This window comes from Pseudomonas sp. SJZ077 (assembly GCF_007993905.1).
GTDB classification, from domain to species: Bacteria; Pseudomonadota; Gammaproteobacteria; order Pseudomonadales; family Pseudomonadaceae; genus Aquipseudomonas; species Aquipseudomonas mandelii.
This window is the reverse complement of the sequence record NZ_VIUJ01000006.1, coordinates 114,219-171,684: the sequence shown is the minus strand read 5'-3', so window position 1 is coordinate 171,684 and position 57,466 is coordinate 114,219. Positions and strand designations below refer to the sequence as shown.

General features: G+C 59.1%; 52 protein-coding genes and 1 pseudogene (2 of these 53 only partly in view). 28 read left to right on the top strand and 25 right to left on the bottom strand.

All coding sequences use genetic code 11. The features are described from left to right. Positions 1-39, top strand: partial view of an MmcQ/YjbR family DNA-binding protein gene (locus tag FBY01_RS12045; RefSeq protein ID WP_145307677.1) — the end only. Its footprint begins 321 nt before the window's first position; the window shows 39 of its 360 coding nt (coding positions 322-360); its start codon lies off the left edge, out of view; the stop codon is at positions 37-39. On the opposite strand, the gene FBY01_RS12040 is transcribed toward FBY01_RS12045, so the two are convergent. Continuing rightward, the gene (locus FBY01_RS12040) at positions 36-467 is read right to left on the bottom strand and encodes a DUF1294 domain-containing protein (RefSeq protein WP_145307679.1); all 432 of its coding nucleotides are present in this window, start codon (positions 465-467) and stop codon (positions 36-38) included. The genes FBY01_RS12045 and FBY01_RS12040 overlap by 4 nt on opposite strands. Beyond that, the gene (locus FBY01_RS12035; protein ID WP_042932039.1) at positions 464-1,294 is read right to left on the bottom strand and encodes an undecaprenyl-diphosphate phosphatase; all 831 of its coding nucleotides are present in this window, start codon (positions 1,292-1,294) and stop codon (positions 464-466) included. Before FBY01_RS12035 ends, FBY01_RS12040 begins: the two co-directional genes overlap by 4 nt. Before the next feature lie 290 nt (positions 1,295-1,584). Here FBY01_RS12035 and FBY01_RS12030 point away from each other — a divergent pair, with 290 nt between their 5' ends. The 9 genes from FBY01_RS12030 to FBY01_RS11990 all read left to right on the top strand — a co-directional run bounded on the left by FBY01_RS12030 (position 1,585) and on the right by FBY01_RS11990 (position 10,230). Further along, positions 1,585-3,219, top strand: coding sequence for a methyl-accepting chemotaxis protein (locus FBY01_RS12030; protein ID WP_083376687.1), 1,635 nt, complete (start codon positions 1,585-1,587; stop codon positions 3,217-3,219). 243 nt (positions 3,220-3,462) lie between these two features. Then, positions 3,463-4,026 carry a nicotinamide riboside transporter PnuC gene (gene pnuC, locus FBY01_RS12025; RefSeq protein ID WP_010460537.1) on the top strand — a complete coding sequence of 188 codons (564 nt, stop codon included), beginning with the start codon at positions 3,463-3,465 and terminating at the stop codon, positions 4,024-4,026. After that, positions 4,023-4,547 (top strand): AAA family ATPase, encoded by a 525-nt coding sequence (locus FBY01_RS12020; protein WP_010460539.1) that lies wholly within the window; start codon positions 4,023-4,025, stop codon positions 4,545-4,547. Before pnuC ends, FBY01_RS12020 begins: the two co-directional genes overlap by 4 nt. Positions 4,548-4,878: 331 nt before the next feature. Beyond that, positions 4,879-5,316, top strand: a complete 438-nt coding sequence (locus FBY01_RS12015; protein WP_145307871.1) for a hypothetical protein — start codon at positions 4,879-4,881, stop codon at positions 5,314-5,316. 1 nt (position 5,317) lies between these two features. Beyond that, the gene (locus FBY01_RS12010; RefSeq protein WP_145307681.1) at positions 5,318-5,890 is read left to right on the top strand and encodes an adhesin; all 573 of its coding nucleotides are present in this window, start codon (positions 5,318-5,320) and stop codon (positions 5,888-5,890) included. Positions 5,891-5,943: 53 nt separating this feature from the next. Then, positions 5,944-7,374, top strand: a complete 1,431-nt coding sequence (locus FBY01_RS12005; RefSeq protein ID WP_145307683.1) for a heme utilization protein — start codon at positions 5,944-5,946, stop codon at positions 7,372-7,374. A gap of 62 nt (positions 7,375-7,436) precedes the next feature. Beyond that, entirely contained in the window at positions 7,437-8,117 is a 681-nt protein-coding gene (locus FBY01_RS12000; RefSeq protein WP_145307686.1) for a C39 family peptidase, read from the top strand. Between the two features lie 33 nt (positions 8,118-8,150). Continuing rightward, positions 8,151-8,903: a hypothetical protein gene (locus FBY01_RS11995; RefSeq protein WP_145307688.1), complete on the top strand. Its 753-nt coding sequence runs from the start codon at positions 8,151-8,153 to the stop codon at positions 8,901-8,903. Positions 8,904-8,949: 46 nt separating this feature from the next. Then, positions 8,950-10,230, top strand: a complete 1,281-nt coding sequence (locus FBY01_RS11990) for a hypothetical protein (protein ID WP_145307690.1) — start codon at positions 8,950-8,952, stop codon at positions 10,228-10,230. Between the two features lie 72 nt (positions 10,231-10,302). Here the strand turns inward: FBY01_RS11990 and FBY01_RS11985 are convergent, their stop codons facing one another. Beyond that, positions 10,303-11,628 carry a sigma-54 dependent transcriptional regulator gene (locus FBY01_RS11985; RefSeq protein WP_010460554.1) on the bottom strand — a complete coding sequence of 442 codons (1,326 nt, stop codon included), beginning with the start codon at positions 11,626-11,628 and terminating at the stop codon, positions 10,303-10,305. A gap of 342 nt (positions 11,629-11,970) precedes the next feature. Here FBY01_RS11985 and FBY01_RS11980 point away from each other — a divergent pair, with 342 nt between their 5' ends. From FBY01_RS11980 to nhaB, 3 genes are all read left to right on the top strand, one after another. Continuing rightward, positions 11,971-12,237: a hypothetical protein gene (locus FBY01_RS11980; protein WP_145307692.1), complete on the top strand. Its 267-nt coding sequence runs from the start codon at positions 11,971-11,973 to the stop codon at positions 12,235-12,237. 270 nt (positions 12,238-12,507) lie between these two features. Further along, on the top strand, positions 12,508-13,797 hold the full coding sequence (locus FBY01_RS11975) for a hypothetical protein (RefSeq protein ID WP_145307694.1): 1,290 nt from the start codon (positions 12,508-12,510) through the stop codon (positions 13,795-13,797). Positions 13,798-13,874: 77 nt separating this feature from the next. Next, positions 13,875-15,377: a sodium/proton antiporter NhaB gene (gene nhaB, locus FBY01_RS11970; protein WP_145307696.1), complete on the top strand. Its 1,503-nt coding sequence runs from the start codon at positions 13,875-13,877 to the stop codon at positions 15,375-15,377. Between the two features lie 89 nt (positions 15,378-15,466). Here nhaB and FBY01_RS11965 read toward each other — a convergent pair whose 3' ends face one another. Genes FBY01_RS11965 through gnd form a run of 3 tightly spaced genes read right to left on the bottom strand, consistent with a single transcriptional unit; the run spans position 15,467 to position 18,788 of the window. Then, on the bottom strand, positions 15,467-16,291 hold the full coding sequence (locus tag FBY01_RS11965) for an HAD family hydrolase (RefSeq protein WP_145307698.1): 825 nt from the start codon (positions 16,289-16,291) through the stop codon (positions 15,467-15,469). Next, on the bottom strand, positions 16,288-17,811 hold the full coding sequence (zwf, locus tag FBY01_RS11960; protein WP_145307700.1) for a glucose-6-phosphate dehydrogenase: 1,524 nt from the start codon (positions 17,809-17,811) through the stop codon (positions 16,288-16,290). Before zwf ends, FBY01_RS11965 begins: the two co-directional genes overlap by 4 nt. Continuing rightward, positions 17,808-18,788 (bottom strand): phosphogluconate dehydrogenase (NAD(+)-dependent, decarboxylating), encoded by a 981-nt coding sequence (gnd, locus tag FBY01_RS11955; protein WP_102595630.1) that lies wholly within the window; start codon positions 18,786-18,788, stop codon positions 17,808-17,810. Before gnd ends, zwf begins: the two co-directional genes overlap by 4 nt. Before the next feature lie 272 nt (positions 18,789-19,060). Between gnd and FBY01_RS11950 the strand changes: the two genes are divergently transcribed. The 4 genes from FBY01_RS11950 (at position 19,061) to FBY01_RS11935 (ending at position 23,943) form a co-directional block, all read left to right on the top strand. After that, complete coding sequence (locus tag FBY01_RS11950; protein ID WP_077747795.1) at positions 19,061-19,243, top strand: DUF6026 family protein; 183 nt, start codon at positions 19,061-19,063, stop codon at positions 19,241-19,243. A gap of 209 nt (positions 19,244-19,452) precedes the next feature. Beyond that, complete coding sequence (locus FBY01_RS11945) at positions 19,453-21,198, top strand: phosphoethanolamine transferase CptA (RefSeq protein WP_145307702.1); 1,746 nt, start codon at positions 19,453-19,455, stop codon at positions 21,196-21,198. Between the two features lie 201 nt (positions 21,199-21,399). After that, a complete protein-coding gene (locus FBY01_RS11940; RefSeq protein WP_145307704.1) occupies positions 21,400-23,637 on the top strand; it encodes a TonB-dependent siderophore receptor in 2,238 nt (745 codons plus the stop codon). Between the two features lie 96 nt (positions 23,638-23,733). Beyond that, complete coding sequence (locus tag FBY01_RS11935) at positions 23,734-23,943, top strand: hypothetical protein (protein WP_010460570.1); 210 nt, start codon at positions 23,734-23,736, stop codon at positions 23,941-23,943. Positions 23,944-23,999: 56 nt separating this feature from the next. Here the strand turns inward: FBY01_RS11935 and chrA are convergent, their stop codons facing one another. The 6 genes from chrA to FBY01_RS11905 all read right to left on the bottom strand — a co-directional run bounded on the left by chrA (position 24,000) and on the right by FBY01_RS11905 (position 28,665). Continuing rightward, entirely contained in the window at positions 24,000-25,208 is a 1,209-nt protein-coding gene (gene chrA / locus FBY01_RS11930) for a chromate efflux transporter (RefSeq protein WP_145307706.1), read from the bottom strand. Positions 25,209-25,214: 6 nt separating this feature from the next. Beyond that, the gene (locus tag FBY01_RS11925; RefSeq protein ID WP_010460575.1) at positions 25,215-25,706 is read right to left on the bottom strand and encodes a GNAT family N-acetyltransferase; all 492 of its coding nucleotides are present in this window, start codon (positions 25,704-25,706) and stop codon (positions 25,215-25,217) included. A 102-nt stretch (positions 25,707-25,808) separates the two neighbouring features. Then, on the bottom strand, positions 25,809-26,390 hold the full coding sequence (locus FBY01_RS11920) for a DinB family protein (protein ID WP_077747790.1): 582 nt from the start codon (positions 26,388-26,390) through the stop codon (positions 25,809-25,811). 18 nt (positions 26,391-26,408) lie between these two features. After that, complete coding sequence (gene zapE / locus FBY01_RS11915; protein ID WP_010460579.1) at positions 26,409-27,527, bottom strand: cell division protein ZapE; 1,119 nt, start codon at positions 27,525-27,527, stop codon at positions 26,409-26,411. A gap of 27 nt (positions 27,528-27,554) precedes the next feature. Next, the gene (locus FBY01_RS11910; protein ID WP_010460581.1) at positions 27,555-27,896 is read right to left on the bottom strand and encodes a nuclear transport factor 2 family protein; all 342 of its coding nucleotides are present in this window, start codon (positions 27,894-27,896) and stop codon (positions 27,555-27,557) included. 52 nt (positions 27,897-27,948) lie between these two features. Then, positions 27,949-28,665 (bottom strand): YafY family protein, encoded by a 717-nt coding sequence (locus FBY01_RS11905; RefSeq protein ID WP_010460583.1) that lies wholly within the window; start codon positions 28,663-28,665, stop codon positions 27,949-27,951. A gap of 87 nt (positions 28,666-28,752) precedes the next feature. On the opposite strand from FBY01_RS11905, the pseudogene FBY01_RS11900 reads away from it, so the two are divergent. After that, a pseudogene (locus tag FBY01_RS11900) lies at positions 28,753-29,724 on the top strand (aldo/keto reductase); the annotation flags it as partial. A 75-nt stretch (positions 29,725-29,799) separates the two neighbouring features. On the opposite strand, the gene speB reads toward FBY01_RS11900, so the two are convergent. Together speB and FBY01_RS11890 are read right to left on the bottom strand one after the other, a co-directional pair. Beyond that, positions 29,800-30,759: an agmatinase gene (speB, locus tag FBY01_RS11895; protein ID WP_145307710.1), complete on the bottom strand. Its 960-nt coding sequence runs from the start codon at positions 30,757-30,759 to the stop codon at positions 29,800-29,802. Between the two features lie 16 nt (positions 30,760-30,775). Beyond that, positions 30,776-31,867 (bottom strand): polyamine ABC transporter substrate-binding protein, encoded by a 1,092-nt coding sequence (locus FBY01_RS11890; RefSeq protein WP_145307712.1) that lies wholly within the window; start codon positions 31,865-31,867, stop codon positions 30,776-30,778. Between the two features lie 101 nt (positions 31,868-31,968). Here FBY01_RS11890 and FBY01_RS11885 point away from each other — a divergent pair, with 101 nt between their 5' ends. The 3 genes from FBY01_RS11885 to FBY01_RS11875 all read left to right on the top strand — a co-directional run bounded on the left by FBY01_RS11885 (position 31,969) and on the right by FBY01_RS11875 (position 35,097). Next, entirely contained in the window at positions 31,969-32,862 is an 894-nt protein-coding gene (locus FBY01_RS11885) for a LysR family transcriptional regulator (protein ID WP_010460591.1), read from the top strand. Positions 32,863-33,081: 219 nt separating this feature from the next. Further along, positions 33,082-34,554: a nucleobase:cation symporter-2 family protein gene (locus tag FBY01_RS11880; RefSeq protein WP_145307714.1), complete on the top strand. Its 1,473-nt coding sequence runs from the start codon at positions 33,082-33,084 to the stop codon at positions 34,552-34,554. Between the two features lie 57 nt (positions 34,555-34,611). Further along, positions 34,612-35,097 carry an LEA type 2 family protein gene (locus tag FBY01_RS11875; RefSeq protein WP_145307716.1) on the top strand — a complete coding sequence of 162 codons (486 nt, stop codon included), beginning with the start codon at positions 34,612-34,614 and terminating at the stop codon, positions 35,095-35,097. 204 nt (positions 35,098-35,301) lie between these two features. On the opposite strand, the gene FBY01_RS11870 is transcribed toward FBY01_RS11875, so the two are convergent. Together FBY01_RS11870 and FBY01_RS11865 are read right to left on the bottom strand one after the other, a co-directional pair. Continuing rightward, complete coding sequence (locus tag FBY01_RS11870) at positions 35,302-37,587, bottom strand: heavy metal translocating P-type ATPase (RefSeq protein WP_145307718.1); 2,286 nt, start codon at positions 37,585-37,587, stop codon at positions 35,302-35,304. A gap of 223 nt (positions 37,588-37,810) precedes the next feature. After that, positions 37,811-38,737, bottom strand: coding sequence for a universal stress protein (locus FBY01_RS11865; protein WP_145307720.1), 927 nt, complete (start codon positions 38,735-38,737; stop codon positions 37,811-37,813). A 224-nt stretch (positions 38,738-38,961) separates the two neighbouring features. Between FBY01_RS11865 and FBY01_RS11860 the strand changes: the two genes are divergently transcribed. Continuing rightward, the gene (locus tag FBY01_RS11860) at positions 38,962-39,492 is read left to right on the top strand and encodes a GNAT family N-acetyltransferase (RefSeq protein WP_010460601.1); all 531 of its coding nucleotides are present in this window, start codon (positions 38,962-38,964) and stop codon (positions 39,490-39,492) included. A 290-nt stretch (positions 39,493-39,782) separates the two neighbouring features. After that, positions 39,783-41,150, top strand: a complete 1,368-nt coding sequence (locus FBY01_RS11855; protein WP_145307723.1) for an erythromycin esterase family protein — start codon at positions 39,783-39,785, stop codon at positions 41,148-41,150. A gap of 16 nt (positions 41,151-41,166) precedes the next feature. Here FBY01_RS11855 and FBY01_RS11850 read toward each other — a convergent pair whose 3' ends face one another. Genes FBY01_RS11850 through FBY01_RS11840 form a run of 3 tightly spaced genes read right to left on the bottom strand, consistent with a single transcriptional unit; the run spans position 41,167 to position 43,465 of the window. Then, positions 41,167-41,823: a dienelactone hydrolase family protein gene (locus FBY01_RS11850; RefSeq protein WP_083376669.1), complete on the bottom strand. Its 657-nt coding sequence runs from the start codon at positions 41,821-41,823 to the stop codon at positions 41,167-41,169. Further along, positions 41,816-42,523 carry a phosphoribosyltransferase gene (locus tag FBY01_RS11845; RefSeq protein WP_145307725.1) on the bottom strand — a complete coding sequence of 236 codons (708 nt, stop codon included), beginning with the start codon at positions 42,521-42,523 and terminating at the stop codon, positions 41,816-41,818. The genes FBY01_RS11850 and FBY01_RS11845 overlap by 8 nt, the downstream gene beginning before the upstream one ends. A gap of 57 nt (positions 42,524-42,580) precedes the next feature. Then, entirely contained in the window at positions 42,581-43,465 is an 885-nt protein-coding gene (locus FBY01_RS11840; protein ID WP_145307727.1) for a universal stress protein, read from the bottom strand. Positions 43,466-43,812: 347 nt separating this feature from the next. Between FBY01_RS11840 and FBY01_RS11835 the strand changes: the two genes are divergently transcribed. Genes FBY01_RS11835 through FBY01_RS11825 form a run of 3 tightly spaced genes read left to right on the top strand, consistent with a single transcriptional unit; the run spans position 43,813 to position 45,984 of the window. After that, complete coding sequence (locus FBY01_RS11835; protein ID WP_145307729.1) at positions 43,813-44,379, top strand: phosphoribosyltransferase family protein; 567 nt, start codon at positions 43,813-43,815, stop codon at positions 44,377-44,379. 38 nt (positions 44,380-44,417) lie between these two features. Continuing rightward, a complete protein-coding gene (locus tag FBY01_RS11830) occupies positions 44,418-45,383 on the top strand; it encodes a ribose-phosphate pyrophosphokinase (RefSeq protein ID WP_083376665.1) in 966 nt (321 codons plus the stop codon). A 52-nt stretch (positions 45,384-45,435) separates the two neighbouring features. Further along, entirely contained in the window at positions 45,436-45,984 is a 549-nt protein-coding gene (locus FBY01_RS11825; protein WP_256664410.1) for a flavin reductase family protein, read from the top strand. Positions 45,985-46,119: 135 nt separating this feature from the next. Here FBY01_RS11825 and glgP read toward each other — a convergent pair whose 3' ends face one another. After that, positions 46,120-48,621: an alpha-glucan family phosphorylase gene (gene glgP / locus FBY01_RS11820; protein WP_145307733.1), complete on the bottom strand. Its 2,502-nt coding sequence runs from the start codon at positions 48,619-48,621 to the stop codon at positions 46,120-46,122. 65 nt (positions 48,622-48,686) lie between these two features. After that, positions 48,687-51,113: a phosphoenolpyruvate synthase gene (gene ppsA / locus FBY01_RS11815; RefSeq protein WP_145307873.1), complete on the bottom strand. Its 2,427-nt coding sequence runs from the start codon at positions 51,111-51,113 to the stop codon at positions 48,687-48,689. A gap of 297 nt (positions 51,114-51,410) precedes the next feature. Between ppsA and FBY01_RS11810 the strand changes: the two genes are divergently transcribed. Both FBY01_RS11810 and FBY01_RS11805 read left to right on the top strand, forming a co-directional pair. Then, positions 51,411-52,838 carry a bifunctional enoyl-CoA hydratase/phosphate acetyltransferase gene (locus FBY01_RS11810; RefSeq protein WP_145307735.1) on the top strand — a complete coding sequence of 476 codons (1,428 nt, stop codon included), beginning with the start codon at positions 51,411-51,413 and terminating at the stop codon, positions 52,836-52,838. After that, positions 52,835-54,070: an acetate/propionate family kinase gene (locus FBY01_RS11805; protein ID WP_145307737.1), complete on the top strand. Its 1,236-nt coding sequence runs from the start codon at positions 52,835-52,837 to the stop codon at positions 54,068-54,070. The genes FBY01_RS11810 and FBY01_RS11805 overlap by 4 nt, the downstream gene beginning before the upstream one ends. Before the next feature lie 135 nt (positions 54,071-54,205). On the opposite strand, the gene polX is transcribed toward FBY01_RS11805, so the two are convergent. The 4 genes from polX to FBY01_RS11785 all read right to left on the bottom strand — a co-directional run. Then, positions 54,206-56,026: a DNA polymerase/3'-5' exonuclease PolX gene (gene polX, locus FBY01_RS11800; RefSeq protein WP_145307739.1), complete on the bottom strand. Its 1,821-nt coding sequence runs from the start codon at positions 56,024-56,026 to the stop codon at positions 54,206-54,208. A 201-nt stretch (positions 56,027-56,227) separates the two neighbouring features. Then, complete coding sequence (locus tag FBY01_RS11795) at positions 56,228-56,788, bottom strand: nitroreductase (protein WP_145307741.1); 561 nt, start codon at positions 56,786-56,788, stop codon at positions 56,228-56,230. Between the two features lie 161 nt (positions 56,789-56,949). Continuing rightward, positions 56,950-57,228, bottom strand: a complete 279-nt coding sequence (locus FBY01_RS11790; RefSeq protein WP_010460623.1) for an acyl carrier protein — start codon at positions 57,226-57,228, stop codon at positions 56,950-56,952. A gap of 11 nt (positions 57,229-57,239) precedes the next feature. Continuing rightward, positions 57,240-57,466: the 3' portion of a dihydrolipoamide acetyltransferase family protein gene (locus FBY01_RS11785; protein ID WP_145307743.1), read on the bottom strand. 892 nt of this gene lie beyond the right edge of the window; 227 of the gene's 1,119 nt are visible here — the last part of the coding sequence; its start codon lies beyond the right edge, outside the window; its stop codon occupies positions 57,240-57,242.

Here is a 57,466-nt window from a genome sequence, read left to right as displayed (position 1 = left end):
AAGCTGCCCAAGCGCACCCAGGTCAGCCTGTTGCTTTAAAGCAGTGCAAACAGGTGAGCGCCGAGGAACAGTTGGTCGATCCAGAACACCTGATGCATCAGCACAATGAGCCAGAACACCAGCTGGAACGAGACCTTGCGAGTCTTGTGCCGAAACACTTGCTGGGCCAGCAAGGCACCCGGCCATCCGCCCGCCAGCTCCACCGCGTGCAACACGTTTTCCGGTGTCCGCCAGCTGTCGGCGCGAGCCTTGCGCTTGTCGCTCCAGTACAAAAAGAACGCCAGCACGCTGACGATGCCGTAAGCCGCCAGCGGAATCAGCGACACCCCATGCAGCCACAACGACATTGAACCCGTCAGTGGCAGCGCGCACAGGATCGCCAACACCAGCAATTTCAGCCGAGGGTGCTGGATCCGCTCGCCCCCGGACCTGCGTCCGGGATTGTTGCGCGCGCTGGAGTCATTCATGGGCGTGCGGCGGCCCAATCGACCCAGCCGAATTGCCAGGTGGCCAGGATGAACAGGCCGAACGCAATGCGATACCAGGCGAATGCCGCGTAGCTATGGCTGCCGATGAACACCAGCAAGCCTCTGACGGCAATCATCGCGAAGATGAACGCCGTGACGAAGCCGATCGCAAACACCGGAAGATCAGCCGGTACGAACAGGTCGCGGTATTTGTAGCCCGAATACACCGCCGCACCGACCATGGTTGGCATCGCCAGAAAGAACGAGAACTCGGTGGCCGTCTTGCGCGACAACCCGAACAGCAAGCCGCCGATGATGGTCGAGCCGGAACGCGAGGTCCCGGGAATCATGGCCAGGCACTGGGCGAAACCGACTTTCAAGGCATCTTTCCAGGTGATTTCGTCGACAGTGTGGGCATGCACTTCATGCTGACGCTGCTCCGCCCACAACATCACGATCCCGCCCACGACCAAGGCCGTGGCCACGGTGATCGGGTTGAACAGGTATTCGTGGATCAGATCGGCAAAAATCACCCCCAATACCACCGCAGGCAGGAAAGCGATCAACAGGTTGGCGGTAAAACGCCGGGCGTTTGGTTGTGTCGGCAAACCGACGACCACGTCGAAGATCTTTCGGCGAAATTCCCACACCACCGCCAGGATCGCCCCGAGCTGGATAATGATGTTGAAAGCCATCGCGCGTTCGCCACCGAAGTTGAGCAAGTCCGCGACTATGATTTGGTGACCGGTACTGGAAATGGGCAAAAATTCCGTCAGCCCTTCTACAACCCCTAAAATCAATGCCTGCAAGGCGGTCCAAAGTTCCATCAATCCCCCAAAGGCGATGCGCCAAGGCATGCCCCATTAGTTTTTTTAAGCGTTCACCGCGCCAAGCGTAGCTGAAGTCCCGCGCGCAAAGGATCCAGACGGAGCCGTAAAAACTCCGTGAAAAATCAACTTGGATTCAGGTTTTTCCGCGCGGGGCCGAAATCCTATCAGACAAGCCCCGATAACGCTGCCGCGTAATGAGACTTGGGTCGTATAGGCCCGACCGGCAAAGCGTGGTTGGATGCTGGCAATCGTTTATTACAAGAAAAAGAAATCGGAGTGACAGCGTTATGAACAGCTTGCGCAGTGTGTCGATCAGCCGACGCTTGTGGCTCATCTTGATCGTGTCGGTATTGATGTTGTTGACGTTGGGCGTGTTGATGCTCAAGCAGATCCATACCGATCTATACCAGGCAAAAGCCCAGAAAACCCAGCACGTGGTGCAGACCGCCAGCGGCATTCTGACTTACTACCACGGCCTGGAAACCGCCGGCACACTCACCCGCGATGCCGCGCAGAAGCAGGCACTGACCGCCGTGCGCGGGCTGCGTTATGACCAGAACGACTATTTCTGGATCAACGACCTGACGCCGGTGATGGTGATGCACCCGGCCAACCCCAAACTCGATGGGCAAAACCTCTCGGCGATCCGCGACCCGGACGGTTTTGCGCTGTTCAACGAAATGGTGGCCGTCGCCAAGGCCAAAGGCGCCGGTACGGTCAACTACCGCTGGCCTAAGCCGGGCGCCAGCGACCCGGTCGGGAAAACCTCCTACGTCAAATTGTTCGAACCTTGGGGCTGGGTGATCGGTTCGGGCGTGTACATCGATGACATGCAGGCCGAGTTCTACGGCCAGGTCTGGAAGGCTTCGTTCGTCGGCCTGGTGATTGCGCTGATCATGGCGTTGCTGGTGATCATGATCGCTCGCAGCATCGTGCGACCGCTTCAGGACACGGTGAACGCCATGGCCAACATCGCCAGCGGCGAAAGCGACCTGACCCGCAGCCTCGACACCCATGGCCAGGATGAAGTCACGCAACTGGCCCGGCACTTCAATGCCTTCACTGCCAAACTGCGAGGGGTGATCAGCGAACTGCAAGTGTCCGCCAGCGCCCTGGGCCAGTCGTCCAGCGAACTGGGCAATGACGCCGCCCAGGCCCAGCAACGCAGTCAGCAACAGTCCCAGCAGATGGAGCTGGTGGCGACTGCGATCAACGAAGTGACTTACGGTGTGCAGGACGTGGCCAAGAATGCCGAGCATGCGGCCAGCGAAATGCGCGATGCCGAATCCCAGGCGCAGCAGGGGCAAATCAACATTGATGGCAGCTTGCAGCAGATCGACAAACTGTCCGGCACCATCGATCAAGCCGTGGAAGTGATTCGCACCCTGGCCGCTGAAAGCACCCAGATTGGCAGTGTCCTGGAGGTGATCCGCTCCATCGCCGAGCAAACCAACCTGCTGGCACTCAACGCCGCCATCGAGGCTGCCCGCGCCGGTGAGCAAGGCCGTGGCTTTGCGGTGGTGGCCGATGAAGTGCGCCTGTTGGCCCAGCGTACCCAGAAGTCCACGGCGGAGATCCAGTCGATGATCGAGCGCCTGCAGACTCACTCCGAAGCGGCGGTGAAAGTGATTGGCGACAGCAGTCGAGCCTCGCAACTGACCATCGAACAGGCCGGTCTGGCCGGCGCCAGCCTCAATGCCATCGGCCAGGCGCTGCGCAACCTCAACGGGCTGAACGCATCAATCGCCAGTGCAACCCTGCAACAAGCCCATGTGGTGGAAGACATCAATCAGAACGTCACCCAGGCGGCAGGCTTGTCCCACAGCACTGCGCTGGCGGCCGAGCAATCGAGTGTGGCCAGCGTTCGGCTCAAGGACTTGAGCGAGCAGGTGAACAGCCTGCTCAAACAGTTCCGCGTGTAAAAGCAGACACAGAACCCTGTGGCGAGGGGGCTTGCTCCCGCTGGGCCGCGAAGCGGCCCTGAATAGGCAATCCCGTTTTTTCAGGTAAACCGCGATAGCGCCTTTGCGACTGCTTCGCAGCCGAGCGGGAGCAAGCTCCCTCGCCACAAGTGTGCGTCAGACGCCAGTTTCGGGTTGCTAACGCATTTGCCTTCTCTCTGGGTACAATCCGCCCCCCTCTTTCGTTTTCACCAAGGAACCCCCATGTCCGGCCTTGAACTGTTTGCCGCCACCCTCGGCGTGATCGCCGTCTGGTTGACGGTCAAACAGAACCCCTGGTGCTGGCCGATCGGCCTGGTCATGGTGCTGCTTTATAGCTGGATCTTTTTTGAAGTGAAGCTGTATTCGGACATGCTCCTGCAAGTGATCTACGCCGCGCTGCAGCTCTACGGCTGGTGGCAATGGACCCGCGCGGGCGAAGCCAATAGCGGCCGGCAGGTCAGTCGGCTTGAGAGCAAATCGATCGCTGCGGGCCTTGCGGCCGGTGCCATCGGCAGTCTGCTGCTGGGCGCCGCCATGGCGCACTGGACAGATGCCGCGCAGCCCTGGCTTGATGCTGCGCTGACCGGTTTCAGCCTTGTGGCGCAGTTATGGATGGCGCAAAAACGCGTGCAGTGCTGGCCGTTGTGGGTCGTCCTTGATGTGATTTTCGTCGGACTGTTCCTTTATAAAGGCATGTACCTGACTGCTGCCCTCTATGCGTTGTTCCTGTTGCTTGCCGTACAAGGCTGGCGTGAATGGCGCGCCGACCCGGCTCTGCGCGCATGAAAGTGCTGGTGCTCGCGGGCCCTGAATCCAGCGGTAAAAGCTGGCTTTCGGGCGAGATTCACGCCAATTTTGGCGGCATATTAGTCAATGAGTACGTTCGACACTTTATCGACAGCGAAGCCCGTGAAACCCGCTACGATGACATTACATCGATAGCTCATGGCCAGCTTTCGTGGGAGGACGAAGCACGCGCCAGGCAACCGTCACTGCTGATCCTCGATACGCACCTCTTAAGCAATATCCTTTGGAGTCGCACGTTGTTTAGCGATTGCCCGGCATGGATCGAGCAAGCCTTGCTGGCCCGGCACTACGACCTGCATTTGCTGCTGAGCCCTGAAACCGTGGCCTGGCATGACGACGGGCAGCGTTGCCAGCCGCAACTGGCAGAACGCCAGGCGTTTTTTCAGGCCAGCCGTGCATGGCTTGATCTGCACCGCCAACCTTGTCAGGTGCTGCAAGGTGACTGGCAACAGCGCAAGGACGCCGCATTCGAGGCTGTGACACGTTTGCTCAAGGCCTGACCGGAGTGCCCCGCCCCGCTGCAACTGTCCATTCCTGAAACACCCAATCCCACGCAAACCCGCGAACTAAAGCGGCCCGAGCGTTCCTGCAAGAAAATGTTAAGCCACTGATACAGCCTGCGTTCAACGCCCCCAGCGTGCACCGCCGCCCGTGTGGATGTCGTTTTTGCGTAGCTCTGTCTCAGTGGCGTTACACAATTTTTTTGACCACCCCGACAATTTAATCCAACCACTTGTTTTTAAACGAATAACCGAAAGCGGCACACCTTCTGCTCTCTACCTCGCAACGCTGATAAGGGCCAGCGTTCCATTTACAGAAGGAATTGCCGCCGTGGGGAAATTTGATAGAAGCATCTTTAGCCTGCTGTTGATCGGATGCGCGCTGGGCTCAACAGTCATCCTGCCCGTGCAGGCTGACAACGGCATCATTACTATCAAACGTGATGTGCAGACCCGCAACGCAACCATCCCGCCGCTCGTCCCCGACCCTAACCCCACGACCGTCAATGCCAACCCGTCCAGACAAATTCTCCAGCAAACGAACGAGTTGAGCGACGGCGATTTTGCCAACGTCGCCAGTGGTGCAGGCATCAACCGCCTGGTCACTCAAAACACTAACAACCTGGGCGGCAACATCAGCAACCAAACCCAACTGTCCAACCTCCCTGCCGGACGTTCGGGAAATTCGGGCAACGGCATTGCCAATATGGTCAATTCCAACATCCAGCAAGGCCTGGGTGCTCTGAAAATCATAACGGGAGACCGTTAAGATGAATCGTTCGCTGCTGATGATCGCCATGTTTTGCAGTGCATCGACCTTTGCCCAACCTCCCGTCATCAATAACGCCGACATCGACGGCTCGGGTATGCAGTACCAAGGCAACCTCACGGTCAACCAGGCGGCGGGCGATCTTCAGCAACAGGCCAACGCCAGGGCCATCGCTATTGGTACCAATGCCAGTGCGACCACGCAGATTCGCCAGCGTTTGCGCACCGTTGTCGACCCCAGAATTGATGCCCAGTCCAACATCCAGGGTGACTCCTTCAGTAACGGCAACGGCGTACTGGGTGTCAACCAGAGCGCGGGCGCCAGTAACCAGCAAGCCAACGCACTGCGGATAAGCATTAGTAAACAGCCGCAAAGCATCGACGACAGCGTCCTCATGCAACAGAACGTGGCGCTGCTCAACAACTCCGATCCAACTGACTCTGCACCAGGCCATCGCCAGGTCACTACCAGTGACCAGGCATTCACCGGTAGCCGTGGGGTGATCCAGTTGAATCAGAGCGCCGGGGTGGGAAACCGAATGGCCAATACCCTGAGCGTAAGGGTCGTGGATTGACCCGAAAAGGTAAGAAACAACACTTAACCTAAAATAAAGTACGGAGAATCACCATGAAACCTTCGATGGCACTAAAGCCTCTGGTTTTCGCAATTGCTGCGGTCATGGCTGTTGCTGTACAAGCTGGGCAAAATGATCGGCGTGGCAACCATCATGGTCATCACAACGGTGGCCAACAACAAACCCCTCCTGCAAGAATGGTCCCAATCAATGCGACTGCCAATGCGACGGACCGGCAGAACAGTACCGGCAATAGCATCTGGAATGAAGGGACAGAAAACTCGGCCGAGATGAGCAGTTCGGCCGCAGGCGCAAGCGGCAACGTCGGCGTCAACGTGGCGGCAGGTAACGGCAACCAGCAAGACAACGCCGCCGCCATCGCCAACGCAGCCTCCGACAACGCCGCGATCGATAACAGCTTTGTGTTCGGCACGGCCACTGCCACCGCTGACGTGAGGCAAGTCAGCAACAATAACCGCGTCGACAACTTTGGCTCCACCAACTCTGCCGTGATGAGCGGATCCGGCGGCGGTAGCAGCGGCAACATGGGTATCAACATTGCTGGCGGCGATCTGAACCAGCAGAAAAATACCATGGCAATTGCCAACGCCAATGCTCCACTGGGTAATGCAACCGCCACCGCGTCCGCCGTTCAAAACGGTCCCGGCCTGATCGTGAACAACAACGCTGATCGGACCTACCGCGTTGATACGATCACCGTTACCAATACGGCGAGCGGCAGTTTCTCCAAAGATAAGTCGTTTGAGGCAAGCGGCAGTCAAAGCGCTTCTTCCAGCTGGAACAAAGCCGGTTCCAAAAGCTATGACGCCAGCGGGTCAAAAAGCGTTGATATAAGCGGTTCTCACAGCAGTAATGCCAGCGGTTCCAACAGCAGCAATGCCAGCGGTTCCAACAGCAGCAATGCCAGCGGTTCTTCGAGCGCTTCTTTGAGTGCTTCCTTGAACGCTACGCTGGACGCTACTTCGGCGGCTTCCAACTCCACTACCGTCAATTTTGGCTTCGGCGACCGCACCCGCAGCTCGTCTTCCGACGCATCGCTTAACGCATCGCTCGACGCGACGCTTGATGCATCGATAGACAAATCGTATGACAGATCGCACGACTCTTCGTACGACAGATCGCGCGACTCCTCGTACGACAGATCGCGCGATTCGTCGTTCGAAAAATCGTATGACAAGTCGTACTCGAAGTCGTCTGACTCCTCGTACGAAAAATCGGGCAGCAAATCGTCCGAGTCTGAGTACGCAAAAGCGAAAGCCTACAGTGAAAGCAGCTCGTATGATTTGAGCAACACCTACTCTTATCAAGTGCTGACTCCAACTGGCTGGGCCAACCCTGTGACCAACACTGCAACCCTGAGCGGTTCGGTGAATGGCGGCAGTGGCAACCTGGGCGTCAACGTGGCGGCTGGTGTGGGCAACCAACAAAGCAACTCGTTGGCCATTTCCAACCAATCGTTCTAAATGCTGTCTCTGGAGGCCCCCTTACGGGGGCCTCTTTCAACACCATCAGGGGGCGTCCCACCATGCGCATAATCGCCTTGGCAATTTTGCTTTGCGTGGCCACCGTGATCGAGGCCGCACAAATGCCGCTCTCCATCCTGCCGGGCGGCGCGTTGGTGTACAAGCCGATCCAGAGCGTTCGCGAGCGCAAATTTGCCGACCTGGTACAACAGAAAACCGACTTCAGTTGCGGCGCTGCGGCGCTGGCGACCATCTTGCGCCAAGCCTATTGGCTGGACGTGAATGAAGAACAGATCATCGAAGGCATGCTGGCACACTCCGATCAAGATCTTGTCCGTGTCCAGGGCTTCTCCATGCTCGACATGAAGCGTTACGTGGAAAGCATCGGCATGCGAGCCCGTGGCTATCGGGTAGCACCGGAAACGTTGAGTGATATCAGAATCCCGGTAGTGGTCCTCATGGATATCCGTGGCTACAAACACTTTGTGGTCATGCAAAGAGTCCATCAGGGCTGGGTCTACATCGGAGATCCGGTGCTCGGTCATAAACGCTACAAAGTCGACGACTTCATCAAAGGCTGGAACGGCATCATCTTTGCCGTCATCGGCCAGGGTTACGACAAAACCAATGCGTTGCTCGACCCGCCCATGCCGCTGACCGCCAGGAACCGCGTCAACGCCTTTAGCCCGGTGCAAGACGCAGAGTTGATGGATTTTGGATTTATCCAAAGCGACTTCTTCTAATAACAAGGGAGCACGACGCTCCGGGAGCATCCCATGAAGACTCCAATCTGGCTGGCCGTGGTCTGCCTGGCCGCCAGCCTGCCGACCCAGGCACAGACGTTCAAACCCATTGAACTGAAGGATCAGGAGTTGGCAACCCTGCGTGGCCGTTATGTCATGCCAGGACGGATTATCAGTTTCGGCATTTCGATGACCAGCACTTGGCAAAATGCCAATGGTGAAGTGATCGGGGCAACGTCCACGATGCAAATTCAACAATCGACCATCAAGCCACAGTTTTATGTGTCGATGATCGACGAAAAAGGGAATGGATCGACCCGTTCGCAAGGCGCCAGCACGGGCACGGGCACCGTCACCGGCGGCAACGGCCTCAATACCACCGAAGGCGTCACTCAAGTCGTGCGGGCTGCCGGCGACAACAATACGGCCTACAACAACGTTGATATCAACGTCACCAAGGCAAACCAAGCGCCAGCAACGCAACAGCAGGGCCAGGCACTGGCCGCAGGCACGACATTGGTCGGCAACAATGGCGCGGGCTCAATGAGTGTTACCTCGACCGGTACGGGTGTGCAATTCAACATCGTGGCCAACAACAACCAGGGCAATACCGTACAACGCCTGGCCCAGGGTGGCCTGATGCAGAACACGACATTGCTCGGCAGTAGCAACCAGGTCCGCAACCTCACCTCCTTCAATGTCGTGCTGCGTGACAACGTGCCGTCAGCCGGATCGGTGAGCGGCAATCTGGACCAGCTCAAAGGTCTTCGCACTATCGGATTCTGATCTACGCTCAGTCTCATCAGATGTAGTCAGAAGGGACGGCTAACACATGCAACGATCTTTTACGTTCAGAGCTTTGGTATGTTTGAGTAGCCTGGCCCCGGCCACAATGCTTTACGCAGCACCGGACCCCCAGGTCGAAATCCTGAAACAAGAACTCATGGAGTTGAAACAGCGTTACGAAGCACAACAGAACGCGTTGATGGTACTTGAGCAACGCGTTCGCCAAGTCGAAGAAACACCGCAGGCACCGGCTCCCAAGCGCCTGACCAAATCCCCCGCCGAACCCTCCCGGGGTAACCAGGCGGTCGCCGCTGGTGCGCCGGGCACCACCGGCAGCTCCTATGGCCAATCGCTCAAGGGCGATTCGGAACCTGCGCAAAGCGTTTCCAACCTGTATGACGAAGCCAGCGGCTTCTTCGGTGGCGGCAAGTTCAGCGTCGAAACCGGCCTGACCTACACGCACTACGATACCCGCGCCTTGACGCTCAACGGCTTCCTGGCCCTGGACTCGATTTTCCTCGGCAACATCAACCTCGACCGCATCAAGGCCGACAACTGGACCCTGGACCTGACTGCCCGCTACAACGTGGCACAACGTTGGCAGTTCGACATTAACGTCCCAGTGGTTTACCGCGAATCAACGTACTCCTCCGGCGGCGCTGGTGGCGCTGGTCCGGTGACGTCTGACGCCACCGTGACTCGCGACCCGACCATCGGCGATGTGAACGTTGGCGTTGCCTACAAGTTTCTGGATGAGTCGGTCAGCCTGCCCGATGCGGTCGCTACACTGCGCGTCAAGGCCCCGACCGGCAAGGACCCCTACGGCATCAAGCTGGTCAGCGACCCTACCAACGATAACCTCTCGGTCCCCGAGGATTTGCCGACCGGCAATGGTGTCTGGGCAATCACCCCAGGTATCTCGCTGGTCAAGACCTTCGACCCTGCCGTGCTGTTCGGCAGCCTGTCCTACACCTATAACGTGCAAGACTCTTTCAGCGACATCAGCCCTCAGGTCGGCTCCAAGGTAAAAGGGGACGTGAAACTGGGCGATTCCTGGCAGATCGGCGCCGGCATTGCCTTCGCCTTGAACGAGAAGATGAGTATGTCGTTCTCGTTCACCGATCAGTTCGCCCGCAAGAGCAAGATCAGGCCGGACGGTGGTGATTGGCAGTCGATTTCCAACAGCGACTACAACTCGGCCAACTTCAACATCGGTATGACCCTGGCCGCCTCCGATAACCTGACGATCGTACCCAACCTGGCCATCGGCCTGACCGACGACTCGCCAGACTTCTCCTTCAGCCTGAAATTCCCGTACTACTTCTGATCCACCACAACAAAGCCCCGCTGCGACTTCAATCCCAGCGGGGCTTTTGTGTGTGGAACATTAAATCTGCGTCTAACGGATCTGATGCTTGTGCAACAAACGGTAAAAGGTCGGCCTGGATATCCCCAACACTTTGGCGGCAATGCTCAAGTTATCGCTGTGGCGGTTGAGTACATCGCACAAGGCCTGGCGTTCAGCGCGGGTCTTGTAGTCTTCCAGCGTGCCCATCGGCGCAGGAATGACGTGCTGGCTGATCAGCCCAAGGTCTCGCGCTTCGATCTGCCGGCCTTCGGCCAGTACCAACCCGCGACGTACCCGGTTGGCCAGCTCGCGAACATTGCCCGGCCAGTCGTGCTTGCCCATGGCAATCAAGGCGTCGTCGCTGAAGCTGCGGGGGCGGCGCCCGGTTTCATGGCTGTAGAAGTGGGAAAAGTGGTTGGCCAGCATGGATAAGTCACCATGGCGCTCACGCAGCGGCGCGGTGACGACCTGCAATACGTTAAGGCGGTAGTACAAATCCTCACGGAAGGTTTTTTTCTCGACGGCCGCCTCAAGGTCGACATGAGTCGCCGCCAACACCCGCACATCCACCGGAATCGGCTGGCTGCCGCCGACATGCTCGATATGTTTCTCCTGCAGAAAGCGCAGCAGATTGGCTTGCAACTCCAGTGGCAGGTCACCGATCTCATCGAGAAACAATGTGCCGCCATTCGCCGCTTCGATCCGACCGACCTTGCGTTGATGGGCGCCGGTAAAGGCGCCCTTCTCATGACCAAACAGCTCCGACTGGATCAAGTGTTCGGGAATTGCCCCGCAATTGATCGCCACAAACGGCTTGTTGTGACGCTGGGATTGTCGATGGAGCGTGCGGGCGACCAATTCTTTACCGGTTCCGCTTTCACCACGAATCAATACTGGCGACTCGGTAGGCGCCAGCTTGCTCAGTAACTTGCGTAGCTCGCGAATCGGCTTGCTGTCGCCAAGCAGCTCGTGCTCAGGCTGATCAATATGAATCGTGCCCTGTCCGCGCAGGCGCGCCATTCCAAACGCCCGGCCCAGCGTGACTTGCACCCGGGACACGTCAAACGGCAAGGTATGGAAGTCAAAAAACCATTCGCAAACGAAATCTCCGACATTTTGCAGGCGCAGGACTTCCTGGTTGAGCACGGCGATCCACTCGGTACCGCTGCGGCTGATCAGTTCTTTGACCGCTTCCGGGCGTTCCAGATGAAAAGGTTGTAATCGCAGGAGGCCGACGTCGCACGTTCGGTCGGCGGCGTTCTCTAAGGAACAGCTGTCAACATCCCAGCCCACAGAGCGCAGCCCCGGCAGCAGACGATAGCAGTCGTCGCAGGGATCCACTACTAACAGACGTCGTAACGCAGGCGTTTCGATCATGACTGTTCCTTGACGCCAAACTTTAGGAAATATTATTAAAAACAGTCGTTTGGCGGATCTGGCTGTAACATTAGCAAGAATTTGACGCACCCTTGTACCGTTTGACTATAGGTACACCGCATTATTAGTTATAAGAATGAGTTTGTTAGTTACCTAACGAGTTCAACCTTTCATTCAGCTTTCAAAAACCGCTCTGCCATTGAGTATATGAAAGAAAGTTGAAATTTCTTTTGATGGAGTGTGACCTGACCCCCGGTTGAAGGCATCAGTACAAGTAACCAGCCGAACGGTAAGCCCAACCGACGGCCTGTCACTTGATTGGGCATATAGAGAGAAGACCCCATGACTGCCCCGCTCCGTATCAACGAAGCTCTTTTGATTGCCAACCGCGCATTCCAACCTTTTCAATGCGTGGCCTGGGCCCCACAAGATGGCAATGGCGAACTCAGCCTGACCATTATCGACCGCACCAATGCCCACATTGGCCGCACACAAATTCCGAGCAGTACTTATTCCGACCCCGCGCAACTTGAACACATTCTTGAAGAAGCTCGCGCCGAACTGAGCGAGGAAGGTTACAACCTGCAATCGTGGTCGATGCCACACTAAGGACGTTGGCGGATGACTTAAGTTGTCCGCCTCTTCTCCTTTCTTTTAGCGAACTACGTCGGTCGTCACGCCCCCCCATTCCAACTTGCCCGCCACGAATTACTTGGCAGGCTTGTCAGTGGTTCGAAAAGTCACTGTTCTGGCACAAAGCGACCCTCCACCTGTGAGTTGTGACAGTTGTGCAATCGAGCGTTCAGGGATTGAATGTTCTGCACACGCAGTTGCCCTCCCGGTTCCCGGGTTTCGGTCAGCTCGCAAGGAGATGCGCGCATGCCCACCCTGACTGCTTTTGCCCGACCTGCCGCGCAGCGCACGGCCGGCCTCCTCGATAAAAGCTTCGCCTCCAATGGCAAAACCCAAGTGTATTTCGCCGGCAGTACGTCGAGCATCGCCAACGGCGTGGCGATCGACTCGAGCGGTCGCGTACTGGTGGCGGCGAAAGTCGGCACTCGAGGGGGCCATTGCTTTGGCCTGGCTCGCTTGCTTGAAGACGGTTCGGCAGACCTGGCATTCGGCGCTCATGGCAGCGTCATCGGGCAATTTCAGCGCGGTCATGAGGCCATGGCGGGAAAAGTCCTCGTATTGGGCGACGGGAACATCCTGGTCGCCGGCCTGCACTATGAAGACGCTCATCGGACGCTGCCGGCCTTGGCGCTGTTCGACGCGCAAGGTCACCCGGTCAGGGACTTTGGCGACAATGGATGCTGCGTCATACGCCTGCCGGGGAATCTGTCCCAGGGCGTGCGCGACGCCTGGCTCCCTCCCGGCGTACCGGGGGCCGAAGCCTGCGACGTCCAGGTACAGGCTGACGGCCGAATCCTGCTGCTGGCCAATCACCCTTTCGAACTGGCCGATCACGTCGGCCTGCTGATTCGCCTGACCGACACTGGCGAACTCGACACCACCTTCAACGGCCGCGGCTTTGTCATGGTCAGGCATTTGCTGATGAACACCTGGCTCAGCAGCCTGCTGTTGCAGCGGGACGGCCGGATCATGGTCGGTGGATCGATCAACTTCCCTGAAGAAGGCTTGCTGGCGCGCTACCTGCCCGACGGCAGTCTGGATGATCACTTCGCCGTGGATGGTTTCATGACTTTCAGTGTTGAGGGGCACAGCGCTCAGGTCAGCCAGATCGTCCAGCAGGAAAATGGTGATTTGCATTGTTTTGGCAGCAGCCGCGACCCGATGCATTGCCTGGCGCTGACACTGCACAGCAACGGTCGCCCGGACGTTCATTGCAACGGTGGCCAGCCACACCTGCTGAAAATCGGACCCAGTGGCTGCCAGTGGAACGCCGCCCAACTCCAGCCGGACGGCCGTGTGCTGGCGGTTGGCGCCACGATTGGCGGAGTCGAAGCCGACTTTCTTCTGGCTCGGTACTTGCCGGGCGGGCAACTCGATCCTGGTTTTGCCGAGGGCACTTGTTGGGTTCGCACCCGTCTGGGGCGCAGCCTGGACACCGCCACATCAGTGGCCGTTCAGCCGAATGGAGGCATCGTCGTAGGCGGTTATTCGCTGGACGGCAACTACCGGGCGGTTGTGGTGCGCTATCTCGGCTAAGCCGACGACTTTTCCCACACTTGATCTTCCCGTCGGCTTACGGCAAGTTGCGCGCTTCTTAATACAAGGAGTAGCCGATGTCCGGTTCAATGGCCCAGGCCTTCGCGCACAACTTTCTAGGCCACTCGCCTCGCTGGTACAAGGCGAGCATTGTCGGTTTCCTGATTCTCAACGCCCTGGTGTTGTGGACCGTCGGTCCGGTGGCGGCCGGTTGGCTGCTGGTGCTGGAGTTCATCTTCACCCTGGCCATGGCGCTCAAATGTTATCCGCTGATGCCGGGCGGGTTGCTGCTGATTGAAGCGCTGCTGCTGAAAATGACCACGCCCCAGGCACTCTATGACGAACTGGTGCACAACTTTCCGGTGATCCTGCTGCTGATGTTCATGGTGGCAGGCATCTACTTCATGAAAGACCTGCTGCTGTTTCTGTTCTCGCGCCTGCTGCTGGGGGTTCGTTCCAAGGCCCTGCTGGCCTTGATGTTCTGCTTTCTCTCGGCGTTTCTGTCGGCATTCCTCGACGCCCTGACGGTGACGGCGGTGATCATCAGTGCCGCCGTGGGGTTTTACTCGGTGTATCACCGCGTCGCCTCGGGCAATGATCCGCGTCAGGACAGTGAGTTCAGTAATGACCAGCACCTGCCCAAATTGCACCACGACGACCTCGATCAGTTCCGTGCTTTCCTGCGCAGCCTGCTGATGCACGGTGCCGTGGGCACGGCATTGGGTGGCGTCTGTACGCTGGTCGGCGAGCCGCAGAACCTGTTGATCGGCCATGAAATGGGCTGGCACTTCGCCGAGTTTTTCCTGAAGGTCGCCCCGGTGTCGCTGCCCGTGCTGGCAGCGGGCCTGGTGACGTGCGTGCTGTTAGAGAAACTGCGCTGGTTCGGTTATGGCACGCTGCTGCCGGACAACGTGCGCGCGGTGTTGGCCAACTATGCCGCCGAAGACAATGCCGAACGCACTTCACGCCAGCGCGCAGCGTTGCTGGTGCAAGGCGCGGCGGCGCTGATCCTGATTGCCGGGCTGGCATTTCATATCGCCGAGGTCGGCCTGATCGGCTTGATGGTGATCGTGTTGATCACCGCCTTCACCGGCATCACCGACGAGCACCGCATCGGCAACGCGTTCAAGGACGCCATGCCGTTCACGGCCCTGTTGGTGGTGTTCTTCGCGGTGGTTGCGGTCATCCACGATCAGCAGTTGTTCACGCCGCTGATCCAGTGGGTGCTGGCGCTGCCGGCCGATCAACAGCCGGGCATGTTGTTCTTTGCCAACGGTTTGCTGTCGGCCATCAGCGACAACGTGTTTGTGGCGACCATTTACATCACCGAAGTGAAACAGGCGTTCATCTCCGGCAATATGAGCCGCGAGCATTTTGAAACGCTGGCCATTGCGATCAATACCGGCACCAACTTGCCGAGCGTGGCGACACCCAATGGCCAGGCGGCGTTTCTGTTTTTGCTGACGTCGGCGATTGCGCCGCTGATTCGCCTGTCGTACGGGCGGATGGTGTGGATGGCGGTGCCGTATACGGTGGTGATGGGTGTGCTGGGTTGGTACGCCGTGAGTTTCTGGCTTTGAGTTAGCAGGTTTGACGCCTTCGCGGGCAAGCCTCGTTCCCACAGGTCAGTGTAGGAGCGAGGCTTGCCCGCGAAGAACGATAACGCGGTTTAACCCACGTTGAGGATGTATTGCTCGATCGCCTGGGCCGCGCCGTCTTCGGTATTGGCACCTGTCACCACGTCGGCCTGGCGCTTCACCGCTTCTTCCGCCTGCCCCATGGCAATTGACAACCCGGCACGATGAAACATCGCCGGGTCATTGCCGCCATCGCCCATCGCGGCAGTCTGCTCCAGCGGCACACCGAGAAACTCCGCCAGTGTCGCCAGTGCGGCACCCTTGTTGGCGAGCATCGCTGTCACGTCCAGGTACACCGGTTGCGACCGCGAGACTTGTGCCTGGCCTTCCACTTTCGGCAGCAGCTGCGCTTCCAGCTCAATCAACAACTGCGTGTTGTGGCTGGTGGCAACAATCTTGTCGATGCGCGTCAGATACGGCTCGAAACTCTCGACCACCACCGGCGGATAGCCGAGGCCGTGCTGTTCGCGTGGGACCATCGGCCCGTGCGGGTCTTTCAGCAACCAGTCACCGCCACTGAACACCCAGATTTCCACGTCCGCCTGATCGGCAAACAGCGCCAACGCCGTCAGCGCAGCCGTGGCCGGCAAATAATGCGCGACCAGCACGCTGCCGTCCGGATGGACGATCGTGCCGCCATTGAATGCCGCCGTCGGCAGGTCGACACCGAGGGCTTCGATCTGCTGCAGCATGGCTTTCGGTGGACGCCCGGTGGCCAGGCTGAACAGCACGCCGGCCTCACGTAACGAACGGACGGCCTCGATGGTGCGCTGACTGAGGCTGTGATCGGGCAGCAGCAAAGTGCCGTCCATGTCGCTCAGCAGAAAACGGATGGATTGTGGCGTGACGTCACTCATCCGAGGCTGTGCCAGACGCGACCGTCGCGGGCCAGCAGTTCATCAGCCGCCTCCGGGCCGTTCTCGCCCGCCGGATAGCGCTGCACGCTCGCGTCCTGCTGCCAGGCATCGAGGAATGGCTGCACGGCGCGCCAGCCGTTCTCGATGTTGTCGGCGCGCTGGAACAGCGTCTGATCACCCGTCAGGCAATCGTAGATCAGCGTTTCGTAGCCGGTGGACGGCTGCATTTCAAAGAAATCCTTGTAGGCAAAACCCAGCTCGATGTTGGCCATTTTCAAGGCCGGCCCGGGCCGCTTGGCCAACAGGTCGAACCACATGCCTTCGTTGGGTTGAATCTGAATCCGCAGGTAGGTCGGTTGCAGCTCATCGACCTCGGTATCGCGGAACTGCGCGTAGGGCGCAGGCTTGAAGCAGATGACGATCTCGGTGTCACGCACACTCATGCGTTTGCCGGTGCGCAGGTAAAACGGCACGCCGACCCAACGCCAGTTGTCGATCATGACCTTGAGCGCGACGTAGGTTTCGGTGTTGCTGTCGGACGCTACGTTGGCTTCCTCACGATAACCCGCCAAGGACTTGCCATCGCGTTCGCCGGCCGTGTATTGGCCACGCACCGAGTTGGCTCGCGCCTCTTCCGTGGACCACGGACGTATCGCGCCGACCACTTTGGCTTTCTCGCCACGGACTGCATCGGCGCCAAAGGCTGCCGGCGGTTCCATCGCGACCATCGCCAGCAACTGAAACAGGTGATTGGGCACCATGTCCCGCAAGGCGCCCGTGTGTTCATAAAAACTGCCACGGGTTTCCACACCGACGGCTTCGGCGGCGGTGATCTGCACGTGGTCGATGTAATGGTTGTTCCAGAACGCTTCGAACAGGCTGTTGGAGAACCGGCTGATCAAAATGTTCTGCACGGTTTCCTTGCCCAGGTAGTGATCGATCCGGTAAATCTGGTTTTCCGACATCACCTTGAGCAGACATGCATTCAACGCTTCGGCGGTGTGCAGATCGGAGCCGAACGGTTTTTCGATCACCACCCTTCTGAACGCTTCGGGTGTCTCTTGCAGCAAGCCGGCGGTGCCGAGGCGGCGCACCACTTCACTGAAGAAACGTGGCGCGGTGGCCAGGTAGAACACCGCATTGCCCGTGCCGCTGGCGGCGATTTTCGCCGCCAGCGCTTGATATGTGCTGTCGTCCAGGAAATCGCCCTGGACGTAGCTGATGCCTTTGGCCAGTTTGGCCCACAGCGCCGGGTCAAGGGCTTCATCGCCCTTGCCGACTTTGGTGGCCGCTTCGGTGCGGATGAAATCTTCAAGCTTCTGCGCAAAGGCTTCGTCACTGATGGCGTTGTGGTCAACGCCGATGATCCGCAGTCCATCGCCTAGCAGACCGTCGCGACTCAAGTTGTACAGCGCCGGCATCAGCAAGCGCTTGACCAGGTCACCATGGGCACCGAACAGAAACAGCGTGGTCGGTGGTGCGGGTTCTGCTTTCGATTTATTGCGGATCAGACGGGTCATTTTTTCGAAGTCTCCACGTGGCCGCCGAAGCCGAAGCGCTGGGCCGAGAGGATCTTGTCGCCAAAGGTGCCTTGGCCGCGCGATCGGTAGCGCGAGAACAACGAGTTCGACAGCACCGGAACAGGCACCGATTGCTCCATGGCGGCTTCGATGGTCCAGCGGCCTTCACCGCTGTCAGCCACGGAGCCGGAGTACCCGTCGAGTTTCGGATCGCTGGCCAGTGCGTCGGCGGTCAGGTCGAGCAACCACGACGACACCACGCTGCCACGGCGCCAGACTTCGGCGATGTCGGCCACGTTCAGGTCGAAACGTTGGTCTTCCGGCAGGTTTTCGCTGGCTTTGGTCTTGAGGATGTCGAAGCCTTCGGCAAAGGCCTGCATCATTCCGTACTCGATGCCGTTGTGGATCATCTTCACGAAATGGCCAGAACCTGCAGGGCCGGCGTGGATGTAACCGCGCTCGGCGCGATCGTCTTCCGACTTGCGGTCCTTGGTACGCGGGATGTCGCCCATGCCGGGGGCCAGGCTGTCGAACAGCGGATCAAGGCGTTTCACCACCTCGGCTTCGCCGCCGATCATCATGCAGTAACCGCGCTCCAGGCCCCAGACGCCGCCGGATGTGCCGACATCGATGTAGTGCAGGCCTTTTTCCGACAGGGTTTTCGCCCGGCGGATGTCGTCCTTATAGAAGGTGTTGCCGCCGTCGATGATGGTGTCGCCGGCTTCGAGCAAGGTGCTCAGGGAGTCGATGGTGTCTTCGGTCGGCGCACCGGCCGGCAGCATGACCCACACCGCACGTGGCTTGGCCAGGCCTGCGACCAGCGCCGGCAAGTCGATGACGCCCTTGGCGCCTTCTGCTGCCAGGGTGTCGACGAAGGCGGTATTGCGGTCGTAAACAACGGTGGTATGCCCGTTGAGCATCAGGCGACGCGCAATATTTCCGCCCATGCGGCCCAGTCCAATAATCCCGAGTTGCATGTGCTGATGCTCCCTACTACAAATAAAGTGTGTCAAAGGTTATAGCCCAACGCGACCAATGAGGGTTAGTCCAGAGCGTTGGCGTGAAGTTTCCGGGCATTGTGCCCGATCCTGACTGATAACGTCGGAAATCGAACTCAAGACACAACGACCATGAAAAATAAAAAAGTTCCCTTCAGGGGCAAAAGAAATCAAAATCGGTGCCGATAGTAATACAGCACCCGATGTCGGGGCGGTTTTACAGTTGATGCACGCCATTTGCGAGGTGAGCAATGGGCACAGTACAAGCAGCACGGCCAGCACAAACCCTTTACGTCACGATCCGTCGTGATGAATTGCGCCAGTTGAAAGAAGAGCGCGACCTGTTGAAGCAGGAGCTCGCGCAGCTGCGCTTACTCACACAAAGCTCTTCGGCTCAGCCCTTGCCCGTCACCGCGCGCGCACCACACGCCTGATCCCCCGCCTGACTCGGAAACAGCCTTCTGCTGTTTCCGACACCGCTTCCCAGCCTTGCCGTTTGCGGCAACTCACAAAGTTTTCACATCGACGTGTTGATACTCCGGCTCATTATGGCCGCTCGGTATCCGCGCGGTTTCCGTTCGTCGGCAACATGGAAGGCTCCCGACGGGTCGACGCGATTTGATATTTTTGGCTGGAGCGCTGAATGACTGTGTTTAAACGCAGCAATACGACTGCGAAAGGTTTTGATTGGGCAGGATTTCTCTGGTTGTTCCTGTTCTTCTGGTATTTTTCCGGCATCACCCAATTACTCATTCAATTGACGGGCACCTCGGGCTTCACCGGGTTCCGCCAAGCCTTTGTGATGAGCGCCATCTGGCTTGCACCGATGCTGCTGTTCCCTAGACAGACTCGTGTCATGGCCGCGGTGATCGGCGTGGTGCTGTGGGCCTGTTCGATGGCCAGCCTGGGTTACTTCTTCATCTATCAGCAGGAATTCTCCCAGAGCGTCATCTTCATCATGTTCGAATCGAACATCAGTGAAGCGGGCGAGTACATGACCCAGTATTTCGCCTGGTGGATGGTGGCGGCGTTCCTCGCCCATACACTGTTTGCTTATTTCCTGTGGACCCGCTTGCGCCCGGTGTACATGCCCCGTGGACGTGCGCTGGTGGCCGCGACGGCCATTATCGTGGCCGTGGTCGGTTACCCGCTGATCAAGCAAACCGCGCGTACCGGCAGCCTGGCTGGTGGCTTCGAGAAATTCGAAACCCGTATCGAGCCGGCGGTGCCTTGGCAGATGGCTGTGGCGTATCACCGTTACCTCGACACCCTGGCCGGCATGCAAGACATGCTCGACAGCGCGAGCAAGATTCCACCGCTCAAGAACCTCAAGGACACGATGGCCAACCAGCCAGCGACCCTGGTGCTGGTGATCGGCGAGTCCACCAACCGTCAGCGCATGAGCCTCTATGGCTACCCGCGTGAAACCACGCCGGAACTGGACAAGCTCAAGGATCAGATGGCGGTCTTCGACAACGTCATCACCCCGCGCCCGTACACCATCGAGGCGTTGCAGCAGGTGCTGACGTTCGCCGACGAAGAAAACCCGGACCTTTACCTGTCCACGCCGTCCGTGGTCAGCATGATGAAACAGGCCGGTTACAAGACCTTCTGGATCACCAACCAGCAAACCATGACCAAGCGCAACACCATGCTCACCACGTTCTCCGAACAGGCCGACGAGCAGGTGTACCTGAACAACAATCGCAACCAGAACGCCGCGCAGTACGATGGCGACGTCATCGCGCCATTTAACAAGGCCCTGGCAGACGCCGCACCGCGCAAGCTGATCGTGGTGCATTTGCTCGGCACGCACATGAGCTATCAGTACCGGTACCCACCGACCTTCGACAAGTTCACCGATCGCAAAGGCGTGCCGGACGGCGTGCGTGACGACCAGGTACCGACGTACAACAGCTATGACAACGCCGTGTTGTACAACGATTTCGTGGTGTCCAGCCTGATCAAGGACTACGCCAAATCCGATCCGAACGGCTTCCTGATGTACCTCTCGGACCACGGCGAAGATGTCTTCGACTCCGTGGGCCACAGCACGCTGGGACGCAACGAGGCCAAGCCGACGGCGCCGATGTACACCATTCCGTTCATGGCCTGGGCTTCGCCGAAATGGCGTGAAACCCACGACTGGAGTTTTGCCGGTGACCTGGCACGGCCTTATAGCAGCTCGCAACTGATCCACACCTGGGCGGACTTGGCGGGTCTGAGTTTTGATGAGCTGGACCGCAGCAAGAGCCTGGTCAGCGACAGCTTCACGCCGCGTCCGTTGATGATCGGCAATCCGTATGAGCGTCAGTCGCGCCCGCTGATCGACTTCAGCCTGATGAAACCGAAAAGCACGCCGACCGATCCGGCGGTCGCGCAGAAATGATGCCCTGAGGGATCGGCGCCGATCTTTCACTCTGTCGAGAACCCTGCGGGAGCTTGCTCCCACAGGGTTACACCAGCCCCGCCTTAACGTCTCCGAAACATCTTAAAATAACAATAATTCTCGTTTAGACCTAAATCCCCTCTCCCACCTTCGTCTTTGAACAAACGGAATTTTTCCCTCGAAGACAAGGAGTCGGCTGCGATGTTCGCGCCTATCACCCGTTCCATGACCTTTACCCTGGGCCTGTGCAGTGCTGCCCTGAGCCCCGACCTGCTGGCTGAAACCGCCCCGGCTCAAGAGCCGAGCCGCACCCTTGAACTGGGTGCAACCAATGTGACAGCCCAGGGATTGGGCAGCACCACCGAAAACACCGAGTCATACACCACCGGTGCCATGAGCACCGCTACGCGGCTCAACCTGTCGATCAAGGAAACGCCGCAATCGGTGTCCGTGGTCACCCGCCAGCAAATGGACGACTTCAAACTCGGCACGCTTTCCGAAGCCATGAGCCAGACCACCGGCGTAGTGGTTCAGCACAACGATTCGGACCGCGTCAGCTATTCGTCCCGCGGTTACTCGATCAACAATTTCCAGATCGATGGAATGCTCAACACCTTCAGCTACATGAAGTCCGATTCCGACACCATTATTTACGACCGCATCGAAGTGGTTCGCGGCGCGACCGGCCTGACCACGGGCGCCGGCGATCCTTCCGCGACGATCAACATGGTGCGCAAACGGCCGACCGCACAATGGGAGGCCCAGACCGGTGTCAGCGGCGGCAGCTATGACGATTACTACAGTTACGTCGATGTCGGCGGACCGCTGGCCTTCGACGGCCGCTTGCGCGGTCGCGGTGTGCTGGCTTATCGCGACAGCGGTTCCTACCGAGACAAGTACGCGTTGCAACGGGAAGTCGGCTACGGGATTCTCGAAGCTGACCTGACCGATGACACCGTGCTGGCCGTGGGATACGACTACCAAAACAAACAGGTGCAAGGCACCTCTTGGGGCACCGTGCCCTACTGGAATGCTGACGGCAGCAAAGCCAACCTCGGACGCTCCACCAACATGGCCACACCGTGGAGTTCCTGGCCACTGAAAGACAAGACCGCGTTTGCCACGCTGGACCAGCAACTGGGCGCCGACTGGCACCTCAAGGCCGCTTACACCCACCGTGAGAGTGACACCGACGGCAAGATCTACTACGGCGGTGGCGGCTTCCCCGAGGCCGATCGCAGCGGCATGATCGCCAACGTCAGCCACATGGTCGGCACGCAAAAAATGAAAGCCTATGACTTCAACGTGTCCGGCCCTTATTCGCTGTTCGGGCGTGAGCACGAAATGATGATCGGCTATGGCGAAGCCGAACGCAGCGAAGACAACCCTTACACGGTAGACGGCCCGCGGTCGCCGGATTACGAGAAAGTCCCCGACTGGAAGTACATGGGTGGCATTCCCAAATTCCCGGACACCGTCACCGGCCTGAAAGGCTCCGATGAAAGCACCCGGCAAAAGGCCGGTTACCTGGCCACGCGCCTGACCCTGACCGACGACCTGCACGCGGTACTCGGCAGTCGCTATGGCACGTGGGAAATTTCAAGAAAGGCCAACCAATACGACGGCAATCTGCAACTGACCGGTGTCGAATCCACCAGCCAGAAGCACAACGACATGTGGACACCTTACGCCGGGCTGCTCTACGACATCACGCCTGAATACACCGCTTATGTCAGCTACACCGATATTTTCAAGCCGCAGGACGAGCGTGACAGCAATCACAACTACCTCGAGCCAGTGGTCGGCAGCAACTATGAACTGGGGCTCAAGGGCAGCCTGCTCGAAGAGCGACTGAACCTCGCCACCGCGGTGTTCTGGAGCAAGCAGGATAACGTGGCCGAACTCGACGACTCGGTGCCACCGGACCCGGTCACCGGTGAGGAATTCTTCAAATCGGGCGGCAAAGGCAACAAAGTCCAGGGTTTCGAAGCCGAGGTCTCAGGTGAAGTGATGGCAGGCTGGAACATGACGGCCGGCTACACCTACACCCACTCGGCCAATGGCGAGAAGCAGCGCAACAACACCAACCAGCCGTTGAACATGTTCCGCTTCTCCACGGCTTACCGCTTGCCCGGCGACTGGCAGGCACTGACCGTGGGCGGCGCGGTGAACTGGCAAAGCGACGTCTACCGCGCCGCCAGGCGCCCGATCGGCCGTGGCGCCGATGGCGAGATCATCACCGCCAGCACCAACATCCGTCAGGAGGCCTACACCGTGGTCAAACTGATGTCGCGCTACGCATTTGATCAGCACCTGTCGGCTTCGCTGAACGTCGATAACCTGTTCGACAAGAAGTATTACGACAACGTCGGCTTCTACAACGGCGTCTACTGGGGTGACCCGCGCACGGTCACCCTGAGCCTGGACTGGAAGCTCTGACGCAGATCATATCCAGCTGACGGAATCGGCGGATAATGGCTTGGCAACATTGGTTCATGGACGAAAGAGCACCCTATCCGCAGTAGGAGGCACACCATGAAACGTACCGCGTTGATTCTTGCCAGTCTGATGATGTTCGGTTCGACCGCAGCCTTTGCAGAAGGCGGCGCCGAGCGCATGAGGTATTACTTCGAAACCCTGCACTTCAAACAACAGCAGGCCAACGGCATCGAGACCAGGACGATCGAGCTGAGGGTTCCGAACGATCAGACCGCGCAAGTGACCGAAACCTATCGGCCGACATAAACGATGGCAAACGGGCGTTCTGAGGGACGCCCTTTTTTATGCCCGCTCGACAGTTTTCACGCGCCCAGGAGCACCCCGCAAAACCCGCCCAGCAGCACCAGTAACCACGGCGGGCACCGCCAGAACAGAAGCGCCATCAATGCCAGGACCGCCATCAGACCATCCAGCGGCCCGAGGATCGAGGTGGTCCACAATGGCTGATACAACGCAGCCAGCAACAACCCGACCACCCCGGCGTTCACCCCGGCCAGCGCCGCTTGCACTCGGCCAATGCCACGCAAGCGCTGCCAGAACGGCAGGACGCCGATCACCAGCAGCAGCGACGGCAGGAAAATCGCCAGGACGCACACCAGCGCGCCGCTCCAGTCGCTGATGGACGCGCCAAGGAACGCCGCAAACGTGAACAATGGTCCTGGCATCGCTTGCGCGGCGGCGTAACCGGCGAGAAACACGTCATTGTCGAGCAATCCCGTGCTCACGACCTGGCTTTGCAACAGCGGCAACACCACATGGCCGCCGCCAAACACCAGCGCCCCCGTGCGGTAGAAACGGTCGAACAGGCTGGTCAGCGAGTCCGGCCAGTAATGCGCAATCAACGGCAACCCCAACAGCAACGTCACGAACACAGCCATCGCCAGCCAGCCGGCCACGCGACTGACCCGAATCGACAAACCCTCCCGTGGCGCTGCATTGGCGTTGTGCAGCAAGACCAGGCCGATCAGCGCCGCCACGGCCATCACCGTCAGTTGCCCGCCCATCGTTGGCCAGAGCAACACCCCGGCAGTCGCCAGCAGCGTGATGCCCACTTGCACCGGACCTCGGCATAACGTGCGGGCCATTCCCCACACGGCCTGGGCAACCACGGCGACGGCGACAATTTTCAGCCCGTGAATCAAACCGGCCGGCAACGCCCAGCCACTGTGGGTGATGCCCAATGCCAGCAGCGTCAGGATCAGCGCCGAGGGCAAGGTAAACCCTGCCCACGCCGCCAATGCCCCCCAATAGCCGGCGCGGGACAAACCCAGCGCCATGCCCACCTGGCTGCTCGCCGGGCCCGGCAGAAACTGGCACAGGGCAATCAGTTCGGCGTAGGCGGCTTCGCCGAGCCAGCGCCGACGTGCCACGAACTCGTCACGAAAATAGCCCAGATGGGCAACAGGACCGCCAAACGAGGTCAGCCCCAGGCGCAGAAAGATCAGGAAAATCGCCCACGGCTTGTCCGTTTTCACGGGTGCCCTGCCTTGCGCGTCATCGAGGCGGCTCATGTGGCGTTAAAGGTCCTTGGTCCAAAACAGCATTCGGCCATGGGCCGGGTCGAACATGCCGGGGGCAAATCCGAACTTGCCATAAGACGCCTGCGCGACGGCATTACCCTCGAGGACTTCCAGGGTGATCTTGCAGCAGCCGCGCTGGCGGGCGATGTCTTCAACTTTTTGCAGCATCTTCTGGCTCAACCCCAGGCCGCGAAACCTGGGCATCACCGCCACATCGTGCACGTTGACCAGCGGCCGGCAGGCAAACGTCGAGAAACCTTCGAAGCAATTGACCAGCCCGGCCGGTTCGCCACCGACAAACGCCAGCACGCTGAATGCATGGGGACGCTTGGCCAGTTCCCCCGGCAGTTGCCGCAGGATGTCCTCGGGCAGTGGGTGCCCGCCGCCCATCGGGTCTTCGGCGTAGGCATTGAGCACCACACCGATTGCCTCGGCATGCAGCCCATTGGTGTAGCTGGCCTGAAGCACTAGAATTTCTGCGGATTCCATTTCCATCGTCAACGTCCCGTCAAATTGGCCCAGCGCGTCGCTCGCGCCGGGAGGTCGATGGACATTATCGCGAGGTGCATTCGGCGGCAACCCGAACCTGTTTCAAACGCCCCAGATCAGCGTTTCGGTCCAGCCCAACTCGGCAAAATCCTCAGCCCTCAGGTGCGACTCCCCGGCACAGAAAAACTCGTCCAGCTGCGGCGGCGTGACCGAGGTGCCGCTGAGCATCGCGTGGACCTGGCCGCGATGATGCAGCTGGTGTTCGAACAAATGCGACAGCAGGCGCAGACGGCTGTCATGTTGCGGCGTGTCCCGGGCGATGGTCACGATGCGTCCCAGGTCGGCGTCGCGCAATTGTTCGCAATAGGCAATAAGGCGACGGTCCACATGCGCTTGTTCACGCTGCAAGTCGGCAGCCGCAGCGAACGGCTCGTCTTTGGCAAAGAACACATAGCAATCAGGATGCGGATCGTCCCCGCGCAGTTCCCGCTCCAGCGCATCCACGTAAAACCAGTCGCACGTCAGGATGTGGTTGAGGGTGGCGATCAGGCTGGGGAAGAAGCTCACTCGCGGTGCCGCCAGTTCGGCCGGGCTCAGCTGAGTCCAGGCCTTGGCGAGTCGGTAATTGGCCCAGGCATTCTGATAGGCCATGGTCAGCAAATGGTGAGACAGAGGCTGATTCATATTCGCGGCTCCCGGCCATCAGGCTTCGGCGAAACGTTGCAACTGCATTTCCTGTAAACGGCTTAACGTGCGGCGGAACGGGAATTCCAGATAACCCTCGGTGTACAACGCCGCCATCGGCACCTGCGCTTCGAGGTACAGCGGCACCTTGCGGTCGTAGCACTCGTCCACCAGGGCAATGAAACGCCGGACACCGTCGTCATGCACCGACAATTGCGGCAGCTCGCGATCACCGGCCACGACCCGTTCGGCACCGTCTTCCGTGCCTCGGGCGATGCGTCCTTCACGTTTCTGTGCGCTCAGATTTGGCACTTCACTCAACAGAATAGCGCTGAAGGTGTCGCACAGCGCCATGAAGTCCATGGCGGCGAACGGTTGTTCGCACAGGTCGGCGTAGCGGCACCAGAGTACGGTCGAACTGGCCTGCACCACAGTGACCGAGCGGTAACCAACCGTGATCGGATCGCTGGACGTGGGCTGGCCTGCGGTCAACCCGTTGAACACCTCACCGAGCGCGCTCGGCTGCCCGGGCGCCGCCACCCAATACCGTTGCAGACCCGCGCCGGGATGCAGGCGATGGTCTTCGCCGCCATCCACCGCGATCACCTGCATGTGTTTTTTGATCGCTTCGATGGCGGGCACGAAGCGGTCACGGTTGAAGCCATCGGCGTATAGCTGGTCCGGCGGTTGATTGGAGGTGCAGACCACCACCACGCCCTGCTCGAACATCACCTGAAACAAACGCCCGAGAATGATCGCGTCGCCGATGTCGTTGACGAACAGTTCATCGAAACACAGCACCCGCACTTCCTGGCTCAACTCACGGGCCAGCGCCTTCAACGGGTCGGCGGTGCCGGTCAGCTGGAACGAGCGCTGATGCACCCAGCCCATGAAATGGTGAAAGTGTTGGCGTCGGGCCGGGACCTTGAGATTTTGGTAGAACTGATCCATCAACCAGGTCTTGCCCCGTCCGACCGGCCCCCAGAGGTAAACGCCGGTGATCGGCGTGCGGCCTTCATGCAGGGCTTCGTGGCATTTTTGCAGCGCCCACACGGCATGTTCCTGGGCTTCGTCCTGGACGAAGCCCTTCTGTTCAATGGCGTGTTGCCAGGCGCTTAGGGGAGAGTCGACATTCATGCGCGGCAGTATGCCATGCGCTCGGGTTTACACAGAGATGTCCAGCCGGGCGATCTTGCCCTGCTCGTTGAGGCGGAACATGTAGCGCAGTTCCAGCGGACTGCCGGGAAAGGTCCCGGAAATCAGGTTGTGCACCAGGACTTTGCCGGTACGTTGCTGAACGTCGAGCACTTCGACCCGTGGTTCATAACGTTGCGCGGTGTCTTGCATCCATTGGGCGATGGCTTGCGTGCCGATCCGGTGCTGGCCCTCATCGAACACGTTGGCGTCCTCAGCAAAAAAACTGCCGACCCGCGAGGTGTCGCGGGCATTGGCGGCGGCAATGTAGGCGGCGATGGCGGGTGCCAGTGAAGAGGCTGGATTGGACATGGGTGCGGCTCCTTGTTGTTTGATTCTGGAGCCATGCTAGAACAGGTCTGTGTCAGTTCTTGTCAGGAGTGAAACGCCCGGCGTCATCCAGTTGCATCTGCTTGTGCCAGGTGCGCAACAGGTCGCTGCGTCGCCCCGGATAGCGCTCGCCCTGCTCGTGAGCGGCCGAGATCCGGTCGGTACGAAACGTGCGGTAGGCACTGCGCAATTCGCACCAGGCGACAATGATCCGCACCTCATTGAGAAAACCCAGCGCCAATGGCCAGATCAGCCGCTGACTGGGCACCTGTTGAGCGTCTGCATAATCGATGTTCAGCTTGGATTGATCGCGAATCGCCTGACGAAACACGTTCAACGGCACGGCGTTTTGCGGATACCCATAACCACGCGGGCCCGGCAACACCGTCGGGTTGCGCAAAGCATCCTGAGCTTCCGGCGCCAACACGGCGGCAATCTTCGCCAGGGCATCGGCCGCGGCTTTGCTCAACACCTCGTCGCCACGCTGATCGACGTAACGCAATCCGAGCACGATGGCTTCGGTTTCGTCGGCATTGAGCATCAGAGGCGGCAGGAACAACCCGCTGCGCAACACGTAGCCGACCCCTGCTTCGCCGAAGATGGGTGCGCCCAGCGCGGTCAACTCGGCGATGTCGCGGTACAACGTGCGTTCGGAAATCTGCAATTCCCCGGCGAGCGTCGCGGCCGTGGCCGGACGACTTTTACCCCGCAGCACTTGCAACAACGTGAGTAAACGAGTGGTACGCGACACGATCGGCAGGCTCTTTCCTGAAAAGTCGTCGGAGCTTAGCAGAGGCCGCTGTCAGAAGTTGGCAGGAGCGCCGCCCTGGTGGTCAGCTGGGGGCATGGCGCCGAGCGTGACGAAGCCAAGCGCATTTTCGACGGTTATCTGGAAGCCGGCGGCAACTTCATCGACACCGCCAACGGTTATCAGGCCGGCCAGTCGGAAGCCATACTCAGCGAGTTCATCGCACCGGAACGCGATCGCCTGGTTATCGCCACCAAATACACCATGGGTACCACGCCAGCCGCGGGCATTTCCCACACTGGCAACAGCCGCAAGAACATGGTTCGTGCCGTGGAAGAAAGCCTGAAACGGCTCAACACCGATCACATCGACCTGTTCTGGGCGCACATCAGTGACGGCGTGACGCCGATGGAAGAGATCCTGCGCGGCTTCGACGACCTGGTGCGCGCCGGCAAGATTCACTACGCCGGGCTGTCGAATTTCCCGGCCTGGCGCATTGCTCGCGCCGATGTCCTGGCCGAAGTACGCGGTTTCGCGCCGATTGCAGCGATTCAGGCCGAATACAGCCTGGCCGAACGCACCGCCGAACGTGAGTTGCTGCCGATGGCCGAAGCGCTCGGGCTGGCGGCTACGATCTGGTCGCCGCTGGGTGGCGGGTTTCTCACGGGCAAGTACCGCAGCAATGATGACAATAACCGCGCCGCCAAACTCGGCATGCTGGTCCACACCGAGAAAAGCGCCCACGAAACCGCCCTGCTCGACACCTTGCTCGCAGTGGCAGCGGAGCTTGAAGCCACGCCTACTCATGTGGCCATTGCCTTGCTGCGGGAAAAGGCCAAGCGTTCGACGACGGCGCTGATTCCGATTCTGGGTTCGCGCACTCGTGAGCAACTGGATGCGACATTGGGCGCGTTGACGGTGCAATTGAGCCCGGAGCAGTTGTCGCGGCTTGATGGGGTCAGCAACGTGCCGAAGGGCGTGCCACATGAAACGATTGCCGGTTCGGCGGCGCGGTATACAGGGGCTGAAACCCTTGACCTGCCAATCATTCCGGTGGCCTGAAAAAGCTTCGCGGGCAAGCCTCGCTCCTACAGATTGTGGCGTTCACAGACTTTGTGTTCGCCACAAGAAGGCGTCTTACCGGTCTATTTTGTGCCTGGCCGCATACAGGCACAGCATCTCCATCGCCAATGTCGCCGCCGCCAGTGACGTAATGTCCGCATGGTCGTAGGCCGGCGCGACTTCCACCACGTCCATCCCCACCAGATTGATCCCGCGCAACCCGCCGAGAATTTCCAGCGCCTGCACCGTGCTCAAGCCTCCACACACCGGCGTTCCGGTGCCCGGTGCGAACGCCGGGTCGAGGCAATCGATATCGAACGTCAGGTACACCGGGTTATCCCCCACCCGCGCACGAATCGCCTCGACAATCGCCTCACACCCTTGCCGATGCACCTGCCGCGCATCCAGCACCTGGAAGCCCTGGTGATCATCATTGGTGGTGCGCAAGCCGATCTGCACCGAGCGCGACGGATCCACCAAGCCTTCCTTGGCCGCGTGCCAGAACATTGTCCCGTGATCGACGCGCTTGCCCTCTTCGTCCGGCCAGGTATCGCTGTGGGCGTCAAAGTGAATCAACGACAGGGGGCCATGTTTGCGCGCATGGGCCTTGAGCAGCGGATAACTGACGAAGTGGTCACCGCCGAAAGTCAGCATTGCGCAACCGCCGTTCAGGATCTGCTCGGCGTGGGCCTCGATGCTTTCCGGCACCGCGTGCGGCGAGCCGTAATCGAAGGCGCAATCACCGTAGTCGATGACCGCCAGATGATCGAACGGGTCAAACGTCCATGGCCAGTGACGTTCCCAGGCAATCCCGCTCGATGCGGCGCGAATGCCGCGCGGGCCGAAGCGCGCACCGGGACGGTTGCTGGTGGCGGTGTCGAACGGCACACCGCTGACCACCACGTCGACGCCGCGCAAATCACGGCTGTAGCGACGACGCATGAAACTGGTGATACCGGCGTAAGTACTTTCGGCGGCAGTACCGAAGAGGCTGTCGCGGGTCAGGGCCTGATCATTTTGCATCGGGACGTCCATGGGATCTCCTTGTTATTTATTGGCGGCTACGGAAAGTGGTCCACAGGCGAGTGCGCGAGCGCATGTCCTTGAGGCTCATGCTGCGGTCGGCGTACAGCCGTTCGCGGGTGTCGGCCAGGGGGTAGATGTCCGGGTCGGTCCGCACGACTTCGTCCACCAGTGGCGTCGCTGCACGGTTGGCCGTGGCAAAGAACAGCGTGTTGGTCAGCGCCGCGACGGACTCGGGGCGCAACATGAATTCAATGAATGCCCGAGCCGCTTCGGGGTGCGGCGCGTCCTTGGGTATCGCCAGGTTGTCCTGCCAGACCAGCGTGCCTTCCTTCGGAATCCGGTAGGCCACCTCGAACGGTTTGTTGGCCTTGCGCGCCTGGTCGGCGGCCATGCTGGCGTCGCCGTTATAGGTCAAGGCCAGGCACACGCTGCCATTGGCCAGATCGCTGATCTGCCGCCCGGTGGCGACGTACAGCACATTGGGCTGCAACTGATGCAACAACGCCTCGGCGGCGGTCAGATCTGCCTTGTCGGTGCTGTAGGGATCTTTACCGAGATAGTGCAACGCCAGGCCAATCACTTCCTGGGGCGAATCGAGAATCGCAATGCCGCAATCCTTCAGCTTGCCGGCGTATTGCGGTTTGAACAGCAGATCGAGGCTGTTGAGCGGCACATCGGGCAAGCGTTTTTGCACCGCCTCGACGTTCATCCCCAGCCCCAGAGTGCCCCAGGTATACGGCACGCCATAACGATTGCCAGGGTCGACGGCCGCCAGTTTTTCCAGCAGGTCCGGGTCGAGGTTGGCGTAGCCCTTGAGCCCTTCGTGGGGAATCTCCTTCAGCGCACCGGCCGCCAGACCACGAGCCAGCACGCTGGAGGACGGCACCACCACGTCATAACCGCTGCCGCCGGTGAGCAGTTTGGTTTCCAGCACTTCCGAAGAATCGAACGTGTCGTAACGCACATGAATGCCGGTTTCCTTTTCGAAATGCTGCAGGGTTTCAGGCGGCACGTAATCGGCCCAACTGTAGAGGTTGAGGGTTTTTTCCTCTGCCTGGGCCGACGCGGCCATGGCGAGAAAGAGCGCGGGTAAACCCAGTTTGAATACGGGAGCCATGACGAACACCTGACCAGAGGAAGTGGTTGCAGCGTGCGCCCTCGGATACATTGGCGAAATACCAAGTTTGTTAACCTGACTTTATTGCGGAGTAATGTTTGATGCTCGGTCAACTCCACGACCTCGACCTGCAACTGCTGCGCCTGTTTGTCCGCGTGGTGGAATGCGGCGGGTTCAGCGCAGCGCAAGGTGAACTGGGGTTGAGCCAGTCGAGCATCAGCCAGCAAATGGCCAGACTCGAAACCCGGCTCGGCTATCGTTTGTGCAGTCGCGGCAAGGGTGGATTCCGGGTCACGCCCAAGGGCGAACAGTTGCTGAGCGCGACGCGCGGGCTGTTTGAGTCCATCGAAGCGTTCCGTCATCAATCCAACGGTGTGGCGGGTCGGTTGATCGGCGAAGTGCGCCTGGGTTTGTCCGAAGCGCTTGATCAATCGGTGCTGCAAAAAGTCGCCGATGCCATCCGTCGCTTTCGTGAACGGGACGAATCGGTGCGCATCGAGTTGATGAGCGCCATGCCCGGCGAAATGGAACGCCTGTTGCTGCAACAACGGCTGGACCTGGCGATCGGCTATTTCTCCCAAGTGCAAAGCGCATTTGACTACCGCGAACTGTTCAGCGAAACCCAGCACCTGTACTGCGCCCCGGGTCATCCGTTGTTCACCGACGACGCGCCGGACGATCTGGCGTTGCAGGCGTGCGACCGGGTCGATCATCCCTATCGTTTTCTGCGCAGTGACGAGCCGTTTCAAGGCAAATTATGTTCGGCACGGTCCGAGCAGGTCGAAGGCACCCTCGCCTTCATCCTGTCCGGCAAGCATGTCGGCTATTTGCCTGAACATTTTGCCCGCAGCTGGGAAGACAAAGGTTTGCTGCGCGCCGTGCGCCGGGATGACCTGAGTTTTGATGTGGCGTTTCATCTGGCGCGCCATCGTGCCCAGGTGCCGGGGGATGCGCAGAAAGCCTTTGAAGAAGACTTGCTCGCCGCGTTTGAATGAACACGCACGGACCTGTGGCGAGGGAGCTTGCTCCCGTTCGGCGGCGCAGACGTCGCAAGATCTGCACACAAGGTGTGGTTGAAGGAATGCCGGGGGCCGTTACGCAGCCCAACGGGAGCAAGCTCCCTCGCCACAGCTCCGTGTGTATCGTTTGCCCTCGGTGCCCGCTGCTGGCATCCTGCGCCTCCATTTTTTGACCTGGCCCCTGGCGCTTTCCTCGTGACCTCTTCCGAACACGCAAAACCCCAGTCCCGTTCCGACCTGATCTACGGCCTCAACGATCGCCCACACCTCACCGCGACGGTCTTCGCCGCCTTGCAGCATGTGCTGGCGAGTTTTGTCGGCATCATCACGCCCACCCTGATCATGGGCGGTGCTCTGGGCCTGCAAAGCGAAGTGCCGTACCTGATCAGCATGGCGCTGTTTGTCTCGGGCCTGGGCACCTTTGTTCAGGCGCGTCGGTTCGGCCCGATCGGTTCCGGCCTGTTGTGCCTCCAAGGCACCAGTTTCTCGTTCATCAGCGTGATTCTCAGCGCCGGGTTCATGGTCAAGGCCCGGGGTGGCGGCACCGATGAAATCCTCTCGACGATTTTCGGCGTGTGCTTTTTCGCGGCATTTATCGAAGTGGTGTTGAGCCAGTTCATCGGCAAGCTGCGGATGCTGATCACACCCGTGGTGACCGGCACCATCATTACCCTGATGGGGCTTTCGCTGATCAAGGTCGCGATGACCGACATCGCCGGCGGCTTTGGCGCGGCGGACCTTGGCGCGGCCAGTCATCTGGGGTTGGCGGCGTTGGTGCTCGGCACGATCGTGGTGCTGAACCGGGTCGATGTGCCGTTCCTGCGCCTGGGGGCGATTGTCATTGGCCTGACCCTCGGTTACGTCGTGGCCTGGCTGATGGGCGACGTCAATTTCGCCAGCCTGCCCGACGTGCCGCTGATGAGCGTGCCGGTGCCGTTCAAGTACGGCTTCAATTTTGACTGGGTGGCGTTTGTGCCGGTGGCGGTGATTTTCCTGGTGTCGCCGCTGGAAGCCGCCGGTGACCTGACCGCCAACTCGATGATTTCCCGGCAACCGGTCAAGGGTCCGATTTACATCCGCCGGATCAAGTCCGGCCTGCTGGCTGACGGCCTGAACTCGGCCATGGCGGCGGTGTTCAACAGCATGCCGATGGTGACCTTCGCGCAAAACAACGGGGTGATCCAGCTCACCGGCGTGGCCAGCCGTTACGTGGCGTTCTTCATCGCCGGCCTGCTGGTGTTGCTGGGGCTGTTCCCGATGATTGGCGCGGTGCTGCAATTGATGCCCAAACCGGTGCTCGGCGGCGCGGAACTGGTGATGTTCGGCACCGTGGCGGTGGCCGGCATCAAGATCCTCGCCGAGGCCGGTCTGCATCGGCGCAACATGCTGATCGTGGCGATTTCCATCGGCATGGGCCTGGGGGTCGCAGCGGTGCCCGAAGTGCTGCGCGAGCTGCCCAAGGCGCTGCACAACATCTTCGAATCACCGATCACCGTCGGGGCGTTGTGCGCTATCGTGCTGAACATCTTCCTGCCCGAGGAATTCATCGAGCTGGAAGAGGACGATTTCGATCCGGAAGCGTCGATCTTGCAGGTCATGGAAAACCCCGATGTCCCGGCCAAGGGTGAACCCCCAAGGCCTGCGGCAGTCGCACTGTTGAACCGCTAGAAAGCTCGAGGGCTGAGCCCGTGGCGGCTCAGCCCTTTTCTTTATGAGAGTGTCTACATGCGCAGCGTCCACGCCGTCATCCTTTCTCTGCTGTTGCTCTCCCTGAGCGCCTGCGCCCTCTTCCCCCATCGCGATCCGTTGAACATCAACGTGGTCGGCATCGAGCCGCTGCAAAGCCAGGATATGGAAGTGCGCTTTGCCGTGAAGATCCGGGTACAGAACCCCAACGAAACGCCGATCGACTACAACGGCGTGGCGCTGGATCTGGAAGTCAATGGCCTGCCACTGGCGTCCGGCGTCAGCGATCAGTCGGGCTCGATTGCACGCTTTTCCGAAACCGTGCTGAGCGTGCCGGTGAGCGTTTCGGCGTTCTCGGTGTTACGCCAGACGTTGGGGCTGAGCCAGACGCAGACACTGAATAATCTTCCCTACGTGTTACGCGGCAAACTGGCGGGCGGCTTGTTTGGAACGGTGCGCTTCGTGGACACCGGGAAGCTGAGCTTGCCGGGGTCGACAGCCGGAACTCGGTCATACCGACAATGAATATCCCCTGTGGAAGCGAGCCTGCTCGCGAAGGCGGAGTGTCAGTCAATGCATGTGTTTCTGACACACCGCCTTCGCGAGCAGGCTCGCTCCTACAGGGGTGATGCTGTTCAACCATTGACGGTTATGCGGTGCAACGGACGCCGGGCCGGGCGCGCGTAGTGACCGATCACGTCGTAGTCCTAGCGCGCGCGACTTGATCTTCTAGCGCCAATCCAGATAACGAAACAGTTCCTCCTCCTGATCAAAGTGCAGTCGCACGAGGGTATCCAGACGAATCAACTGATGCTGGATCTCATCAGCAGATGCCGTTGCGGGGTCGGAACTGAAGTCGCTACTCATGCGCGTCAGTAAATGGATAAGGCGAAAAATCTCCCGGTGAGCGTGGCTCATAGCCGACATCGGGTCCTCGCCCGGCATGCTTCGCGTCAGCAGCGGGTACAGTATGTTTTCATCTTCGTGTTCATGCTGCGCCAGTGATGTTTGCAGCGTGTTGACCAGTTGCACCAGGTCGGTCTGTGCTTGCGCCAGTGGACGCCGGGCGAAGTCATTGGCCAGTTGGTGCAGATCGCTCAGTACGGTGGAGAGTTGCTGGTGTTCATCTTGCAGGCGATCGATATGTTCTGCGGCAAGCTTTCGTTTCCTCAGCACCCACATCGGCCCCAGTGCCCGCAAGGCGTTAAGGATAATCACCACGTCGATACCCTCCTGCACCACGGCGCCAATCAGCGGCGGCAGGTAACCGAGGGCCGCCACCGCCATGGCCAGCAACGACATCCCCATGCCGACCAGCACACCCTGGCGGGCGATGTAGCGGGTGCGTCGGGCAATGTCCAGCGCCTCGACCAGACGATCCAGCCGATCCACCAGCAGCACAACACCTGCAGCTTGTGCAGAAGCAGTGGCACCGCTGGCCCCCATGGCTACGCCGACGGTGGCCGCCGCCAGGGCCGGGGCATCGTTGATGCCATCACCGACCATCAGTGTGCTGGTGCGCAGGCAACCTTCCTGTACAGCACGCACTTTATCCTCAGGGGTCAACCCGGCACGCAGCTCGTCAATCCCGGCAGATAGCGCAATCATCTCGGCGGTTTCCAGGCGATCCCCGGTGAGCATGACTATCTTTTCGATGCCCCGATTACGCAGTCGATGCAGAGTCTGTGGCGTTTCGCGCCGAACCTTGTCCGAGAAAACCAGCAGGCCCGCGAGCTGCCCATCCACGTCGATGAAACTTCCACTGCACGCCAGGTAATCCATGTGGCGCAGCATGGCGGCGACCCAGTCAGTTTCAGGGGCGTCTTTGTGAGCAAAAGACAACGAGCCGAAACGCACCTGCACGCCATCGACTTGCCCACAAAGTCCGGAGCCTGGGCTTTCTTCTACTTCCTGTGGGACGCTCAGAGGCAATTGACGCTGATGCGCCGCCTCAACGATGGCCTGGGAGACAGGGTGCGTCGAGGCCTGCGCCAGCGAAGCGGCCAGGCCAAGCAGGCGCTGCGGATCGACCAGTCCGTTGACCTCTATCGACTGCAGACGGGCATGGCCGCTGGTCAGTGTGCCGGTCTTGTCGAGGAACACCTGCTTGACTCCGGCCAACGCTTCCAGGGTCACGCCGTCCTTGATCAGTATCCCGCGCCGCGCTGCCCTGGAAATCCCCGACATGATGGCAATCGGTACGGCCAGAATCAAAGGGCAAGGTGTGGCCACCACCAGTACCGCCAGCGCTCGCAAAGGATCACCACTCAATTGCCAGGCCAATCCGGCAATCAGCAACGTCAGCGGGATGAAGAACAATGCATAGCGGTCGGCCAGGCGCACGAAAGGTGCGCGTGAACGACGTGCCTCCTCGGCCAGCCGCACTATGCCGGCATAGGTACTCTGCGCGGCCGTTCGCGTGGCGATTATCAGGATGGGGGCACCGACATTGGAAACGCCGCTGGGCAGTTGCTCTCCTTCTCGACGGGTGACGGGCAACGACTCACCGCTGAGCGCCGATTCGTCCAGAATGGCCGCAGGACTTAGCAACCGACCGTCGACCGGTATCACCTCCCCCAGCCGCACCAGCAATGTCTGATTCAGCTGGACCTGCTCAACGGGGATCTCGCGCAAGCCGCCCTCCTCCTCCTGCAGCCAGGCAAAACGTGGCGCCCGGTCGATGAGCGCACGAAGCTCACGGTCGGCGCGTTGCTTGGTGAAAAACTCCAGGGTCCGTCCGGTCGCCAGCATTAAGGCAATCACCGCTGCCACCAGTGTCTGATCAAAGACCAGGGCGGCAGTGATCGACAGCAGCGCGATCAGGTCGACACCGGCCTCGCGCCGGGCCAGGCGCCTGACGATTTCAAGGAGCAGTACCGCAGCCATCACCAGACTTCCGGCGGCCCAGCACCTCGATGCCCAATCAGGTGCTTGCGCAACATACGCAATGCCGCCGGCCAGCAGCGTCAGTGCGGTGAGCAGCAACAGAACAGGGTCCAGCCACTTACTGAGCATCGAAGTGAGTTCCTCAAAAGCGATTTGCAGGCCTCGCTGTAAAACAGCTGTCGCTCATCGAGGTATAGCTTAGGACTCGAATGTTTTTCGTGTCCCCGGCGCGCCGCAATTTCAGCGCTGGACACAACAGAAGTCGCGGTTGTGCCCGGACGAACCAGGTGTAAACCTATTTCAGGACTAGACAGTGCAAAAGGCTGAAGCAAGGCGTGCGTTAACGCTGCGATCACATCTTCTCTTCGACGAACGAGTCTGATTGTCTGACCGCCAGAATGCTGCCCTGCAACGAATACAGCGCGCGCTCCATAGTGCTGCCGATGAATCGATTAGTACCCACCCGATGCAAGGTGCCCATCACCACGACGTCAGCCTGGTAATCATCGACAAATGCACTGATCACCGGCATCGGCAGCCCCATGAAAAAATGCCGGCGCTCTGGAGCAATCCCATAGCGCTCAGCCAGGGTGTTGAAGGCCTGATGAAGGGACGCTCGCAACTCATCCATGAAGGCCACATTCCAGCAGCCGGTGATCAGCGGCGTATCGCCATTGAATGCTGGCGATAAGTCATAGGCGTAAAGCAGGTGCAGCGATGCGTCGCATTGCACGGCCAGCGTATGAGCTGCCTGAATAATGGCATCGTTCACATCACGGATTTGTGTGACCGTATCAAACAGGTCCACAGCGGCGACGATCTGATGAGGCAACTCATGATAGACCTGGTTGACCAGGTGCAACGCAACGGGACACCCGCGCAGCAAATGGTAATCCAGAGGTGTGACGAACACCCGTCCAAGTACCGGGTCCACCGTGACATCCTTGATGACCAGGTCGGGCTTGAGCTCTTCTACACATTTCAAGATGTCGAGCAGTGGATCGCAGGTGAAGACAACTTGCACGTTCACCTCCAATCCCTGTGCATTGAGACGCTGAAGTGTCTGGTCCCTCCAGTGGAGATAATGGCGCTGATATCGCGGGTCCCCCTCCTCGTCTCGGTTCTCTTCCCACACATGCGCCATGGCCGCCGGTTCGATAAAGGCTCGTACATCCAGCATGGCTCCACTGGCCCTGGCCAGGGCGATGGCACGCAGCAAGGCTGGGGCCTCTTTCAGGTTTGGGTTGGCGATCAGCAGCAAGCGTTGATAGTGGGCCATGACACACTTCCTCTATACACCGGCCCATAGCGTGGCCATGTTCAAAGACTGCGCTCGTTGCGCCCTATGCCTGTTTGATTTACATCAAATCCAGGCAATTGAGTGCACTGTCACAAGAGATCTGATCCAGATCATATTCAGGCGCAGTCAGCGGAGTAGAAAGAAGTGAATCGCGAGATTTGCCACTGCGCGCCAACCAATGAAGACGGCTGGAGGATCGCATCATGCTCACTGTCAAAGACCATAATGATCGGGCCTCTGAAGCCTATTCCAAAGTCACTGGGAAATACTGGATCGAAGCGCTCAAGGATGGTCGTCACGTGTTGATCCGGCAACTGACGGAAAAAGACCGCGAGCGAGAGTACCGCTTCATCAAACATCTGTGCCCGGAGTCCCGGCACATGCGCTTTCTCATGCAGAGCAGCGAACCCGGCAACAAGCAGTGCCTGGCTTACATCGCACTGGTCCACGAAAATGGCCAATTGATCGAGATCGGCGTCAGCCGTTATGCCGCCACGGGCGAATACAAGTGTGAAGGTACGGTGACAGTCGCCGATCAATGGAAGCGTCTGGGTTTGGGTACGTTATTGCTGGAACATTTGATCACGGCCGCGCGCAAGAACGGTTTTCACCAGATGTATGCGCTCGACGCCTCCAGCAATGCCCCGATGCGCGACCTGGCCAGATCACTGGGCTTCGAGACGCGCGACGATCCCTACGATACCCGTCAGGTGATTCACTGCCTGTACCTGTAAAACAACGGGTCTGTTGAAGCACCTTGATCCGGCGACTCATATAAGCGGCCTATTGACCCGCCAGGCGAGGAATCTGGCCCCCGACACCTTCTCTCAAGCCTTTGCACCCTTTATTGACGAAACTCAATTGTTCATCTGGAGCAAGGCGTAGGAATAATCAAACAGGTGATGAATCGACACAAAAGTTCGCGTTTAAACACAATGTGTCGAGGACCTGCGGATCGATCTCCGGCGGTTGTGCGCAAGCGCAATACCGCTGGCGGTAACCCACCCTTACGGGGACGACGGTCATGAACACACCCTCCCAAGACATGCTGGATAACCTGTATGGCTCACCTCGGCACATTGACCAGGCTGCCATCTCACCGCTTCTGCGCCAATACGCTGAGCCTCTGCCGGCGCTGGACTCATCCGCCTTTGGTGAAATGTTCGATCGCTATGCGGATGCGCGGGTGGTGATGATTGGTGAGGCCAGTCATGGCACCAGTGATTTTTATCGAACCCGGGCAGCGATCACCCAAAGGCTGATCGAGCAACACGGGTTCAACATTGTGGCCGTTGAAGCCGACTGGCCGGACGCCGGCCATGTCGACCAGTATGTCCGGGGGTTGGCACACTCGGCGTGGAAACGTCACATCTTCAGCCGATTCCCGACCTGGATGTGGCGCAACACCGACGTGAGAGCATTCGCCCACTGGCTGCATCTCTACAACCACACCCTCGCCACGGAACGTCGCGTCGAGTTCCGCGGACTGGACGTCTACAGCTTGCGCAACTCCATCCATGAGGTGCTGAGTTATCTGGACCGGGTCGACCCACAGCTGGCCCACGAGGCCCGGCGGCGCTATGGCTGTCTGACCCCTTGGCAGGATGATCCCGCGTTGTATGGTCACTTCGTCGAACGTGCCGGCTTGATGCCTTGTGAGCAACCGGTGATTGAACAGCTCGACGCCATGCTGGCCGAACAACTGGCCGGGCTCATCCAGAACGACGAGGCCTTCTTCAATGCGGCGCAAAACGCTCGGGTAGTGCAGGCGGCGGAACAGTATTACCGTGCGATTTATCGAGGGTCGACCGCCTCGTGGAACCTGCGTGACCGGCACATGTTCGACACACTTCGGGCACTGCTTGAGCACCGGGGTCCACAAGCCAAAGCCGTGGTCTGGGCGCACAATTCTCATATCGGCAACGCGGCTGCGACGGAAATGGGCTGGAAGGGTCAGTTCAACATCGGTCAGCTGTGCCGCAGTGCTTATGGGCGCGATGCCGTACTGATCGGTATGAGCACCGACCGTGGCCAGGTGGCCGCAGCCGATGACTGGGACAGCGACATGCTCATCAAGGATATCCGGCCCTCTCGCCCGGACAGTTGGGAGCACCAGTTCCTCAAGGCGGGTGTGCCGGCGTCATTGACCGACTGGCGAGACCCAACGCGCAAAGAGCTGCGCCGGGTGTTGTCCAAACCGTTGCTGGAACGGGCCATCGGGGTGATTTACCGCCCTGAAACCGAACGTGGTAGTCACTACTTCGAAGCGACGCTGGCCGAACAGTTCGACGCCATGATCTGGATTGAACAGACCCAACCCGTGACAGCACTGGCGCTGCCGAAAAGCCAGAGACTCGAACCGGAAGACGAAACCTATCCGTTTGGCGTGTGAGGCCGATCAGGCGTTGTCAGGCGGGGTCGTGCAAATACTTCTCGAACCAGTCGCCAGCGAGTCTGGCGACTTCTTCAAGGGCTCCAGGTTCTTCGAAAAGATGGGTCGCGCCCGCCACAATTTCCAGCTGCTGCTCACACCGCAAGGCCTGACTGCTTTGATCATTCAGTTCGAGCACCACCGGGTCCTGGGCGCCTACGATCTGCAAGGTGGGTGCCCTCACCTGCGACAATGCAGCCCCCGCCAGGTCGGTGCGCCCTCCGCGGCTGACCACCGCATGCACCACCTCCGGGCGCACGGCCGCCGCCAACAACGCCGCCGCAGCACCGGTGCTTGCGCCGAACAGACCGATTCGCAGCGAGTGCAACTCCACGTCCCGACCGACCCAGTCGATGACGTCCACCAGTCGCCTGGCGAGCAAGGCAATATCGAAACGCAGCTCCCCGGTGAGGTTGTCCAGGCGTTGCTCTGGCTCCGTGAGCAGGTCGAACAGCAGCGACGCCAGCCCCCGCTTGGCCAAGGACTCTGCGACAAACTGATTGCGTGGGCTCAGACGGCCACTGCCGCTACCGTGCACGAAGATCACCAGACCGTCAGTCTGCAGCGGCAGACGCAGATCGGCCGATAACTCAACCTCTCGCAATTCCAGCTGTCGAGATTGAGGCTTAATCATCGAAAGGTTCCCGCGAGGCGGAATCCGTGGCGGCTTCTCGCTGCCAGGCCCGTTGCAACAAATCAATGACTTCTTCGTCCGAGGTCTGGGGGAAACTCAAGTACCAATACCCGATCGACATCATCCATTCAGGTATGAGTGGGCAGATCACCTCATCGACTTCGAAGCTCAGCGTGTCCACCGTTTCCCGCGGCGCAACCGGTACGGCAACGACGATACGAGCAGGTGCCTGCATACGCACCGCGCGGATCGCCGCCATCATCGAGGCGCCCGTCGCCAGGCCGTCATCCACCAGAATCACCACCTGCCCCTTGAGCTGCAAGGGTGGCCGGGCGCCCCGGTACAGGTGCTCCCGCCGCTGCAATTCCCGTGTTTCACGCGCGACCACGGCGTCGAATGCGGCCGGGGAAATCGGGTGAGCCCGCAGCGCTTCTTCATTTCGGATCTGGATACCGCCACTGGCGATGGCGCCCATGGCGAACTCGGGGTTGGACGGCACGCCCAGTTTGCGCACCAGCATCAGGTCCAGGCGCACGTCCAGGGACTTGACCACTTCATAGGCGACCGGAACGCCGCCACGGGGCAAGGCGAGGACGATGACATCGGGTCGATGGGCGTATTTGAGCAACGGTTCCACCAGACGTCGACCGGCTTCTGCCCGGTCCTCCAATGTGGTTTGTAATGAGGGGCTTTGACTCATGAAAAACCTCCTCAGGCGATGACGCCTGTCGTTTCGTTACACCATGGCCTTGTCCGGCTAGACCGCCAGAACACTGCAAGGCACCTGGTACAGAATATGTTCGGTCGTGCTGCCCAGCAGCTTCTCCAGGCCGTGGTACTGGACTCGGCCCATCACGATCACATCCACCTGCTGCTCGTTGGCAAAATCGCTCAACGCCGCGACCGGATGTCCGAGAACAAAATGCCGACGGTCAGAGGGGACGCCGTACCGACCGGCCAATTTGCTGAACGATTGTTCCTCGGTGGTGCGCAACTCTTTGGTGATGTCTGGAAGCGCCAGCCCCCCCATGTCTGCCAGATAGACCCCTGAAAGATCGCAGGCATACAGCAGGTGCAGCTCGGCATCGCACTGCAACGCCAGATTGGTGGCTTGCTGAATGATCCGCTCGTTCAGCTCGCTGTCCGCAGGCGCCGTATCCGACGCGTCAACCGCCGCCACGACCTTGCGCGGCAAGGCATGACCACCGCCGCCCACCAGATAGACCGGTATCGGGCAGTGGCGCAACAAATGCCAATCCAGCGGGGTGAAGAACGCGCGTTTGAGCGCTGATTCGTGCTGCACTTCTTTGATCAGCAGGTCGGGCTGCATTTCCGTGACGTGATCAAGAATGTCTTGCTTCATGTCGTCGGCCCACATCACCTCTGTCGTCACTTTGAGCCCCAGCGCGTTGAGATTGGTTGCCTGGTTTTTCAGCCAGTCGCGATGGTCCTGAAGGTAGCTTTCCCGGGCTTTTTCCTGCACGCCTTCGTCAAGCAGTGACAGTATCTCCAACGGCTTTACAAGCGCAGCAATATGCAAGCCCGCGCCGCTGGCCTTGGCCAGAGCGGCCGCATGGTTTATCGCTGGGGAATGGCGCAGGGCCGGGTTGATGATGAGTAACAAGCGTTGATATTGGCTCATGATCTGACTCCATACAGGGGGACTCGACGTCCATCGCTGCCCCATTGCTGAGACTAGTCGTAACGCCTGCGCCGGATCAGGCACCCGCGTTGATTCAGCGTCCTCTGTTGATGTCGCCCTGGCGTTGATTTATATCAAATCCCCGCGTAACGCCGTTCATTGGACCAATGCGGGTCATGGATCGGGCTTTCATTTCACCGTACTTGATCAATATCAACAGGGCCGGGCCGAGCAGGATTACGTTGGCAAAATGGGACGGCATGTTTGCTGTGCTCAGGACTTTGATGCTTGCCGGTTCCTTGATGGTGTGATGCCTCCACCGCACCGGCTTTCGACAGGAGACGGCAATGTCGACCCAACTTGTGAGTCAGCGGTTGCGCTTGTACGACAGCGATGAACTCGATGGTGTGCTGCAGGCGATGGCGCGCCAAGCGGCGATATTGTTGCCGCCCGCTCAATCGGCACTGATTGGCATCCAGCGTCGCGGCGAGCCGCTGGCACAGCGCTTACAGCAGCATCTTTCGCGTCAGACCGGCCAGCCAGAACTGCCGCTTTACCCCCTGAAGGTCAAGCGTTATGCCGATGACCTCAAGGTCCTGCATACACACACGGAATTGACTGAGAACCCACTTCTGGGCGAGCTGGACCTTGCCAATACCACCCTGCTTGTTGTCGACGATGTGCTTTTTGAAGGCCACTCCCTTCTGCGCACCTGTGCCTATTTGGCGCAGCTGGGCGCTCGTCGGGTCTACACTGCGGTATTGGTTGACCGGCATGTTTGCCAGCAACCGATCCGTGCCGACATTGTCGGCGTGCACCTGCAAGTTGCCGCCCATGACATCGTCGAATGCAACGTCCCGCCCTACGAAATGGAGTTCTGCATTGAAGTGTTGCGGCATGGTGCTGTCCGATGACGGCGCAACTGTTCGATAAGCCTCAAAGGAGCCAATGCATGCTCACCGACCGCCCGCTTCTTTTTGCCCTGCAAGGCAGTGAGCACTATGCAACACGCGTCGCGCAGCGGCTTGGCTGCCAACTGGCCCTGCATGAAGAGCGCGACTATGAAGATGGCGAACATAAATGCCGACCGCTGGCGTCGGTTAACGGTCGCGAGGTCGTGGTGTTCCATGCTTTGTATGGAGATGACCGGCAGAGCGCTAACGATAAGTTGTGTCGCCTGTTGTTCTTTTGCGGAGCACTCAAGGATGCCGGCGCTCGCCATGTGCAGGTCGTAACACCCTACCTCTGTTATGGACGCAAAGATCGTCGCAGCCAACCTCAAGACCCCACGATCACCCGCTACCTGGCGGCCATGATTGAAGCCTGCCACGTTGATCGTCTGGTTGCCCTGGAGGTGCATAATCCGGCCGCGTTCGACAATGCCTTTCGCATTCCGACGTGGAACGTGCAGTGCACAGAATTATTCGCCGAGCATTTCGCCAGGTTCGTCGGCGACGCCGACGTGGTGGCGGTGTCCCCGGATTCCGGTGGTGCCAAGCGCGCCGAACAGTTTCGTCAGGCCCTCGAACGACATCTGGGACGCTCAGTGGGCAGTGCGCTGATGGAAAAGCACCGTGCTCACGCGACGCTGACAGGCGCCCTGTTGGTGGGCGACGTATCGGGTAAGACAGCCATTGTTTTCGACGATCTGATCAGTACCGGTGAAACGCTGAAGCATGCGGGCCTTGCCTGTCAAAAGGGTGGAGCCAGCCGATTGTTTGCCGCGGCGACCCATGGTTTGTTCACGGCGGGCAGCCATCTGTTCGACAAGCCGCTTTTCGAGCACATTGCGATCTCTGACAGCGTGCCTCCATTTCGCCTGTCCCCCGAGTGCGTGACGCAGCACGTGCACGTAATCGACAGCACCGCCCTGATAGCCACCTTGCTGGCTGAAAGTGGAGCATTCGATACCGTTTGAGCAGATGAAGAGGCCGATCAAAGACAATGGGGAGTGCCTGACGTTGAAAAAGATGAAAATCAACACAGCATTCACACTGATGGAGCCAGGCCCGGTGGTCTTCGTCACCACAAATGATGGCCGCAAGAACAACATCATGACCATCTCGTGGACCATGGTGATGGGCTTCACGCCGATTTTTGCCATCACCACCGGGCCCTGGAACTATTCGTACGCCGCGCTTCTGAAAACCAAGGAGTGCGTCATTTCAATCCCCACCGTCGATTTGATCGATTGCGTTATTGGTGTGGGAACCTGTTCTGGTGCCGACACAGACAAGTTTGCAACCTTCGGATTGACGCCCGTGAAAGGCAAACATGTCAGGTCACCCTTGATTAAGGAATGCCTGGCCAATATCGAATGCAAGGTTGTCGATATCATCGAGAAACACAATATTGTTGTCCTCGAAGGCCTCGCCGCCTACATCGACGAGTCACGCCAAGAGACACGAACCCTTCATTCGGTGGGTGATGGTTTCTTTGTCGTGGACGGACGCAAACTGGATAGAAGAGAAATGATGCAGTCGAAGCTACCAGAGGGTGTCCAGGTGGTTAGTCAATGATAATGGGCGCCACCGGCGTCCACTTAGTAGGCAATGAACAGTCCTCGACGAGTCACTGACCTGGTGCGTTCCCGAGCGTTAATAAAAGCCTTCCGGGTAATACGTTGAGACCTGTCAAGTGAAGGCGAGCCAGCGTCAACGCTGCCACGCAATAAGTGCATTTTCCGCTGGCAGAAAGGCGTCTGAGTGCCAGGCGCGTACCCGTGGGGTGTAGCCATCCACGGGCCGCGTGGCAGCGACCGAGATGGAAAAGATATAGCCTTGGATGGCGCCGGGTATGGGGCCGACAGCGTTCATCGGCAGGCATTCTGCCGGGTGTCCATCGCACGGGGCGGCATAGAGTTCCACCCTTACCCACTCCGGTGCGATCTCCCCCAGATAGACCGGCACGCTGATGTACAGCCACTCGCCGTCGTGTTTCGCATCGACCGTGCCGAAATGTATGTTGTCCCATCCCAAGGCAACCGCCTTGTGCCAGGCATAAAGCCCACGTGCGAGTTCAGCCTTATCCTTGCTACGGCGTCGGAACGCCTGGATCGCCGGTTGGTAACAACAACCCAGGTATTCGAGCAGCATGCGATTGCTACTGAATTGCGGCCCCAGTTGCGACATGCTGGCGCGCATGCGTTGCACCCAGTCTCGTGGAATTCCCTGCGTGTCGCGTGTGTAAAAGGTGGGCACTACTTCTTCTTCGAGCAGGCGGTACAAGCACTCGGCGTCGACTACATCGTCGCTGGGGGCGTCGTCGCCGATTGCCCAACCGCAGGTGGGCTGGTACGCCTCCGCCCACCAACCGTCCAGTTGGGACACGTTAAGTCCGCCATTGACCAGAACCTTCATCCCACTGGTGCCACAGGCTTCCCATGGTCGTCGCGGTGTATTGATCCAGACATCGACGCCTTGCACCAGATGTTGGGCCTGTTCAATGTCGTAATCCTCCAGGAACACGACATGCCTTCGCAGATTTGGACGATGAACAAACTCCATCCATGCCTGGATCAGCTGCTTGCCCTGCTCGTCACTGGGATGGGCTTTACCGGCGATGATCAGTTGGACCGGTCGATGCTCATCGGTTAGCAGGCGGCTCAGGCGCTCCGGGTCATGCAGCAACAAATTCGGTCGCTTATAGTCGGTGAATCGCCGCGCGAAGCCGAGCGTAAGGCAATTGGGATCGAGCACCTGCGCGGCTTCTTCGACCCGCTGAGGTGACTCGCCACGCTGTCCAAGATGCCATGCCAAACGGTGACGCGTGTAATGCACCAGATCGCGGCGTTGCTCGGCGGCCATCGTCCACAAGGCCCTGTCATCACTGTTGGAGACCGTCCCTGAGAGAGACTCCACCGTGCCGAGCCAACGTTCCTTGCCACAGGTGCTAGTCCATAGGTGATCGGACCACACCGAATCCCAGGATGGCACATGGACGCCGTTGGTAATGTGCCCTACAGGTATCTCTTGAAGCGGCCAGCGTGGATAAAGATCACTGAACAATTGACGGCTGACCTCGCCATGCAAACGACTCACGGCATTGCACTGGGCGCACCCACGCAATGCCAGAAAAGCCATGTTGAACGGCTCATCGTCGTCCGCCGGATCACGCCGGCCTAACGCAAGCAGCTCGCGCAATGAAATGCGACAGTCTTCGAGATACTCACGCGCGTACTTGTAAATGAGCGAGGGTGGAAATAAGTCGAAACCCACAGCCACTGGCGTATGCGTTGTGAATACGTTACCTGCACGCGTTGCCCACCATGCCTCCCAGAACGATGTTCCCATCTTGTGCATAAAACGACGGGCACGTTCCAGCACAAGCAGTGCGGCGTGACCTTCGTTAAGGTGGCACACGTCAACGTCGATACCCAGTGCGTCGAGTACCGCCCAGCCACCAATGCCGAGCACCACTTCCTGGAGCAAACGCATTTCCGAGCCGCCGCCATACAACTTAGAGGTGATACCGCGGTCGGCGGGCCCATTGCGCAGATCGTTACTGTCCAGCAGATACAGGCGCGTACGTCCGACAATGGCCTGCCATATACGCAAATACAAAGTGCGACCGGGAAGTTGCAGCACGATTTTCAGCCATGCGCCGTCATTTCCGATCGTTGGCTGAATCGGCAGGCTGGTGGCGTCGTTGTAAGGATAGGCCTCATGCTGCCTTCCTCCCGCGTCGATGTATTGCCGAAAATAGCCTTCCTGATAGAGCAAACCCACCCCAAGTATCGGAACGCCCATGTCGCTCGCCGTCTTCAGGTAATCTCCTGCAAGCACACCGAGTCCGCCGGCGTAGAGCGGAAAGGCCTCACTCAAACCGTACTCCATGCTGAAATAGGCGATCCGCGCCGAATCCCTGGCCCCTTGCTGCTGTGCATACCAGCCTGAGTCGTCGAGATAACGCCGATGCTCTGCGATGGCGTGCGCCAGTTTCTGCGAGAAGTCAGGATCTCGGCAGAGTTCGTCAAGACGCTGCTGCGAAGCATTCTGCAGAATCATCCACGGATTATGGGTACGCACCCAAAGTTCTGGGTCAATCGATTTCCACAGGTCGTCGAGTGCATGATTCCAGGTCCAGCGCAGGTTAAGCGCGAGGTCGGTCAGTGCGCAGAGTTGCTCTGGCAACTCACGTGGCAAGAAGGCATACACGTCGACACCTCAATGTAATCGGCAGTTTTGCGGATCTTGATCAGGCGTGCCATGAGGCAACGGTTTTACGGTGTGCGATTAAGTGACAGGCGCTTTTCCACCGCCAGAACATGCCGGGTCGTGGCGAGCACTGCATCCGGATTGAGGCTTATCGAGTCGATGCCAATTTCCACCAGAAATTCAGCCATCTCGGGATAGTCAGACGGCGCCTGTCCGCAAATACCGGAGTGGCGGCCGTTACGTTTTGCTCCCTCCACCGCCAGGCGAATCATCTGTTTCACTCCCGGATCGCGTTCATCGAAATCGAAGGCGACGATTTCCGAATCGCGATCAACGCCGAGGGTCAACTGGGTCAGGTCATTGGAGCCGATGGAGAATCCGTCGAACAGTTTGGCGAAGGCGTCGATCAGGATGACGTTGTTGGGGATCTCGCACATGACGTAGACCTCCAGTCCGTTTTCTCCGCGCTTGAGGCCATGGCTGGCCATCGCTGCCAATACCTTTTCGCCCTCCTCCACTCTGCGGCAAAAAGGGATCATCAACTTGACGTTAGTCAGGCCTATCTCGTCGCGCACCCGCTTCATTGCCGCGCATTCCAGCGCAAAACCTTCGGCATAGGCACTATGGGTATAACGGGACGCCCCACGAAAACCGATCATTGGGTTGTCTTCTTCCGGCTCGAAATACTGACCGCCCAGCAGGGTCGCGTATTCGTTGCTTTTGAAGTCGCTCATGCGCACTACGCAGGGTTTTGGATACACCGCCGCCGCAATTGTGGCCACGCCTTCGGCCAAGGTCTTGACGAAAAAATCTGCAGGATCATTGTAAGCAATGCTCAAGGCCGCGATTTTTTCACGTGTTGCGTCATCCACCTTTTCCGGGTGTACGAGCGCCATCGGATGCACCTTGATGTATTCATTAATAATGAATTCCATACGCGCCAGACCAATGCCATCCACCGGTAGCGAGGCAAGACTAAAGGCCTGATCAGGATTGCCCAGGTTCATCATAATCTTTGTTTTTGGATGTCCCAGCTCGCTGAGATCGGTGTGCTGAATGTCAAAACCCAGAATGCCTTCATAGACATTTCCGGTTTCGCCTTCGGCGCAGCTAATGGTGATCGGTGTGCCGGTTTCTATTTTGTCTGCCGCGTTTGCGGTTCCCACGATGGCGGGAATGCCCAGTTCACGCGAGACGATGGCGGCGTGACAAGTACGTCCGCCCCTGCTCGTCACGATAGCCGCGGCAGTTTTCATGACAGGTTCCCAGTCGGGTGCCGTGGTATCTGAGACCAGCACCTCGCCCGGTTGGAAATCACTCAGATGCTTGGCATCGTTGATGACACGCGCCTTGCCGGCGCCAATTCTGGTGCCGACCGCCCTGCCCTTAAGCAGCACTGTCGATCTTTGCTTGAGATGGTAAATCTCAAGCACGCTGCCTTTCTTTTGCGACTCCACCGTTTCCGGTCGCGCCTGCACTATATATAACCGGCCATCGATGCCATCTTTGGCCCATTCCATATCCATGGGCTTGTAAAAACCGGCTTTGCCCGAATAGTGGTTTTCAACCTTGATGGCATAGTCAGCCAGCACCATCACATCCGCATCAGAGATGCAGAAGCGGGTTCGTTCTTCGCCGGGCGTGTCAATATTCTTGGTGTATTCCACCGCGATATTGCCGGTATTGAGCTCGCCGGCAAAAATCATCTTCTTCGCTTTGCTACCCAGGCTGCGCTTCAAGACAGCACGATAACCCTGCAGAAAGCTGGGTTTGTGCACATAGAAACTGTCGGGGTCTATCGTGCCCTGCACGACATTCTCGCCGAGCCCCTGCGCGGCATTGATGAAGACGACATCCCTGAAGCCTGTTTCCGTGTCCAGCGAAAACATCACGCCACTGGCCCCTATATCGCTACGCACCATCTTCATAACCACGACGGCGAGATAGACCTTGTAGTAATCAAAGCCATTGTCGTATTTGTAGTGGATGGAGCGGTCGGTAAAGTTGGACGCCAAGCAACGTTTGTAGGCATCGAGCAGATCATCGTCAGTGGCGATGTTGAGATAGGTATCGTTCTGCCCGGCAAATGAGGCCTGCGGCGAATCTTCAGCGGTCGCCGAGGAACGTACCGCCAATGAAATGTTTTCGCCGTATTCCTGTTTGAGTTGGGCATAACTTTGCAAAATCGCCGTCTTTAGATCTTCCGGCAATGAACAGCCATATACGATCGCCCTCGCCTTTTTCCCCCGCGCCTGCAAATCCTTGATGTTGTCGGGGTCGAGTCCGTCAAGTGCCGTATGCAGAGGCTGCCAGGCGCCATTGTGATCAAGCACATAACGATACGCCTCAACGGTGATGGCAAAACCGTTGGGGATGCATACACCCTCAGTCGTGAGGTTCTGGTACATCTCACCCAGCGAGGCGTTCTTGCCACCGACCAGCGATACATCGTTGATACCCAGCTCTTTGAACCAGCGGATATGTGAATGCATCACGATATTTCTCCATTTGATGGGGGGAGACTTTGTCGGCCGCTTCTACTTGATATAGAGCTTTATGGCTTGATGCCGTCTGCGTGTGTTGATTTAGATCAATGAGCGCCCTTTGAGCAGCAATAGCCGGGAGTATCAGCCCGCTTTTTGATGTATGCAGAGGGCGTAGCTGGACGAGAAGTACCGCCGCTACCAAGACCTCACCGTCTGCAATGGCTGCCAGCTCTGGTCACCTGCGCCGATTGAGCGTTGAATGATGTAGCCGAGCCGTCCGCCATCCTATTCAGGATCAAACCCATGACCCGTTCTGTTCCTGTAAACGCCGACGATCTGGAGCGACTGCATAATCGATCGTTCGAGGAAATCGTCATCGGCGAGTCCGCCTCTCTGGAGCGCACCCTGACAGCTCAAGACATTCAGCTGTTCGCACTGGTCTCGGGCGATGTGAACCCGCTGTACGTCGATCCGGAATTTGCCGCCACCACCCACTTCAACACTGTTTTCGCCCATGGCATGTGGGGGGGAGCGTTGATTTCGGCGTTGATTGGTACGCAGTTGCCAGGGCCCGGTTCGGTGCCCTTGGGGCAAACCCTCAAGTTCCTTGCCCCGGTACGCATCGGTGACACACTGACGGTCTCGGTGACGGTTACTGCTCGCGACGTAGCGCGGCATCTGCTCACGCTGGCCTGTACCGGCATCAATCAGGAAGGCGTGGTCGTGCTGGAAGGTGAATCCCTGGTCCACGCGGCCGGCGAGCATATCGATGTGCATCGAGCCAGCCTGCCGGGCATAGAGCTGCGCCACAGCGCCGACGGTCTGAATCGTTTGTTGCAAGCCTGCCAGACGCTGGAACCGATCCGCGTTGCGGTGGTACATCCTTGCGACGAGGTGAGTTTCGAGGCGGCCCTTGATGCCCGCGATGCAGGGTTGATCGACCCGGTCCTGATTGGCCCAAGAGCCAAACTCGAAGCCTTGGCGGCCAAGGGCGGCCACGACCTTTGCGGTCTCACCATTGAATACGTGCCCCACAGCCATGCTGCCGCCCTGCGCGGTGCGCAAATGGCCCGTGATGGTCTAGTCGAAGCGTTGATGAAAGGTAGCCTTCACACCGACGAATTGATGTCCGCCGTGGTGCCGTCGTCGGCGCTACTGCGTACCAAGCGGCGCATCACCCACTGCTTCGTGATGCAGACGCCTTTTTATCCGCGCCCCTTCATCATCACCGATGCAGCGATCAATATCGCGCCGGCGTTGGTCGACAAAGTGGACATCGTGCGTAACGCCATCGATCTGGCACATATCCTCGGCGTCAGTAATCCCCACGTGGCGATTCTCGCTGCCGTGGAAACGGTGAATGCCAACATGCCCGCCACCCTTGATGCCGCAGCGCTGTGCAAAATGGCTGATCGCGGCCAGATCACTGGCGCGGTCCTTGACGGGCCGCTGGCGTTCGACAACGCCATCTCCCTGGCGGCGGCGCGTATCAAGGGCATTCACTCAGCTGTTTCCGGTAAAGCCGACATTCTCGTCGTGCCTGATCTGGAAAGCGGCAATATGCTCGTCAAGCAACTGGAATACCTGGGCGGTGCCTCCAGCGCGGGTATCGTGCTTGGCGCCAAAGTGCCGATTGTCCTGACCAGCCGCGCCGACTCCGTCGAATCGCGCATCGCGTCCTGTGCCATCGCCGCGCTGGTCGCCCATCACTATCGGGTCACCCCGCCATGAACGACACGGATAACGGTGAAGTGATCCTGGTCCTCAATGCGGGGTCGTCGAGCATCAAGTTCGCCTTGTTCGACGCCACCTGCAGCCCTTTGGCTCGCACACCACTGTGGCGCGCAAAGGTCGACGGCATCACGGGGCCAAACTCGGTGGTCAGCGAAAACGGCGGCGACGATCAGCCACTGACCCTCGATGCAAAACATCCTTATCACGATGCCCTTGGGTATATTCGTGAGCGGTTGCGAACTCAACTGGTAGGCCGTTCGATCAGGGCCATCGCCCACCGCGTCGTGCATGGAGGGATTAAATACTCCAAACCGGTATTGATCGACACGCAGGTGCTGGCCGACCTTAAAAGCTACATCCCGCTAGCCCCTCTGCATCAGCCCTTCGCACTGGAGGCCATCGAAACGCTGCTGCAAACCCACCCCGACCTGCCACAAGTGGTGTGTTTCGATACCGCCTTCCACCAGACCCTGCCAGACGTGGAGAAAATCCTGCCGCTGCCTTGGTCGGCCTGGGAAAGCGGCTTGCGCCGTTACGGGTTTCACGGACTGTCCTATTGCTATCAATCCATTGCGCTCGCCGAACGCTATGGCGATCAGGCGCGCGGCCGAACGCTGGTCGCGCACCTGGGCAGCGGTGCCAGCCTGTGCGGTATGCGGGACTTGAAAAGCGTCGCCACCACCATGGGTTTCTCAGCGCTGGACGGTTTGATGATGGGCTCCCGCTGCGGGGCGCTGGACCCTGGCGCGGTGATTTTCCTGATGGAGATCTGGAAGCTGAGCCTGGAGCGGGTCAGCCATATTCTGTATCACGAGTCTGGCCTGCTGGGAGTTTCCGGCATTTCCAGCGACCCGCGCGAATTGCTCAAAGTCGAAGCCACTGAGCCTCGCGCGGCCATGGCCCTTGCGTTGTACCTGCGCCGGTTCATCCACGAAGCCGGTGCCCTTGTCGCGGCACTGGGTGGTCTGGACATGCTGGTGTTCACGGCAGGTATTGGCGAACACAACGCGGCAATTCGCTCTCGTATGTGCGCTGGCCTGCAGTATCTGGGCGTCGAACTGAACGAAACGGCGAACCGGGCCAATACCTCAGTGATCTCGACCCCGGCCAGCCGAGTCAAGGTGGTGGTCGAAGCCACCAACGAAGAATGGGTCACGGCGCTCGATGCCCTGCGCCTGACAGAGCCAGCCAATCAGCAAGGTCGATCCGCCCCGCGCCTAATCCCCTGAAGGATTCGATGGCTCGCCGACAAGTGCTGTAAAGCACCGGCACCCCGGTCAACCCGCCGACGGTGATCGTTTGAGCTCAAATGAGGTGCCGATCGTGGGGCTGCCCCGGACAACAAGGCGCTCAACGGCCTGACATCAGTTTTGTGCGCTTTGAGGTCGACCGCCACCGCCATCGCGTAAAAACTCCTTGAGTGAGGTCAGCGAACGGGTATTGAGCACATCGTGTTTTTCCAGCCAGGCTCGACGCGCCTGAGCGACGCCGTAGCGCAAATAGGAAAAATCCGCGGCGCGATGGGCGTCCGAATTGATGCTGATGAGCACGCCTTGATCCTTGGCGTATTGGCACTGAAGGTCAAACAGATCCATGCGCTGGGGCTGCGAGTTGAGTTCCAGGCAGCAACCACGCTCTGAGGCTGCCTTGATGATTGCAGGCAGGTCCATGTTCAGGGGCGCGCGTTCATTGATCAACCGACATAGGGGATGTGCCAGTACGCTGAAGTAGCGATGATCCATGGCCCTGAGCAGGCGTTGGGTTTGTTGATGCAGCGTCAAGCCGAAATGACTGTGGACGGCGCCCACCACCAGGTCCAGGCGCCCCAGAATGTCATCTGGCAGATCCAGGCGACCGTCTTCGAGAATGTCGACCTCAACGCCCTTGAGCAAGGTCATGCCCTGCAAGCGGGCGTTGAGCGCATCGATCTGGTCGATTTGCTTCAACAATCGATCAATGTCCAGGCCATGGGCCACCCTGAGGGACCGGGAGTGGTCGGTAATCGCCAGGTATTCCAGTCCGGCGTGCTGCGCCGCAAATGCCATCTCTTCCAGGCTATTGCCTCCATCCGAGTCACGGGTATGAGCATGCAAGTCACCTTTGAGGTCGCTCAACTCAATCAGCCTCGGTAAACGACCTGTCAGTGCCGCCTCGACTTCACCGCGATCTTCGCGCAGTTCCGGCGTGATCCAGACCAACCCCAAGGCCTGATAAACCGCCACCTCGGTGGCACGGGCCACGCATTCTTCGGCCTTGAACACCCCATATTCGTTGAGTTTGAGCCCCAGCTTCCGGGCCCTCTGGCGAATCGCGATGTTATGCGCCTTGCTGCCAGTGAAATACACCAGAGCGGCGCCAAATTGCGCCGGCTTTACAATGCGCATATCCACTTGCAGGCCTGAGCCCAGCACGACGCTGGCACGCGTGCGCCCTTTAACCAACACGGTGGAAATCTCCGGGTGCTTGAGCAAGTGTGCCGTGACATTCACAGAAGGCGCTGCGGCCACGAGGAGGTCGATATCACCGACAGTGTCGCGCATGCGACGCAGGCTTCCGGCCACCGTCGCTTCCTCGATACCCGCAAGCTGCTGCAAGTATTCGATCAGACGGTGCGCCACGGGCTCGACAAACGCCAGCGGCAAACGGCGATCGATTCCTATCCCCTTCTGCGCGGCACTCAACAGCCGCGTTTCCATCTTTTCGCCGAAACCGGGCAGATGGCGAATGCGCCCCTGTCGAGCAGCCTCGCATAACTGCTGCGCGGTTTCGATCCCCAGATCGTGATACAGGTGCCTGACGCGTTTGGGGCCCAATCCGGCGATGGACAACAGTTCAACCAATCCGGGCGGCAATGTCGAACGCAACCGCTGGCGCAAAGCGCAATTTCCAGTGGTAACGATTTCGTTGATCTTGCCTGCCAGATCAACTCCAATACCGGTCAGTTTGGGCAGTGGTTCGCCACGCGCGATGATCTCTGCGAGTTCGAAGGTCAACGCCCTCAAGGTGCGCGCCGCATTACGGTAGGCCCGGATCCGAAAGGGGTTGGCGTCATCGATTTCCAGCAGATCAGCGATTTCGTCAAAAACCTCGGCAATTTGATCATTGCCAATCAGCCGCCTGTCCTTGAGCGAGGCCGATAGCCAGTCTGGTAACGGTTCCTGAGGCGGTACGGCGGTGAGCTTCATGGCAGTGCCCGTCCAGTGAAATGAAGAACGCGCGTTTGAGCGTTGATTCGAATTGCACGTCCTTGACTAACAGGTCGGGCTTTTTCCCGCGCGATTCCTCAAGCAGTGACGATTTTACGAAAGCGGCAATATGCAAGCTCGCCACGGTAGCCGAGTTCAGCGCTAAATGCCGGTGAGGCACATGCTGTGCGTGTTTTGCGATCAGCCGACCCAGCGAATCTCCGGCGCCTTGTGCGAGACCGGTGCAGGCGCCGATTTCGGATGGCCAACGATAATGGGCGCCACTGGCGTCCACTCGGCAGGAAGGCCCAGTGCATGCTTCCCCTGCGGCGTATCAAGAAAACGTTGGGCGAAACCGATCCAGCAGGTACCCAGCCCGTCAGCGTACGCGGCGAGCATCAGGTTTTCGGCGGCCAATGCGCAGTCTTCGACGATCCACTGACTTGGCGCGTTCCCCGAAATAAGGATGAGTACTGGCGCGTGGTAGAAGATGTGAAAGTTTTCGTCATTGAGTAACGAATGGAAGTGCGCGGAATGGGGGCCAGCGGGCATCGTCTTGAGCATGTAGGCCTTTGCTTCTCGCGAGATCCGATCCAGCACTGCTTGGTCTCGGATCACCGTGAACGTCCACGGTTGTTGGTTGACCGCGCTGGGCGCCTGGGCAGCGGCATTGATCAAACGACGAATGACATTTTCATCAACGGCTTCTGTCGTGTATTCACGCGTGGAGCGCCGGCCGGAGATTGCCTTGTCGATGTTCATGAGTGCATACCTCAAGGTAGGTCATTTCATAAAGTCGTCCACTCACGCAGACCTGCTGCTGATTTAAATCAGATCAGGGCGGAACCGGTGGCAACCGACGATTCGATCGGCTCACCGTTTGAGTGGCAAACAATGCGCGACGGCGCTACTGCCCGGTACCTTCACCCCTTGCGGATCGAAGGCTCGGCTTCGCCGGATTTCGCCTTTTGCCCCAGATAGGCGATGAGCTTGTCCAGGGTGTCCACGTGTTGGTAATCGCTTTCAGGAATTGCAATGCCCAGGCTCCGATTCAGAGCCTCGATGACACGAAGCCAATCCATGGAATCCAGATCAACCTCTTCGCGCAGTGACCGATCAGATCGCAACTGCTCGATTTCAAGTTCCGGGGCAATGCCTTTCAAGGCTTTCAATACTTCATCGCGGATCATTTGCGGGTTCATGTGCCCTCTCCTCAAAGCGCCTCTGGCGTCTGCAGCAAACGACGAACTTCGCCCAGAAAACGTGCGCCGTAATGACCGTCGCTGACTCGATGATCGGCGGACAAACTGCTAATGACAGTGGGCATGACACACAGCTGGCCCTCTTTCACCCAGGGCCGCTCACTGATACGACCGAAACCGACCAAGGCAACCTGGGGCGGATAGATCACCCCCAATACGCTGTCCACGCCCTGATCGC

Excerpts from the sequence above, each read along its gene's own strand:
- speB (WP_145307710.1), bottom strand. The coding sequence starts at position 30,759 with ATGGACGTCCCGATGCAAAATGATCAGGCCCTGACCCGCGACAGCCTC.
- FBY01_RS11920 (WP_077747790.1), bottom strand. The coding sequence starts at position 26,390 with ATGAATCAGCCTCTGTCTCACCATTTGCTGACCATGGCCTATCAGAAT.
- FBY01_RS11860 (WP_010460601.1), top strand. The coding sequence starts at position 38,962 with ATGCTCACTGTCAAAGACCATAATGATCGGGCCTCTGAAGCCTATTCC.
- ppsA (WP_145307873.1), bottom strand. The coding sequence starts at position 51,113 with ATGCATTCACATATCCGCTGGTTCAAAGAGCTGGGTATCAACGATGTA.
- FBY01_RS11845 (WP_145307725.1), bottom strand. The coding sequence starts at position 42,523 with ATGAGTCAAAGCCCCTCATTACAAACCACATTGGAGGACCGGGCAGAA.
- FBY01_RS11850 (WP_083376669.1), bottom strand. The coding sequence starts at position 41,823 with ATGATTAAGCCTCAATCTCGACAGCTGGAATTGCGAGAGGTTGAGTTA.
- FBY01_RS11795 (WP_145307741.1), bottom strand. The coding sequence starts at position 56,788 with ATGAACATCGACAAGGCAATCTCCGGCCGGCGCTCCACGCGTGAATAC.
- FBY01_RS11840 (WP_145307727.1), bottom strand. The coding sequence starts at position 43,465 with ATGAGCCAATATCAACGCTTGTTACTCATCATCAACCCGGCCCTGCGC.
- nhaB (WP_145307696.1), top strand. The coding sequence starts at position 13,875 with ATGTCCGGTTCAATGGCCCAGGCCTTCGCGCACAACTTTCTAGGCCAC.
- FBY01_RS11985 (WP_010460554.1), bottom strand. The coding sequence starts at position 11,628 with ATGATCGAAACGCCTGCGTTACGACGTCTGTTAGTAGTGGATCCCTGC.
- FBY01_RS11980 (WP_145307692.1), top strand. The coding sequence starts at position 11,971 with ATGACTGCCCCGCTCCGTATCAACGAAGCTCTTTTGATTGCCAACCGC.
- pnuC (WP_010460537.1), top strand. The coding sequence starts at position 3,463 with ATGTCCGGCCTTGAACTGTTTGCCGCCACCCTCGGCGTGATCGCCGTC.
- FBY01_RS11790 (WP_010460623.1), bottom strand. The coding sequence starts at position 57,228 with ATGAACCCGCAAATGATCCGCGATGAAGTATTGAAAGCCTTGAAAGGC.
- FBY01_RS11925 (WP_010460575.1), bottom strand. The coding sequence starts at position 25,706 with ATGGAATCCGCAGAAATTCTAGTGCTTCAGGCCAGCTACACCAATGGG.
- FBY01_RS11950 (WP_077747795.1), top strand. The coding sequence starts at position 19,061 with ATGGGCACAGTACAAGCAGCACGGCCAGCACAAACCCTTTACGTCACG.
- FBY01_RS11830 (WP_083376665.1), top strand. The coding sequence starts at position 44,418 with ATGCTCACCGACCGCCCGCTTCTTTTTGCCCTGCAAGGCAGTGAGCAC.
- chrA (WP_145307706.1), bottom strand. The coding sequence starts at position 25,208 with ATGAGCCGCCTCGATGACGCGCAAGGCAGGGCACCCGTGAAAACGGAC.
- FBY01_RS12005 (WP_145307683.1), top strand. The coding sequence starts at position 5,944 with ATGAAACCTTCGATGGCACTAAAGCCTCTGGTTTTCGCAATTGCTGCG.
- zwf (WP_145307700.1), bottom strand. The coding sequence starts at position 17,811 with ATGACCCGTCTGATCCGCAATAAATCGAAAGCAGAACCCGCACCACCG.
- FBY01_RS11940 (WP_145307704.1), top strand. The coding sequence starts at position 21,400 with ATGTTCGCGCCTATCACCCGTTCCATGACCTTTACCCTGGGCCTGTGC.
- FBY01_RS12035 (WP_042932039.1), bottom strand. The coding sequence starts at position 1,294 with ATGGAACTTTGGACCGCCTTGCAGGCATTGATTTTAGGGGTTGTAGAA.
- polX (WP_145307739.1), bottom strand. The coding sequence starts at position 56,026 with ATGAAGCTCACCGCCGTACCGCCTCAGGAACCGTTACCAGACTGGCTA.
- FBY01_RS12040 (WP_145307679.1), bottom strand. The coding sequence starts at position 467 with ATGAATGACTCCAGCGCGCGCAACAATCCCGGACGCAGGTCCGGGGGC.
- zapE (WP_010460579.1), bottom strand. The coding sequence starts at position 27,527 with ATGAATGTCGACTCTCCCCTAAGCGCCTGGCAACACGCCATTGAACAG.
- FBY01_RS11975 (WP_145307694.1), top strand. The coding sequence starts at position 12,508 with ATGCCCACCCTGACTGCTTTTGCCCGACCTGCCGCGCAGCGCACGGCC.
- FBY01_RS12030 (WP_083376687.1), top strand. The coding sequence starts at position 1,585 with ATGAACAGCTTGCGCAGTGTGTCGATCAGCCGACGCTTGTGGCTCATC.
- FBY01_RS12020 (WP_010460539.1), top strand. The coding sequence starts at position 4,023 with ATGAAAGTGCTGGTGCTCGCGGGCCCTGAATCCAGCGGTAAAAGCTGG.
- gnd (WP_102595630.1), bottom strand. The coding sequence starts at position 18,788 with ATGCAACTCGGGATTATTGGACTGGGCCGCATGGGCGGAAATATTGCG.
- FBY01_RS11995 (WP_145307688.1), top strand. The coding sequence starts at position 8,151 with ATGAAGACTCCAATCTGGCTGGCCGTGGTCTGCCTGGCCGCCAGCCTG.
- FBY01_RS11990 (WP_145307690.1), top strand. The coding sequence starts at position 8,950 with ATGCAACGATCTTTTACGTTCAGAGCTTTGGTATGTTTGAGTAGCCTG.
- FBY01_RS11875 (WP_145307716.1), top strand. The coding sequence starts at position 34,612 with ATGCGCAGCGTCCACGCCGTCATCCTTTCTCTGCTGTTGCTCTCCCTG.
- FBY01_RS11810 (WP_145307735.1), top strand. The coding sequence starts at position 51,411 with ATGACCCGTTCTGTTCCTGTAAACGCCGACGATCTGGAGCGACTGCAT.
- FBY01_RS11910 (WP_010460581.1), bottom strand. The coding sequence starts at position 27,896 with ATGTCCAATCCAGCCTCTTCACTGGCACCCGCCATCGCCGCCTACATT.
- FBY01_RS11825 (WP_256664410.1), top strand. The coding sequence starts at position 45,436 with ATGAAAATCAACACAGCATTCACACTGATGGAGCCAGGCCCGGTGGTC.
- FBY01_RS11855 (WP_145307723.1), top strand. The coding sequence starts at position 39,783 with ATGAACACACCCTCCCAAGACATGCTGGATAACCTGTATGGCTCACCT.
- FBY01_RS11835 (WP_145307729.1), top strand. The coding sequence starts at position 43,813 with ATGTCGACCCAACTTGTGAGTCAGCGGTTGCGCTTGTACGACAGCGAT.
- FBY01_RS12010 (WP_145307681.1), top strand. The coding sequence starts at position 5,318 with ATGAATCGTTCGCTGCTGATGATCGCCATGTTTTGCAGTGCATCGACC.
- FBY01_RS11945 (WP_145307702.1), top strand. The coding sequence starts at position 19,453 with ATGACTGTGTTTAAACGCAGCAATACGACTGCGAAAGGTTTTGATTGG.
- FBY01_RS11885 (WP_010460591.1), top strand. The coding sequence starts at position 31,969 with ATGCTCGGTCAACTCCACGACCTCGACCTGCAACTGCTGCGCCTGTTT.
- FBY01_RS11965 (WP_145307698.1), bottom strand. The coding sequence starts at position 16,291 with ATGAGTGACGTCACGCCACAATCCATCCGTTTTCTGCTGAGCGACATG.
- FBY01_RS11865 (WP_145307720.1), bottom strand. The coding sequence starts at position 38,737 with ATGGCCCACTATCAACGCTTGCTGCTGATCGCCAACCCAAACCTGAAA.
- FBY01_RS12000 (WP_145307686.1), top strand. The coding sequence starts at position 7,437 with ATGCGCATAATCGCCTTGGCAATTTTGCTTTGCGTGGCCACCGTGATC.
- FBY01_RS11935 (WP_010460570.1), top strand. The coding sequence starts at position 23,734 with ATGAAACGTACCGCGTTGATTCTTGCCAGTCTGATGATGTTCGGTTCG.
- FBY01_RS11890 (WP_145307712.1), bottom strand. The coding sequence starts at position 31,867 with ATGGCTCCCGTATTCAAACTGGGTTTACCCGCGCTCTTTCTCGCCATG.
- FBY01_RS11870 (WP_145307718.1), bottom strand. The coding sequence starts at position 37,587 with ATGCTCAGTAAGTGGCTGGACCCTGTTCTGTTGCTGCTCACCGCACTG.
- FBY01_RS11805 (WP_145307737.1), top strand. The coding sequence starts at position 52,835 with ATGAACGACACGGATAACGGTGAAGTGATCCTGGTCCTCAATGCGGGG.